Origin of the sequence: Dendronalium phyllosphericum CENA369 (assembly GCF_016056275.1) — a bacterium.
In the GTDB taxonomy this organism is placed as follows: domain Bacteria; phylum Cyanobacteriota; class Cyanobacteriia; order Cyanobacteriales; family Nostocaceae; genus Dendronalium; species Dendronalium phyllosphericum.
Genome location: NZ_JAECZA010000280.1, coordinates 1 through 57,671 on the forward strand (window position 1 = coordinate 1; position 57,671 = coordinate 57,671).

Genomic DNA, 57,671 nt, shown 5'->3' on the forward strand with positions numbered 1-57,671 from the left:
GAGACAGGTGTGGGGTGTGGGGTGTAGGGGAGTTTTTTCTCCAGTCCCTAGTCCCCAGTCGCCATTCTCCGATACCAAACGATAACTACGCAGTACGTTTCCATTTTTCTGCGACTGGACGGTTTCGGGACGTGCTTGCACGACAAACAATTGGTTAGTAATTCCGTCTTTGGCCCACTCAATATCCATTGGGGTATAAACATTGTGGACTTGGGAATAATGGTCTTCAATCAAACAAGCCCAGTGTGCTAGTTGTAAAATCTCAGCATCGCTAAGAGCAAATTTAGCTTTATCTGCGGTTGATACAGATACATTTTTTGTAAATTTAGAACCGTCATCATAAATCATTTTCAGTTCTTTACTGCCCAATTTTTTATTAATAATTGGGCGAAAACCTGCTTTTAAAGTCGGTTTAAAAACATAGTATTCGTCTGGATTCACAGACCCTTGAACAACGTTTTCTCCTAAACCGTAGGCGGCTGTAATTAGTGCAGCATCCTTAAAGCCGGTTTCTGTATCAATAGAGAACATGACTCCAGAGGTTGCTAAGTCAGAGCGCACCATTTTTTGTACGCCAACAGCTAGGGCAATGTTAAAGTGGTCAAATCCCTTGGTATGCCGATAGGAAATGGCGCGATCGGTAAATAGGGAAGCAAAGCATTTATGACAAGCTGCTAAAACTCCTTCGACACCGACAACGTTGAGGTAAGTTTCTTGCTGACCGGCAAAACTAGCATCGGGGAGGTCTTCGGCGGTGGCGCTAGAACGGACTGCTACATCTGTGTCTGTATTGTATTTTTCGCATAGACTTTCGTAAGCTGTGGCGATCGCTTCTCGCAATTCTACAGGAAATGGCGTGTGTATCAACAGCGATCGCGCCTTTTTCCCTCGTAGCCGTAAATTTTTGATATCCTCAACATCTAAATCGGAAAATAATTCCCGTAACTTTGCTTCTAATCCAGCAGATTGAATGAAATAACGATAAGCATAAGCTGTTGTGGCAAATCCAGTCGGAACATCAACACCTTTGGGTGTGAGTTGTTGAATCATTTCCCCTAGCGATGCATTCTTACCACCAACTAAAGGTATATCAGCAATACCAACTTCATCAAACCAGAGAACAAGCGATCGTTCTTTAGAGGATGGAGATACTGTGTTGACAGCTACCGTTTTCATTAATATTACCTCTTATAATTATGCTCAGTTTTTTCAGGGCGTAATCGTTAGTCCATAAAGGCAAAAGGTAGGAGGCAGAAAGAATATTGATGGTATAACCTTTTTAGCCTTTTTCAACTAAATAGTAATTTTCGTCACACTGCGCTAATATTATTTTTCCCCTTTTCAATTTTAGTTTTTCTACTAAATAGTAATTTTTGTTACGCTGCACTGGTATTATTTCTCTCCCCTTTTTTATTTTAGTTTTTCTACTAACTGTGTTGCAGAGTCGAGCAGACACTAATAAAGTCATTTAACTGAAAATGGCTAAAAATAGACATATATAGTACGGGGAGCAAAGTAAAATGATTTGTAGCTCGAATCTAAATAATTAACATAACGTCATAAATTGTGACGTGTCAGAGAATTTTAAAAAAAGAATTTGAATATAAGTCTGTCAAAAACTCATCCAAGTAGGACATAGATTCTAACTTTTCTAAGGCTAATCCAGGATGGCAGAAATAACTAAGCTAATCTGCCTTTAAGTTGCACAATTTTTTGCCTTAGAAAGACGCAGGGACGCGGAGAAGGGGAGACGCGGTGAGGAAGTTGGAATCTTGGATGGCACTTCCTCTACTTGGGGGCCACACCCGTAGGCGGGTCTCCCGACTTGAGGGGAGTGGCGTGAGACCCCTTTGAGCGAGTGCCTCCGCTTTGTGTCGAGTCCAAACTTCCGATCTTCCAAGCGTTAGCGACGCAGGAGCGTCACCCAAAGGGGGATGCAATTTGAATGATTATTAGCTTATCCAGTAAAAAGCTTCTAAGATAAAAGAGTAGAAATCATAGCCTCTTCTAGCGAGAAGCAGACATAACATCTATCAACTTTCCATAAAATTGTATTTGTGCAACAGATTAATTATTCTGTCCATGCTGCTTGGAAAAAGTCGCGCTCACAAAGCATGGCATAACGATAAGTAGAGTTGATAAAACCATTGTTTGTAGCGTAATTGTCAACCAAACCTTCTAATTGTTGTGCCAGTGGCTGAAAATTTGCACTGCTGTAAGTACGAATCCAATCGCTATACTGATGACTGGGTATGCCATTACGAGCTAACTGTTCTCCTAAAAAGGCATAAAGGCGCATACAGGGAGACATAGCTGCGGCGATTAAACCTACATCCCCACCCCAAGCAGTGGCTAGTAAAAAATCAGTGTAGCGGCGGGTGGCAACTCCAGGTTCTACGGAATGCAAATTGACTCCCCATTGAGTAGCATAGGCTTGATGTAACCGCAGTTCTTCTAAAACTCCATCAGCTAGATTATGAAACGTAGTAAAACCTACCCAGTCTAGTGCTTTGGCGGCGGCGATGCTGTAAGCACGGGCAAAGGCTTCCAAAAAGAAAGCGTCTTGCCCTACATAGTAGGCAAATTTTTTCGGTTCAAGAGTACCGTCAGCAATGCCTTGCACAAAAGGATGTTCCAAGCAAGCTTGTGCTAAATCTTGATTTGCTTTCCACAATTCACTGGCTAGACTCATGTTTAGTAAATTTTCATTAGGTTATGAGTATTGTGTATGAAAATTTAAAAATCTCACCTGTAATTATTTAAAACTTATACCGTTTCACTTTAAATTTGATACGAATAAGCCACAGGGGAGCAGGGGAGCAGAGGGGCAGAGGAGAAATTATTTGTATCATTTATTTGGTGAAATGGTATTACGCAACGATACGAAAAATCAAGAATTTGGATAAGGCGTGTAGAAGTAAGGTTGAGACTCTCAACAGGACGACATAGACATTTGCGGTAAATTAGCTAAATTAGTCTTGAATAATAGAGCTAACGCAAACTATTATTCAATTTCCCAACCACAATCAGATGCTCCTCTAGAAAAGCACTTAGTACTCAAAAAGGTAGAAATTGTAGTAAAACTGAACCCAGACTTCCCACAAAGTCGAAAAAGCTAGGTTTACCAGTACTTAGTTTTTCAGTATAGGGTGTTTGCAGTTCTTTTATAAAAGCCTGAGTTGTTAGTATCCCAGAATTATTATTTTGGGATGTAAACAGTTTTTCTGCCATTTCGGCATCTTGAGATGCACCTTTGCGGTCAAAGATTTGATAGCGAGCAACGCCACGAGCGAGGTAAGCGCCTGCATATTCAGATTTAGCAGCGATCGCTTGTGTGAAATAATTAATTGCTTGCTGTTGGTTGCCTTTTTGCGCCTCTGCTACACCCCACGCATAAAAATCTTCTGGCTGGGCAATTTGCAATGGTATACCAATTGCACCTTGAAAGTTAGCACCATTGAGGTTAGCACTATGAAATTCTGCATTCGATAGATAGGTATTTCGCAAGTCAGCACCCGCTAGATTTGCCCCACTCAACTTAGCTTCGCTCAAGTTAACGCCAAATAAACCCGCACCGCTCAAGTTTGCTCCTCTCAAATCAGCGCCACTTAAGTTGGCACGACTGAGGTTAGCACCTGTCAGATTAGCACCGCTTAAACTGGCTCCAGATAAGTCAGCCATTACTAAACCCGCGCCTGTCAGATCGCAGTTTTCACATTTTTTGGTTGTTAACAACTGTTTAACTTGTTCGGTATTCGCGGCTTGAGCGATCGCAGTGATGCCGAACGTGGTTAAAAATGTGGCTATGGCTAAAATTGGGGTTTTCATACTCAGTTTTGTAATATTTTTAACTCAAATCTCAATTTGGCTAACAAATTTATACTCCAGCCTATGATATGAGTAATCTGAGTATTTTGCCCTCTGTAGTTACCTATATTACTTGTGAAGCTGAGTTAGGGTAAAAACTTCTTGGTTATATAAGTTCATTTTGCCAGCTATCCAGGTCGGAGAAGACAAATTAAGTTCTGTAAATAAGCTCAGAGCAAATGTTAAAACAACTGCCAGCCAAAGTTTTTCCAGCATAATAGTGACTCCCCACAAATACTGAAATAATAAGTTTTAATTATTTAGATATAAGTATATTTTATTTAAAATTACACTAAGTGATAAACGAATAACTAGTCAGCGATCTACGTCTAAGATGCAAGTGACGCTTATCACATGTATTAGTTTATAAGTCAAAGTATAAATATTGAGTATTATTAAGAACAAATTTTGCACAACAGGTATTTAGAGCATTTTCAACTAAAAGGGACTGGGAACTAGGAACAAACTTTCCCAATACCCAATCCCTAATTCTTAGTGAGAATTATAGCCAGATGACCGATTCGTATTAGTATCTGTTTGGCTTGATACTAATAGATAACCGCTTTTTCTTTAGCCAGATTGCTATCAAACCTGAAACTGCTATTCCGCCAGCAATTGATGGTTCGGGTACAGGTTCAACACTCGCTAGAGCAAATTTCTGATTTTTATCTTTCACACGGAAGACACTGACATTATCTAGGTTGTACCAGGCAGAGCCTTGTTTGCTAGCAAATTTCAATTCTGTTTGTTTTGATGTCGCTACAAAATTGTATGTATATTCTGTGAAACCTTGGAAGGGAACATTAATTTTTTCATCAAGTAATTGTCCGCCTACATATGTGCGAAAGGTATTAGTGTTATCTTCATCTACGTTTGCTAAATAGTAAGTCAATTGGTATTCTTTATTCTTTTTTGTCTTGAGAATTTGGGAAAGAAAGGTAAAGTCACTCGATGCACCAAAACGTACACTCAGAGAATTATTTTCAGCATTATCAACTGTATAGTTATCGAGGTAATTAGTATAGTAGGCATTACCAGATTCACTATTAGTCCATCCTGTAATAAAAGGATTATTTCGAGTAGAATCGTTAGGATTTAAGAGTGAATCTGCTGTAAAATCTCCATTTGTCACAAGGTTTACCTTTGCAGCTTGCGCCTTGGAAATACAACCACCTGTAATCACAGTAGTACTCACAAAGGCGCTGGTGATTCCACAAATCAAAAATCCGGATTTTTGAGCTAATTTCGCCATGATAATTCACTCCAAATATTCCACAATTAAGAAAATTCGTTCTAGAAAAAAGAGCTTCAGAGGATTTGCGATCGCTGCAATATTTATTGCAATTTTGTCCTATTTAATTGAGTCGAGATTGCTATTTGATTGGAATCGGATACATCGCATTTTAGAAGAGAGTAAAGGGACAGAAAGAAAATCTAAACGCAACAAGTGCTTCTGGCTATATTTAGAAAAATCTGCCCTGATAAAAGTCAGCTATCTCTTAGATACAGTAAAACTATCAGTTTGACTTTAGAGAACTAGCTAAACGCTTTTTTTGAGCCTAATTCCCATTAACCCTAAAATAGCAATACCGCAAAGAAATGAGGGTTCAGGTACAGATCTGACGCTGACATTATCTATATTGAACCAAGCAGACCTTTGCTTACCAGCAAACTTTAATTCTGTGACGTTTGATGTTGCTACAAAATTGAATGTCGATAGCGTTGGGTCAATGTTAAATTGTTGCCAAGGGACATTTACTCTATCATCAATCAATTTTCCACCTACATATGTCTGAAATTCGTTAGAGTTATCCTCGTCTATGTTTGCTAAGTTGTAACTTAGTTCATATGTCTGACCAACAATAGTATTGAGATTTTGTGAAATGTAGGTAAAAACCGGAATACTACCTTCTGGTGAATCTTCACGATGTGCGGCAATACGAACACTCAGAGAATTATTTTCAGCCCCATCGACGGTATAGTTGTCTAGATAAGTAGTGTAGTAAGTTTCATCGGACTCACTATTAAACCATCCTGTGATAAAAGGATTGTTCCTAGTAGGATCTTTAGGATTTAACAATGAGTCTGCTGTAAAATCTCCATTGACAACAATATTTGCTGCTTGTGCCTTGGGAATCTGACTGCTACCAATTGCAGCAGTACTAATAAAGGCGCTGAACGCTCCAAAGACAAAAAGTCCAAATTTTCTAGCTGATTTCATGAAATTTACTCTGTTTAGCTCAAGAGTTAGTAAAGCCGATGAAGATATGTGAATACTTGCAAAAGAGTAAGACTATTTTTTCCCAAGTACTACACCAGTAGAAGTTTCCCACTTTAACTAAGCAAGCCTATATTTATTAGGGAAGAAGGAAGCCACGATTTGTTAAGGCAGTTTGGGCTGATGAAGTAAGTAAGAAGTTAGCAAAAGAACTAGCAGCAGTGGAACTAGTACTTCTTGTCAGTACAGCTTCTGGATATACAATTGGTGTGGTTAGACAGCTTGAAGGGGAAGTTGCTACTAGGGTTGTCAGAGTGGAAACTTGTTTATCGGTTGAGTAAACTATACCTGCATCAATGACATTACTATTTAGGGTTTTAGTTTCAACTGCACTCAGAACGTTACGGACATTGGTAGCTAAAAATAGCTTATTGGGTGCTGAATTATTCAAGAGTGTAGTATAAGTACCGCCTCCACAACCAGTACCAGTGCTGGTTAGAACTTGTTGAGCGTATGCTCCTGCGGGCACGATGCTGGGATCGCCTATGGCGATGCCTCTAATACCGCTTCTACCAGAACCATTAAGTAGTGTGTTAAAGCCAGAAATAGCATTAGATGGGGTCGGGGCTGGGCTGGTTGGCGTGTTAGGTTTAATCAACACTAGTTTATTTTTAGCGATATTTTTGGGCCAACCCGCAGCTAATTTACCTGCGTTCTGCAAGCTAGTCATCTGGGATGTCGCAGCAGAAATGAAAACATCTGGTATGCCTGCTGTCTCGTTTGGACTATAGTTGATATTTTGTAACAAAATACCTGAAGAATCTAAGCTGTTAGTGAAGTTGATCTTTGGCGTGGTAGAGCCGTTATTGTTGTATGCATTTTCCAGGTCTGTCAACACTTCTAATAAGCTAACGGCAGCATAAACTTTCAGGTTAGCTGTGGCACTGCCTGATGTTACGGTTGTTGTGTACTGGGGTGTTGGTGGAGCCGTCTGTGCAACTCCAGGCATTAGAGTTAAAAGCGGTAAAGCGATCGCAACTATCAAGCTAGTAACTGCGGCAGCTGTCCAAGTAATAAGTCTTTTTTTGTTCATAAAGAAATACCTCAGGGAGATTACTTACGTGAAGTAGGCGTTAGATAGAACAATACCAAAAAAAATGGTAGATTTTACCTATAAAATTGGTATTTCAAGAATCCCTGACTTTAGGACAACAATTCTAAAAATGCCCGAATATTCCAAAAATTAAATTTTTATACAATTGTATCGTACAGTAGAAACAAGTAAATTTACCGATTAAATACCAACTAAAAAAATAATACTAATTTTATTGGTAGAGGTTAAAGTCGTAACTTATGACTCTCTGTGCCAAAAGAAAATGACACTCAGTCTCAAGGATTGAGTGTCACTTGTATTCTTGGCGTTGCTAATTAAGGGATGAATTGTTTAGCGAACAAACCTCCAGTAAATAAGAGATTAAGAGAGTTTGGCGCATCGCCAGTCAAAGAGCTAGCTTATCTAGGTAAATCTATGCCTGTAACAGCGATCGCTCCAGCAATGGCACTAGCTACTAAAGATGTAATAGCTGTACCAAATAACCACCAAGCAGCTCTTGCAACAGTTTTCTTAGTTTCTTGGGCTTGTTTTTTAGCTTGCTCGCGAATCGCTTTCAGGCGTTTTTGCGCTTCTTGCTGGATGCGTTCGGCTTGATGCAATACTCCATCTCGCGCCGTTTCTATTTGGTTGATAATGCGGTTGGCATCCTCTGGGGAAATATCCTCACGAGAACTGAGGACGGCTACTAAAGTGTCGCGATCGAATTCACTGAGGCGATCGCGCAAGGCCTCGAATCCCACTTGTGGATCGTCAAACAATTTAGCAAAGTCTTGTTTGATGCCTTCGTAGTTGAGTTCTGGACGCTCTAGGGAGTTGAGATAGTCACGTACTCTACCAAAAATTCCATCGATCGCAGATTGCAACCTTTGCTGAATTTGCTGAAATTGTTCCACAATCGAGTTACGCACAGATTCGATGCGATCTGCTATTTGGTTAGCTTCTTCTTCGGAAATATCCTCACGTTGAGATAACAGTGACACAAGTGTAGAACGGTCAATTTTAGAGAGGCGATCGCCTAAATTTCCAATTCCCAATCGTGGATCTTGCACTATTAATTGCAAATCGCGCTTGATACCTTCGGGATTGAGTTCTTCTTTATTAGTGTGACGCAGATAGTTTTCCAGATTTGCTTGAAAATCTGCAACTCGTTGAGCGGTACGATTTGCCAAACGTTGCGGCGCTTTGACAATGCTACGAATCGACTCTTGTACTCGATCTATAACCTGATTAACTTGTTCCTCGCTTAAATCTCCACGTTGGCTGAGAAGTTTCACTAAGGTTTCTCGATCGACTTGTGACAAGCGATCGCGCAACGCCGCAGCACCCTCTTTTGGATCTACCAACAATCTTTGCAAATCTTGCTTGATACCTTCTGGGTTGAGTTCTTCGAGGTTGGTATTGCGGAGATATTCAGCGAGTGCTTTTGTAGTTTGCTCGTATTGTTCTTTTGCTTGTTGCGGTGCTTGCAAAACACTATCTCGCACTGATTCTAGGGTATCAAGGGTTTGATTTACTTGTTCTTCGCTCAAATCTTGCCGCCCAGAAAGCAACCGCACTAATGTATCGCGGTCAAATTGCGAAAGGCGCGATCGCAGCAGGTTAATTCCGGCTTGTGGATCTTCTAGTAAAACTTTAAACTCGCGTTTGATAGCTTCCGGATTCAATTCTTCTTTATTGGTATTCCGCAGATATTCTTCTACTCTTTGCCGCAGTTCGTTAGCTTTAGTTGTTGCTTGTTCTTGCAGTTCTCTGGCACGATTCAAGACGCGATCGCGAGTACCTTCCAGTTGACCAATAATATTATTAGCTTCTTCTTCGCTGATATCTTGACGTTGCTGAAGAACTTGTACCAGAGTGTTGCGATCGATTTGGGATAAGCTAGCCTGTAAATCTGCAAAACCAGCTTCTGGTTCTTCCAACAATTTGGCAAAGTCTTGCCCAATAGCTTCGGAATTGAGTTGTTCTTTTCCTGTCGTCCGCAGATAATTTTCGATGCGGGTGTGGAAGTCTTGGCTTTTTTCCCGTGCTTGTGATTGTTGTACGAGTTCTAAAACTTCTTGGCGGATAGTTTCCATTTGCTGGGAAATTTCTTTAACTCTGGCTTCGCTGATATCACCTCGCTGTGTCAGTAAGTTCACAAAATATTCTTGGTTTAGTTCTTGCAATTCCCGTGCGATAATTGCGGGGTCTGCATTTTGGTCATAAATAATTTCTTGGAATTCATCACTAACGGTAATCCGATTGAAATGCCAAGGAAAAGAATTCACTATGTAGTCTTCTACATCTGCTTTAATAGTATTCGAGGTTGGTTGTGGCAACTTTTGAGATATTTGTTCGTTAGTTTTATCTGCAAATTTTTGCAGTTCTTGGGTAATTTTATCGACATCTATATCTTGAACGTTTTCTTTCAATTTTTGCAGTTGATTCGTAATTTTTCCGATATCAATATCTGAGACGTTTATTCTATTTAAGACGGCTGGTACAGCAGCACCTAAACCATATTGGATAGTTTGCTTGATTACACCATTGCTGCCATTGCCATTTTTTCTAGTTGTAACTAGTTCTTGAAGGCGATCGCCTAAATTTTCTGAGTTTAATTCTTCCGGGGTAGCAGACTTAAGCAAATTAATTACTCGTTCTGTCGGATTTTTGCTAGATGTAGCTTGTTGCCAAGCATCTTCTAGTCGGTCGGCGATTTTATTGATATTATCTTTTGATAAACTTGTCCGACTGCTGACTAAATCTACAAACGTTTGGCGGTTAATATTTTGTAGCAGATTGTTGTCGGCGAGCGATTGTAAATCTACATCACTCAAAATCTTGTCAAATTGACGGCCAATTTCATCTAAATTTAGCTGAGGTGTCGGTAAAGAAGCCAAGGATTGTTGTAGCGTATTACTAATGTTTTCTGGAGTGAAACCTGAAGTTAACTCTCGCCGCACTGCTGCTGTCACATCTTCAGCAGTAGAAACAATCTGTTGTTTTGCACTATTAGCGCCGATGCCACTACTAGCTACACCCATCAAACTTTGTAAGCCAGAAGTGGTTGTACTAATAATAGAACTAATTAAGGAGCCTGCTGCCGAAGAACCCAACCAAACTACTAATGCGAAATAAGTAGACCAAATGACAACACCAATAATTGCTCCTAAAACTGCACTTTCAATTACAGTAAGTTTTACCGCCAAAAAACAAGCACTGAATAACGCAATAGTAGCGGTTACTAGCGCCCAAGAACCAACTTTAGCTTCAATTTTACGAACACTTTTGCCCCAAGTTTCTGAATCATTATCGGAAGACGAATCATCTCCCCAAGATGAAATTCCTACAGCAACTGAAAAATTAGTTAATAGGAATTGAAAGGCAAATGCCATGACAGTTCCGGCTAATAGTGCCACTAAAAAGTTAGAACTAGATAAAACAAATGATCCTGCTTCTATAGGTAGAATCTCTGGGACTTTATTGATAGGTGCTATTCCCAAAGAGAAATTTAGCAGTCCCAAAATCTTTTCAAATTCTTGTAACATCGTATTTTTCCTGTTACTTAATGGATTAAACACTCATTAACGTAACATAAATAAATACTATTTATAAGAAATTTTTATCTAATCGTATCTATTAAAATGATAGCTCGGAGTTATCGGAACTCGAATATTAATTTTGAGATATTCATACTTCAGGAAGATTTTGCTATTTACATAAGTATAAAAAGCGAATTTTAATATTTTAGATAATTCATTTACTTTGGTCTTGGATGTTAAAAAACATACCTATATCTAATGATAGAGATATAATTATGTCATGCGATTGATGAAAAATAGATATAAATTTGCTTCAATTCTTCTTTAGGGAATAACATCAATTATTTTTTGTAAATTGATTATGTTTTTGTAGGAGAAGAAAGCATGGTAGTAGGTGTAAGAAGACGTGCTATAGGTGTTTTTTCCAATCGCAGTGATGTTGAGAAAGCACTGCATGAATTAAGAAGCTCTGGCTTTTCAATGGATAGGATTTCTGTCATTGCCAGAGATACAGATAGCAGAGATAATATTGCTGGTGCTCCAGTCCAAGAACGGGTTGGCGATAAAGCTGACGAAGGTGCAACAGTAGGGGCAGTTTCTGGCGGTGTTTTGGGTGGTTTAACTGGTTTATTAGTTGGTCTTGGCACTTTAGCGATTCCAGGAATTGGGCCAATCATGCTTGCAGGAGCAGCGGCAACGACTCTAGCTACAACTTTGGCTGGTGCTGGTATTGGTGCAGCGGCTGGTAGTTTGATCGGAGCATTGATTGGTTTAGGAATACCCGAAGAGCGAGCCAGAGTTTACAACGAACGAGTTGAACGAGGACACTATCTAGTCATCGTAGACGGTACAGATGCAGAAATTGCGACAGCGGAAGCAATTTTCAACAGATATGGTGTCGAAGAATTTGGTGTTTATGATAATCCCAATAGCGAATATCCTACTGGCGATTTCACGAATCAAGATGTGACTTCTAGTAAACATGCCATAGGTTACTTTTCTCATCTCCAAGATGCAGAAGCAGCAATCAAAGATTTACGAAATGCGGGCTTTCCTTTGAGCCAAATCTCATTAATTCATCGGGAACCTTTGCAAAGGGAATCCTTTGTAGGCGTTAATGTCAGCAATCGCTTTGACCCTACGAGATGGGGGCTACCTGATTCGCGCACTCACTTCTACAACGAGCGGATTAATCAAGGGGACTATATTGTTGCCGTTAGTGGTACAGATGTTGACATCCAACGTGCGGCAGCAATTCTCAGCCGTCATGGAATTCAACAGTGGCAAATTTATAGCCCAGGCGAAGGCGATCGCATTACCACTTCCCATACAACCAAACGGGCGATTGGTGCATTTCCGCATCGCCGAGACGCAGAAGCAGCACTGGGCGAACTCCGAGATGCTGGTTTTCCCTTGACCCAAGTTTCGTTGATTGGTAAAGATACTGACGGTATCAACACCACCGATCTCAATAGAAATGTTGGTACGGGAAATAAAGCAGACGAAGGAGCTAAAGCTGGAGCGGCTACAGGCGGCGCATTAGGCGGTTTAGGCGGCTTATTAGTTGGGCTTGGTGCTTTAGCAATTCCCGGAATTGGCCCCGTGATTGCGGGTGGTGCTCTTGCAACTGCCTTAGCAACAACCGTAGCTGGCGGTGCTATCGGTGCAGCAGCTGGCGGTATTGTTGGTGGCCTTGTTGGTTTGGGCATTCCTGAAGATCGGGCGCGAGTTTATAACGATCGCTTGCAAAAAGGCGACTATTTAGTAATCATTGATGGTACGGAAGCTGAAATCCATCACGCTGAAGCAATTCTTAAACGTCGAGGCATTCAAGAATATGCCATCTATGACGCTAATGATATAAACAGGGAGCATCGCCAAGGTATTGACTACCCCGATCGCACAACGCCCGTTTACTCTGGTACAGGCGATCGTGAAGACCCTTCCGTTGTGATTGTCGATCGTCGAGATCCAAAAATCTAACGCAAGTTAGTTTTTCGTCAGGATAATTCATCCCGATCGTAGGAGCAAGACTACAAAAGCTTGCTCCCGATCGCAACTACAACCATTGACTAAGCCCCATTGGGGCAGGGTGTGGGGTGTAGGTGTGGGGGAAGAGATAGCCCCAACAACCGTATTGATACAATCCTAAGCTTTTTAAGACGATGGCATTGGTGGGGGTTACAAGCCCCCAGATACTGCCGTCTTCACTACACCCTACCCCCGACCCCCAACACCCTGTTGCTGACAAATTCTAAAACTTTTACTTGGCGAGCGAGAATTAATTAAACCTATGCAAAAGCTAACTCCTTTCTTAATTAGTTGTCTTTTGGTTTTTGGTGCTGCTGCTTGTGAAAATCCTTCTAAAACAAGTGAGTCTGCACCTAATAACTCTAATCAAGCAGCACAAACACCAGATACTAAGGCAACAGAAGCTGCTCAACAAGATGCTCAAAGTGAAGTTCGCAGAAGACAATTAAATGAGGATATTCGTGCCCGCGAACAAAGAAATAATACTACTGGCGGCGATACAGATAGAGCCAAAGGCGATTTAGCAAGTGAAGTTCGTTCTAAGCTAGAAGCTAATATACCCAATGGTCAACTAACAGTTGATGCCCAAAAAGATGGAACTGTGACAGTGGGAGGAACTGTAACTAATCAGCAACAACTAGCTAAAATTGAAACTTTATCAAAGGAAATTAAAGGTGTCAAAAATGTAGTTGTTAAAGCTACAGTTGCTCAACCAGCAAACAAAACGAAACCATAATAAAACAGAGGGGAAAAGGTTAAAGGGAAAAGGGAAGAACAGGTCAGTCGCCCACAATTCTACTCGCTTTTTACCTTCCCCCCAATACTTCTTGATAAATCTGCGTCAGCTAATTAAGCAATCTGGTCTTGGGGAACCCCCGCAAAGGGATGGCTCCCCAAGCAAAGTAAATTTTATAGAAACCAAACTATTTGCTACAATGGTATAAAAATCAGAATAGTTTATTTAAGTTGCGTAATTTACTATTCAATCTGAAATTCAAGTCTAAAAGTTTTTTCTATAATTCTACTTATTAGAATTGCACTTATTGATGTCAATTCAATAATCACAATCTTTGTGACTAAGATATAAAACCATGGAAGCTCAACAACAGCAATTTGATTCTCCTAATACCTCTCCACCAGAAGCTTTGCTAGCACTAGAGAGTGCAGACAATCAAAATTTACCTAAACTCCCACCTGCCAAAGAACCTGAAACCCAATGGCAGCGAATTAGTCGAATAATTTCTGATTTTTTAGAGCAACTGCCTGAATACTTAGGTAATTTTTTTGAGACAAACAAACAGTCTTTGATTACTGTTGCTCTAATTTTCACCGCGATTGTTACAGTCAGAGTAGTGCTTGCATTGCTAGATGTCATTAATGATATTCCGCTATTTTCACCAATTTTTGAGTTGATTGGAATTAGTTATACAACTTGGTTTGTTTTCCGTTATCTTCTCAAATCATCAACTCGTCAAGAATTAGCTGCTGAGATTCAATTACTCAAACAACAAATTACAGGTAAATAAGTTGAACAATTACTCAAAAATAGCAACCATTTTTGATAGTAATAACTGAAATTAATCGCTCCCCGACTCTTTAAAAAGTTGGGGATTTTTTATAAAAAGTATAGTAATTGGCAGTTTATAATCACTAACTTGGAAGAAGAATTCACCAAGTCACAATTCAGGAGTCAGAACGCTCTTCGTAGGGGATTCAGACCCACCATGCTCTTTAAGAACACGCTCATTTTCAATTTACTGGGGGAGCAAAAACGCCGTTTATTCATCCTTTAGTCGTCCAGAATACCCAAGCTGAATTCTTTTTTGTTAAACAGAATATTTTATTTCTTAGAGAACCCTTATACTATGCTAATTGCGTATGGCATTTTAGCTCTACATCAAACTTAATTAATTTTTTGTATAAATTATATCAAAAGGTAGAGAAAAATAGTTAATTTTTTATTTAGAATCACTTCTCCAGATAGTTTATTTTTCAAAACGAACAGCCTAATCTAGTTGTCAAAGTTATCAAGGATTCTTTAACGAGGACATAATTTATGGCTAATGATTCATTTAAAAAAGGTGTAGATTCATCCGAGCGAGCTGAAGTGGATACATATGACAGAGGTATTGTACCAGCTGAAACTGCTGCTCGTAGGGAAAGAGAAGGAGAACTATATAAAACACGTCCTACTGAAGAAAGAGAAGCAAGTGCATCTACCGACGATCAAACAGATACAGGTAGCATAAACACCACAGATGGCTATACGGTAGATAAAGAAGGTTTGTTGAACAACTACGCAGTTGAGCCAGAAATGTACTATGAAGTACCAGGTGATGCACGAGCAGAAAACACAGAGGATACTGAAAACCGGATTGAGGAACTTGGAGAAATTAATGAAGATAAAGAAGGTGAATTAACAGATCGAGGCGACGAGCGTGGTAGAGGTCCGGGAGTAATCTAGTCTGATTCTTTTAAGAAGAACTGTACTTGCGATGATGGGAAATAGAATCCTCGTCATCGCTTTTGTATGGATAAATTTATTTTCTGGTCTGAAACATAGCTATTTTAGCGAATACCTCTCAACAAGCTGATGCGATCGCCTTTGTTATATCGTTACTCTAACAACAGTAGAATACTCATCGCTCAGTTCCTCTGAGTTCTGCGATCTGCTGCGGCTCAAAATCCAAAGGGGCAAGCTCAAGTGCCACATCATCAGGAATTTTGATTAAAATCATGAACTTACTCCTCAACCCTTTACTTGCAGCTGATGCATTACCTAACAAAGGTTTGATCAAGCCCCTTGGTCATCATGAGTTGCTTTTGATCTTGCTAGAATTAGCTTTGCTGCTGCTGGTCGCCAGAGGCTTAGGCGAGTTAATGCGGCGAATCCAGTTGCCTCCGGTAGTCGGTGAATTATTGGCGGGGGTGCTGCTGGGGCCATCTGTGTTCGGATGGATTCTGCCAAACTTACAGCATGAAATCTTTCCTAACAGTCAGGCTCAGTCAGACCTGCTCTCGGTTGTCTCTTGGTTGGGAGTATTGTTTTTGCTAATCGTGACTGGACTTGAGACAGACCTTAACTTGATTGTCCGTAAAGGCAAAACGGCTCTACTCATTTCCTTAGGTGGCATTATTATTCCCTTCATTACTGGATTGGGGCTGGGCTGGTTTCTGCCTGAGAGCTTTCTGGCCAATGCTGACGAACGATTAATCTTCAGTTTATTTATAGCCACTGCCATGAGTATCTCGGCAGTCCCAGTACTAGCCAAGGTGTTGATGGACTTGAAACTGATTCGTAGAGACATTGGTCAAGTCGCCTTGGCAGCTGGGATGACCGATGACACCATTGGCTGGATTCTCCTCTCAGTAGTATCTGGGTTGGCAACTAGCGGTAAATTCGATTTCCAAACAGTATTTAGGTCAGTTGGAGGTGCGGTACTGTTCTTGGGAATTGCATTTACCCTAGGGCGAACGGTGATGGCTAGGGTATTACGCTGGGTAGACGATTATATTGGCGGGCCGACAGCTAGTTTGTCGGCTTTATTAGTACTAGCATTGAGTGCCGCAGCCTTTACCCACACCTTGGGCATTGAAGCCGCCCTAGGAGCTTTTGTCACGGGGATTTTAGCAGGGCAATCGCCGCGTTTTAGTCGAGAGGCAGGACTAACTCTGGAACTAATCACCGCTGGTTTTTTGGCTCCTATTTTCTTTGCCACGGCGGGATTGAAAGTAGACTTAGTACAATTGCTAGTACCGCAGACATTTGTAATTGGGATGCTGGTGTTGGCGATCGCTTGTTTTGGCAAATTCACCGGGGCTTATATAGGTTCGCGTGTCGGTGGCTTAAGTCACTGGGAAGGGATTGCAATGGGGTCAGGGATGAACGCCAGAGGAGCGATGGAAATCATCGTTGCCACCATTGGAGTTTCTTTAGGCGTGCTGAATCCGCCGATGTACTCGATTATTGTGATGGTGGCGATCGTGACTTCACTGATGGCCCCGCCCTTATTGCGCTGGTCGTTGTCTAAAGTGTCAATAGGTACAGAAGAAGCCCAACGCCTAGAACAAGAAGAACTGGCAAGTCGCAGCTTTATCAAGCGTATCCGCCGAGTGCTTGTGCCCACCCAAGGAGGGCCGAATGTCAGGTTAGCTGCTCAGTTAGTCAGCCATTTAGCCCACCAAAACCCCCTAGAAGTGACTGCTTTATTTGCCCAAAGTGATAAAAAGCCTAAACAAAAATCTGTAACTGCTGTCAAAGATAGTACAGCAGAAACCGCGATTACTGCCGTAGCACAAGAAATGCATCTGCCAGCTAACTCATCATTGGAAACCAAAGTTGAGTCCGGACAAAACAAAGCTGAGGTAATTCTCAAAGAAGCTAGTAAAGGATACGACCTAATTGTATTAGGTGCAACAGGAACTCAGCGTACCAAGGGTTCTTTATTCAATTTGCTGGTCGATAAAGTGGTTCAAGAAGCTCCTTGCGCCACAATGGTAGTCAAATCGAATTTGTCTTTCACAGAGGAACAGACACAAACTGGCCATTACAAACTCGGTCATATTTTAGTACCCACTAGCCGTAGCGATTACAGTCAACATGCAGTTGAAGTCGCTAGTACAATTGCTGCTCAAACTGGGGCAATTGTCACCTTAGTTAATGTCGTCAACCGAACTCAGCGCGAATATGTTTTATTTGAGGAACAGACCATAGATTCTATGGCTGAGATAGCCCAACAAATTGTGCATCAACAAGCTGAAGTGGGGCGAGGACTTGGTGCTGAGGTTAAAACAGAGATTCTGACTGGGATTCCAGAATTTGAAGTTCTTAAATATGCTCGCAGTATGCAAGTAGACTTGATTGTTTTAGGCAGCAGTATTCAGACATTTTCCGGTCGGGTGTTCTTTGGTCATCGCGCTGATGCCATCCTCAACAAAGCACACTGTCCTGTCGCTGTGATTACCATACCAAGTAATTAAAGTGCTGAGTTCTGAGTGCTGAGTGCTGAGTGCTGAGTTCGGAAGTGGAAGTGCTGAGTTCGGAACTTGAAGTGTCGAGTTCAGAACTTGAAGTGTCGAGTTCGGAAGTCGAAGTGTTGAGTTCGGAACTTGAAGTGTCGAGTTCGGAAGTGGAAGTGTTGAGTTCGGAACTTGAAGTGCTGAGTTCGGAACTTGAAGTGCTGAGTTCGGAACTTGAAGTGTCGAGTTCGGAAGTCGAAGTGTCGAGTTCTGAAAGCGATCGCTAATCAAAACATGAGCATCATACAGCCTTTTTCAAGTAAATGACGTAAACAGGTAGAGGCGCTGTTACGTTCGCCCTTACAATTACCTCTACCTCACCTAGTTGCAATCTGCTGTAGGTTTTTACTCAGCACTCAGCACTCCTAACTCAGCACTCACTAATCAGCACTCAGCACTTTGTTATAAATGGTTCGAGTTCGTAATTATGCCATTGTCGCTGATACCATTCGGCAATTAAGGGACGGACGATAAACTGAGGATGGCGATCGCCTCGAACATCAATGCGAAGACCTGAGTATGGTCGTTTTTTCTCGGAACCGTGACCGTTGCGACCTATGAAAAGATGCGATCGCGCTACTAATTTATTTTCTTGTTTACTTGCATTGCCAATGGTTTCTACTAAATCTGCTCCTTCTGTCCTCTGTCGTCGCAAGCTAAATCCACTTCCTCCACAAACAATCCAATGGAGATGAGAATCGGCGTGTCCGGTATCCAAAGTCTGAAGATATTCTAAGCAATGAGCGTGACCGTTTAAGATCAAATCAACTAAAGGACGCTCTTGGGTTAAGGAACCTAACGCTTTTGCTACTGCATCTAGTACGCCACGCAAGCGGCTACGAATCGCCAAAGTTTGTGCTTGTTGCCACTTCGTCGCCTCAGTGACATAAGGGGGATGGTGGAAATAAATTACTCTTCCTCGAACTTCTTTAGTATTCCAGGATTCTATTAATCTCTGTCTCAACCAATCCAGTTGTTCGAGATCGGTCACCATTGTCTTGTCGGTGGTTAATTGTTTGTCAATATCAACAATAATTTCCTCAATTTGTGACAGTTTAGCGTGTAAATCGTCCAGTTCTTCGATTAGGCTGGGGTCGTCAGGATTGAATTTAGCTAAATTTTCAATTATTTGTATCTTCTCCTGTTCTAAATCTTGACGGCGTTGCTGTAATAATTTGCGGTCAGCGTCACCTTCTCTGGTTGCAGGTAGTGGGGGCGGATCGTTAAATGTATTAGAATCTAGAGCAAAAAAGTCAATACCACCGTAGCGAAAAGTATAGTAGCGATTGGGCAAGCGGGTAAAATGTCCGGGTCGATAGGAAAGACAGCGACCTGTGTCTATCTTTGCAGTATAGTATCTGTCTAAATGCTCGGCTAAATCACCTGGAAATTGAAACGCCTTCAGGTAGTCGAGAAATGCTCGTGCGTAGGCATCACCTTTTCCCGAACCATGCAAGCCTACATCTAAATCTAACCGCGATCGCAACAACTGACGGATAGGAAATGTCGTCAGAGATGCCAAGCTCAAGAGAATTGGCAAGTCGTAATAATCGTGATTTCCCGGTACGGGTAGAATGGGCAAAGTGAAAATCATCTGGTCGTAAGCAATGCTTTCGGGATGCTCTTTACCTAAAATAAACTCACGGTAGGGCTGGATAAAGTTCTGCTGATAGTATTCGCTCGACCCCACTAGATAGATGACATCGCCTGTATGCAGCATAAAACGGCATTCATCATGATGGGGCAGCATGAGTTTCGCAACCTCTCGTTGCGGATTATGCTTGTGGTGTTTTCCAGAACCACTATCACCCACAACCAAAAATGAAAATTCCTCATCATCTGCGCGACCATCGTCTACTACTAACCGAGTTTGGTCAATGTTCCGTTGTAAGATTAACGGATCTTGCCAGCGTACTCGTTGCTGCATTTTACGAATTTTTTTAGCGATCGCCGGATCGGAAACGAGTTTCAAAGCAACACTCCTGAATCTTACAGCAATTGTCAGTCGTCATAGAGACGCGATTAATGCGTCTGTACAAGAATCAGTTGTCGTAGAGACGCGATTCATCGCGTCTGTAATTGGAGATTGGTCACTGAGCGAAGCCGAAGTGCTGCTCCCTCTGCTTCCCTCTCATTCCTCTGCTGGGTTTTTCATTTCAATAGTCAGATTTGGTAGCCCTACTAGTTTTTCTGCTAGCTCAATTTCTTCTACTGATGGCACAAAAATCTTTAAGCCTTCTGGTATGCATACAACTTCAATTGGTGTCGTACCTACCATTTCGCCATCGAGAACAACTTTTTGCGGTGGGTCAGTCGTGATTTTTACTTGTTTGGTTCGCAGATAACCGATGTCATCTCTTTCGGCTGCACTACCCGAAGAAGCGGTTTGAAACAAATGGTATGTAGCTGCGATCGCCCCGGCTTTATTAACAGGAGCTACTATTGTTAAATCTAATAATCCATCATCATAAATGATACCTGCGGGGCCTTGAGCTAATACAGAACTTGGAGGTGCTGCATTTGCCACTGTCACCGCTGAGGCGGTAGTTTTAATTATCTTGTCTTCTGTTTCAATCTCGACATCAAAAGTTTCTAATTCACGTAATTGCTGGATTCCTGCCAAGATATACGCCATAATGCCAAAGCGCTTCTTCGCTTCTCGGTCTGCTTTTTCCACTGTTTCAGCTTCAAAGCCAATACCTGCTAGCAGTACCATCGGCTGACCGTTACAATAAGCTACATCTACATTCTTAGTCGCTCCCTGCAAAATTGTTTGACAGGCTGCTTCGATGGTATCTGGAATTCTTAAAGCTGTGGCAAAAGCGTTTGCCGTTCCTCTAGAAATAATCCCAAAGGGAATATTACTATTCACTACTGCTGCTGCTGCTGCTGAGAGTGTACCATCTCCCCCCGAAGCGATAATTGCATCTACGCCCCGCTCTACTGCTGCCTGAGCTAGCTTATCTGCGCCGATTTCTTCTGTTGTGAGGTAAATATCTAAATCGATTTCCGACTCTAATAGTGTCCGAATCTGTATCAGTTCTTGTTCTGGGTCTCCTTGACCCGCAACTGGATTAAATATAAGACAGGCAGAACGATTCATATAAATTAAAACTTCAGCTTTATCAATAAAATAGCAAATTATTCTCAGCATCTTGCTAAAGTTATAACTTCTCACAGTTGGGGAAAGTTTTGCTACAAATGACTCCCCCAACTTCTCCACAGATACCAATGTATAAGCAAAAACAGTATTCTATCTGGCAAGGGGAAAAGGCAGGGATGTTGCAAGATGTCACCTAGGCAGAACAACTATGCCTCATGTTCTGATATCGTTTGCCTATACTTACATGAGGAATTTTGCTGTGCGTCAGTTATTACTCTTTTTCATCAGTATGGTAACTTTCAATAGTTTGGATGTTCGTGCCGACATAGCACCAAGTACAATGCATTTGGCTCAAAAGCTCAACTGCAATAATGCCCAAACTCAACTAGATATCAATAGATGCGCTCAATTGTCCTATCAAAATGCCGATAAAAAACTCAATGAAGTTTACCAAAAACTGCTACCTAAGTTAGAAAATTCTCGAAAACAAAAATTGATCGCCGCCCAGCTCGCATGGATTAAGTTTCGAGATACTAGTTGTGAGTTTGAAAGAAGCGGATATGAAGGAGGAAGTATTGCTCCTACTATTTATTTCACTTGTCTGGAAAAGACTGCAAAGCAACGCACTCAACAATTACAAGAATATCTCCAACCCAATACTTAATAAGCTAATCTGCCCTTAAGTTGCATAATCCTTTGCTTTATAAAGACGCGGGAGTTGCGGGAGACGCGGGGACGCGGAGAGGGGGAGACGCGGTGAGGAAGTTGGAGTCTTGGCGGTTTCCGTCGAGTCCAAACTTACGTTAGCGACGCAGGAGCGTCACCCGAAGAGGGATGTAATTTAAATGATTATTAGCTTACTAGTGCTGAGTGTGGAGTTATATTGTGACTTGATATTGCTAGGACGAAGAGCCATTTACCTATACAAAAATTAAGAGTTAAAACTTGATAATTTTGTAAATAAATGTAAAGAAAAATAATCCAAATTTAACTAAAAACTAGGCGATCGCAATTGCGATACTAGCAAATGTAAATAGGTAATATTGTTTGAGATTCCTAGAGAAGCTTTGTAGGAAAGCTTTTGCATCCAAAATTTTAAATCCCAAATATCAAATCCAAAAGTAGTATGAGTCACCCACTGCGGTAGTCTAGATGAGAGTGAATATATCGCCTGGTTTGACATATTGTTTTATGACTTCAGTTATTTCCAGTGCCGTCCGCACAATTCGTATTGGTTCTCGCAAAAGCCAACTTGCTTTAGTTCAAACCCACTGGGTGCAACAGCAACTCCAGAAAAGCTTTCCTGATATCTCTTTTGAAGTCCACACCATGTCTACCCAAGGCGACAAAATCCTGGATGTAGCATTAGCCAAAATTGGTGACAAAGGACTATTTACTAAAGAACTCGAACAGGGAATGCTCAACCAGGAGATTGACTTTGCGGTTCATTCTCTTAAGGATCTGCCAACTAATTTACCAGAAGGGTTAGCATTGGCAGCTATTACCGAACGGGAGAACCCAGCAGATGCCCTAGTGGTGCATGAAAAGCACAAAGATAAACAAATTGATACCTTGCCAGCAGGTGCAGTCATCGGTACATCTTCTCTGCGACGATTAGCACAGTTGCGCCACCAATTTCCCCACTTTACTTTTAAAGATGTACGGGGAAACTTGAATACACGGTTAGCAAAATTAGATGCAGGCGAGTACGATGCTCTGATTTTAGCAACAGCAGGGTTAGAGCGATTGGGAATGAGCGATCGCGTTCATCAAATCCTACCCAAAGAAGTCTCTCTCCACGCCGTTGGACAAGGAGCATTGGGGATAGAATGCCGTACCAATGATACTGAGTTAATCTCCCTACTCAAAGCGATCGAACATTCCGAAACACGCGATCGCTGTCTCGCCGAAAGAGCTTTCTTACGCGATCTCGAAGGTGGCTGTCAAGTACCTATAGGTGTTAATACAGAAATCAATGGTGATAATTTAACATTAACAGGTATAGTCGTCAGCGTGGATGGTCAAAAATTGGTCAAAGATAGCGTCACTGGGCAAGCCAACCAAGCCGAAGCCCTAGGCACAGAATTAGCAAACCTGCTGCGGCAACAGGGAGCACAAGAAATCTTAGATGAAATTTTTACCGAAATCCAGCGAGGTTCTTAAGTTATTGGGTGAGTTGATGTGATTAGATAAGTAATCAGTGAACAGTAATCAGTAACTCAGTAAGTAAAAAACTGACTTTTATGGGTGACACTTTGTAGCTAACGCTGGCGTTAACATCACTCACCTGAGTCAGGAAATTCTTTTGCAGTGCTAGAATCCCCGCACTGACTGACAACTGACAACTGACCACTGACAACTGTATAGACAGAACCGGGGAAACAAAAATTACCATGCGGATTCTATTCGTTGCAGCCGAGGCAGCTCCCGTTGCGAAAGTCGGAGGAATGGGTGATGTTGTAGGAGCATTGCCCAAAATTCTCAGACAAATGGGGCACGACGTGCGGATATTTCTACCTTACTACGGCTTCCTGCCGGACAAAATGGAGATTCCCAAAGAACCCATTTGGTGGGGAGATGCCATGTTCCAGCACTTTGCCGTTTACGAAAGTGTTTTACCCGGTACTGATGTTCCCTTGTACTTATTTGGACATCCCGCATTCTCGCCTCGGCGCATTTATTCTGGGGAAGATGAAGACTGGCGGTTCACTTTATTTGCCAATGGTGCAGCCGAGTTTTGTTGGAATTACTGGAAGCCTGAAATTGTTCATTGCCATGATTGGCATACGGGGATGATTCCCGTGTGGATGCATCAAGACCCAGATATTACCAGCGTGTTCACGATTCATAATTTGGCCTATCAAGGCCCATGGCGTTGGTATTTGGAAAAAATTACTTGGTGTCCTTGGTACATGCAAGGACACAACACAATGGCAGCCGCAGTCCAATTTGCTGACAGGGTGAATACAGTTTCCCCAACCTATGCCGAGCAAATCAAGACAGCTGCTTATGGCGAAACCATAGAAGGTTTGCTGTCTTTTATCAGCGGCAAATTATCTGGGATTATTAACGGCATTGATACCGAAGTTTATAACCCAGAAAATGACAAATACATCGCCCAAACCTTTACAAGCGACACTCTAGAAAAACGTCGGGCTAACAAAATTGCTTTGCAAGAAGAAGTGGGATTAGAAGTCAATTCCAACGCCTTCTTCATTGGTATGGTTACTCGCTTAGTCGAACAAAAAGGTCTTGATTTAGTATTGCAAATATTAGATCGCTTCATGGCTTACACAGATGCTCAATTTGTGTTGTTGGGGACAGGCGATCGCTATTATGAAGGTCAAATGTGGCAATTAGCGTCTCGCTATCCCGGACGCATGGCAACTTATCTGCTTTATAACGATGCTTTATCTCGCCGCATTTATGCTGGTACTGATGCCTTCTTGATGCCCAGCCGTTTTGAACCTTGTGGTATCAGCCAAATGATGGCATTGCGTTACGGTTCTGTACCTATTGTTCGGCGTACAGGCGGATTAGTTGATACGGTATCGCACTTTGACCCAACGAATGCAACCGGTACTGGTTATTGCTTTGACCGTTATGAGCCACTGGATTTATTTACTTGTATGATTAGGGCTTGGGAAGGCTTCCGTTTCAAACCCCAATGGCAAGAATTACAACAACGGGGCATGAGTGAAGACTTCAGTTGGTATCAATCTGCCAAGCAATACGTGACGTTATATAGGTCAATTTTTGGCTTGCCAGATGAACCAGAAGCACAAACACCACAGCCGGAATTAGTGTTAACAAACAAATAATCCGATTGGATTAAAAGTTGTTACCAATGCTCATGATAGCGTAGCTAATTGTGAGCTTTTTTATTGATCTAAGGGCGAAAGTAACAGCGCCCCTACTAAGGATTTCGCTCAACGCAAAATTAATTATTAGAGATGTCTATTTAATCTATAGCCGTAGCCACACCCTTTAGGACAGTTCTGATTGCTCAAAGCCTTAAAGCAACTGGGTTTTTACTCAGCAACGCCACTTGCTTCAAGTCGGCAGAGCCGCCCAACGCAGTGGCTCCTCAGCACTCAGCACTCAGCACTCAGCACTCCTAACTCAGCACTCCTAACTCAGCACTCAGCACTTTGCTATACATTCCTAATTAGAAATTGGTACATTTTTAAATGCACCTGTATCTGGCACAAAGATATCTAGAGAATTGACACCTTCAGGAACCCTGACCCAAGTATAGGCATCAGCTGAAGCTTTAGGACGTAGCTGGAACAAAGAAACGCTTCCTGTTGAGCGGTCTAAAGCAACTCCTTTGTAGGTGACGCTAGTTTCTGGATTGCGCGCCGTTGTGCTAGCGATCGCTATAATATCACTACCACCAACTCCATCTGTGGCAAGGCGACGGATACGCATTTGCACATTCACCACATCGCGGTTTGCAGTTTCTGGATCTTTAATCCGCTTTACTGAGAGTAACTCGACTTCTGCCTTATTGCCAAAAGCTGGCTGTACAAATTGACCGGGTTGAATTGTTGAAGTAGCCGCCGCTTGTGTCGTTGCTGACAATGGAGATACAGCTGGTTGTGGGGCAGTAGCAGTTGGGGCTGTTGGATTTGGTGCTTGCGTTGGAACGGTATTACTCGCCGTTTTAGTAGCATCTAATGTTTGCCGCAGCGTGAAAATTTCGTAAGCTGCATAGCCACTACACGCTAAAGCCAAAGTAGAAAGCAATACAGCTACACCAGACAGAAATGTACTCACACCTTTACCTCTATTCCGTATTTCTGTGTATGCAGGTTGATTAACCTGGCGATTTTGGAATGCCATAATCTATGTTGAATTAACCGCTGCGTATTAAATATGTTCAGCATCTTTCATATACTAAATTAATTAAGCCAACCCGCTTCTCTCTACGGAAAGAAATTTGAGGTAACGGCGAAAAAACCTATCTTAAGGATGAGGAATATTGGTGAGATTTAATACTTTTAGTAAACCACTAAGTTTTTTGCTGCTATTTTTGAGTACCCAAACAGCATTGAGTTATAAAGTTGCTCAAGCACAAACACCAGTCTCACCGGCAACCACCACAAAATCAGTTTGCCCTGCCCAACTGGGGAAATCTGTTGATGCTGCGATCAATCGTTCTGTATTCAGTCGGGCGCGTTGGGGAATTTTAGTCCAAGCTCTATCATCTGGGCAAACTCTTTACAGTCGGGATGCCCAAAAGTTCTTTACTCCAGCTTCTAATGCCAAACTACTAACAACAGCAGCAGCCTTACAGCAATTGGGTGCAAATTTTCGCATTCGCACCTCTGTTTATCAAAATGCTAATGGTGTCTTGCGTGTAGTTGGTAGAGGAGATCCCAGCTTAAATGATACTCAGCTGCAAGCGTTAGCAAAGCAGTTGAAACAAAAAGGTATTACTCAAATTAAGCAATTGATTGCTGATGATAGTTATATTCAAGGGGATATTGTGAATCCCACTTGGCAATGGGAAGATGTGCAATCAGACTACGGCGCACCAGTCAACAGCTTTATCCTCAATCAAAATGTTTTTGGCTTAAAACTTGTACCGCAAGCTGTAGGTAAAATTTCCCAATTAGTCTGGACTGATGCTAATGAGGCGAAACAATGGCGGACAATTAATCAGTCAATTACAGTTGCTCAAAATCAGCCAAGTAATATTAACGTTACCCGCGATTTATCGGGAGGAGTATTACGAATTCAAGGACAAGTAGCAGCAAATTCCGAACCGTATTTAGTCAATTTACCTGTAGTTGACCCTGATTACTACTTTTTGCGGCGTTTCCGCACTGCTTTGGCAACAGAAAAAATTAGCTTAGGACAGACATTGGTTGCAGCGGGTGGTACGAATTTACAAGAATTAGCAGCTGTGCAATCGCCACCTTTATCTGAATTATTAATAGAAACTAATCATAACAGTAATAATCTTTATGCTGAGGCATTGCTGAGAGCATTAGCTTTTAAACAACCCAGAGTCCCAAACAAGAGTACCGCCGATCTCGGTTTGGAAACACTGAAGGCAACTTTAACTCAGCTAGGAGTTAATTCCGCAAATTATGTTTTAGTAGATGGTTCTGGGTTATCGCGTCGTGACTTGGTTACTCCAGAGGCTTTTGTACAAACCTTGCGGGGAATAGCCAGAACACCAGTAGCATCTGTGTATCGTACGTCCTTACCTGTAGCAGGGAAAAGCGGTACTTTGTCAAGTCGCTTTCGCGGTACACCTGCTGAAGGTATTGTGCAAGCAAAAACAGGCACGTTGACTGGTGCTATTTCCTTATCTGGATATGTAAATTCGCCTAAATACGAGCAGTTGGTTTTCAGTATTATTGTGAATCAGTCAGAACAGCCTGCAAGCGTTATCCGCCAAGCAATGGATGAAATTGTTGTGTTGTTAGCACAGTTACAGCGTTGTTAATATCGCATCTATGGAAATCTGGTTTAATTAGCAGAAGACGCAAGTCCTAACGCACCGAACATTATTGATGGTGCGTAACGCTGACGCGATAACGCACCCTACCAAATTAAGCAATACTCAAATTAACTTTCACAATGAAATCGTTGAAATCTTTGTCGCCGCCATTGGGTAAATCTTCAAAGCCAAAGATGTTATCCCCTAACAAGCTAATATGGTCTACTTTTCCAGTATTAGCTCCCAAGAATGAGAAGTAAACAGGCTTATCGTTATTGGGATTGTCATCTAAAATTGCAGCTGGCGTACCGTTAGCGATAATAAATGGTGCAAAAATAGCACCTGGCTCAAAAGTTCCAGTGTAAGTTGCAGTACCGTTGTTTTTGAGAGTTAAGTCAATACCTGGGACGCGATCGCTCACGGCTGCTTTGGTATAATCAGCTTCTCCGGGAAGAATATCTGCTTTACCGTCGCCGTTGGTATCAATTCCACCATTTTCATCAACTACTTGATAGAAACCGATGTAATTGTTATAACCAGCATCTCTAGTGAGGGCAAATTCAGCTTTTACCAATTTTGTCTCACCCCGTAAATCAATTAATTCTGCTTGTGAGCCACCTTGCAAACCTGTACCTAGTGGTAAGGATTGATTTGTGGGCTGAATCTTCACAACCAAATCTTGGAAGTCTTTGCTGTTACCGTATTCATCGCTCCAAGCCAGAGAAAATTGATTGTCGCTCAAACTGGTAACTTTTTGCGTTGAGGCAGTGGAAAACACTACATTGTTGATTGGGGTGACTCCAGCCTGCACGCTATCGGTTGTACCATTTTTGATTAAGTAGAATCTCAGGTTATCTCCAGAATTAAATTCGAGCTGGCGTGAGAAATTATCGGGGTCAAATCCGTTGGGTTTGGTAATAGCGGAGAAAATTGTCTTGGCTCGGTCTAAAGCTGCTTCTGTATAACCTGCTGCACCAGGAGCAATGCCATTGATTTTACCTTCGGCATCATCGACAGTAAAGACACCCAGTTCATTTACCCGATGAGAATCGGTTCCTGTAAGAGTGACTTTGAGCTGTTGTTTCAGACCGATACCAGAGATAGTAAAGATATCATCAGCAGTCTTGGTTAAGGTGGGGGAAGCTAGATTAAGTGGCTTTTCTAGCCCCAAAGTAATGATTTCGTTGTTGTCAATTCCCCCCGGTCGCCCCGTTGAGAAGGGGTAATTGTTATCGTTGGCAACTAAAATTGTTTTGGCATCCAACACCAACACATCTTCGATAGTTTGGAAGGGAAAGGTAAATTTAGTACTGCCATCTTTATTCAAGTCATTGGGGTCTTGAATATTCAGCAAATCAACGATTTCTTCTTTGGCGACAAAACCATTGGCATCTTTTTTCGATAAGTCAACTTTGAAAATTTTCTTGAACTTGGCATCAGCTCCTTGACCATTGTCTCGCTCGATGACCAGATATTCATTCTGGTTAATAACAGTGAAGTCACCAATAGAGTTATTGGGGTCTTCTAAGTGGTAGAAGCCTTGCAAACCTTGAAATTGTTTTGACGCGACATCAAATTTGTAGATACGTAACGAACCTGCGGGATCGCCTGCGACAGTGCCTTCCAGCAAGGGGTACAGCGTTTTCTTATCGGGGCTAATTGCCATACCCTCGAATCCTTTGGAACTCCCAAGGTTAGAGACGGCTGGTTCGCCTGCAAGTTGGTCGCGTACCAAGTCACCGATACCGGGAAAGTCTGTAAAGTAGCCATCAACTCCTAAATCGATGAACTGTTTAAATTCCTTTTTCAAGTCACCATTGTAATCCCGCGCTAGGAAAACACCTTCTTTGCGGAAAGTGTAGGGGTGTACTAATAAGCCGGCATTATGGGCATCTTGAACTAGCGTTGTGGGAGTGGTTGTAATTCTATCGGCATCGTTGACGACACCATCACCAGTGATATCATCATCTTTGCCATCGCCATTAATGTCAAACCCCTTGACTGGCACAATTAAGCGTTTATCCGGGCCAATTCCTGTGGCGTAAGTAGCGATCGCCGCTAATTCTGTGGGCTTGGTAAGATCGCCGTAGGTGCGTTTGTCACCACTGACAACAAAATCATAGGGCTGAGTTGTCGCTCCCCCAAATAATTGGATTAAGGGGATATTAATCCCTGCTTTTGGCATCAAGTCATCTTTGAGTTGTTTAAGATTGCCCACCTCGAAGGATTGGATAAATACGCGCTTGGGATCTGTAAAGTTGTTGGCAACGAGTGTGTCAACTAGCTTCTGACTCAGATTGATATTGATGGGAGTGCCGTCTAAATGTTTGCCTTCAGTAGCAAAGTAGGTAGGGTGCTTGGTTTCTGGATAGATGCCAATTTTGCGTCCTGTATCAGCTTCTACCTGTTTAACTAAATCGATGATTTCTGTAAGGGTGAGAATCTTTAAATGGTCGTTATTGAATTCGGTTCCGCGCAAGGCTGGTAAGCGTTCGATCGCATTCAAGGTTTTGAGTTCTGCTAAGGTAAAGTCCTCGGTAAACCAACCTGTAATCGTGCGACCATCAACAACTTTTGTGGTTTTGCGATCGGCAAACTCTGGATGTAAATAAACATCGGTAGTCGTATCGGTGTTATTTACCGTGCCATCAGCATTGAGAATTGCCAAAGCGTTTTCGTGGCGATCGACTAGAATCCCATCTTTGGTAGCGACTAAATCGGGTTCGATGAAATCAGCACCATCGGCGATCGCTAATTTATATGCTTCTATAGTGTGTTCGGGACGCGAACCGCTAGCACCCCGATGACCGATAACTAAAGGTGCATCGCCATCTAAGGTATTAAACTCAGTCTTTTTCAGCACATCGGGATTTTGCGGCGACCTGACATATTGTCCGGTTAATTGGTCGCGTACTAAGTCGCCCGTATCGGGGAAGTCAGTAAAGTAACCATCAACACCTAAATTGATGAACTGTTGGAATTCTGCTTGGGGATTGCCTTTGTAGTCTGCTGCTAAATATTGCCCTTCGTTGCGGAAGGTATAAGGGTGTACTAACAAGTGGGCAGCATGGGCATCCTTCACCAAAGAAGTGGGAGGCAACGTAGTTTTGTCGGCATCATTGACTACACCATCGCCATTAACATCATCAGCTTGACCATTGCCATCAGCATCAGTTCCCTTAACGGAAACAATCATCCGCTTCCACGGGCCAATACCATCTGCATAGGTGGCGATTTCCTTTAAACCTGTGGGTGTCCGTAAGTCTCCATAGGTGCGCTTGTCACCACTAACGACGAAATCATAAGGCTGAGTTTCAATCAGCGAACCATCAAGATTAACATCAGTGGCATCTAATAGCTGAACCAGGGGTAAGTCAATCTTGGCAGCAGGCATTATCGTATCGTGTAGTTTTTTGAGATTGCCTACTTCAAAAGACTGAATAAACACGCGACTGGGGTCAGTAAAGTTATTGGCAACAAGCGTATCAACAAGCTTCTGACTCAAGTCGATGTTAATCGGCGTACCATCTAGATGTTTACCTACAGAAGCAAAGTAGGTAGGGTGTTTAGTTTCTGGATAAATGCCAATTTTCCGCCCTGTATTAGCTTCTTCTTGCTTGACTAAATTGATGATTTCTGTCAGCGTCGGAATTTGATACAACCCGTTAAACACGTTGGTACGGAAATCAGGCTGGATTTTTGCTCGTAGTGTTTTAATTTCTGCTAGGGTGAAGTCTTCAGCAAAAAAGCCTTCTTGGGCAACGCCATCAACGATTTTTGTGGTCTTACGGTTCGCAAATTCTGGATGGTCTGCGACATCAGTGGTATTGATTATATTTGGCTCGTGACGCGCAATTAATACTCCATCTTTAGTAACCACCAAGTCGGGTTCGATGAAGTCTGCACCGCCATCAATTCCCTGTTGATAAGCGCCTAAAGTATGTTCTGGTCGTTCTCCAGCAGCACCCCGATGTCCGATAACGATGGGTGCTTTGCCTCCCAAGGTGTTGAGTTCGGTGATGTTTGGTGTAGGGATGGGTGCATCTAGCAACTTGCCTGTAGCATCGAAGTGTAACAAATAGGGGCCAAATTCATCGCCAATCCAGATTGTGCCATCTTGGGCGATTGTAAAAGATTCGACATCAAAATCTGCACCAGTTAAGAGGCGATCGCTGGTCTTCTCATTGACAATCTGGAAGGGAACTTTTTTGTCAGGGTCAGATAGTTCGAGAAAGTCCAACACTTTAACGCTACCATCTCCTTGGGCTTCTGCACCTCGGAAACTAGGGTCAAGCCGATAGAGGCGTAACAAGAAATCAGCACTATTGCTCTTTTGACCATAACCATTGTCAGCAAGGAACCAGAAAGAGTTATCGTCAGCAATTTGTACGCCGCTAAACCCTTCAACAGGCTGTTTGGCAAATGGTACATTTCGTCCGTTAGTGTTACCTGTGATCGCGCTACCAGATGGCGGCCCTTCAGCAAAGGTATCGGCTGGGAGGGAAGCGAAACCTTTGAGTGTGACTTGAGGCGGAACCAAATTCTCAGGAGTCCTAGGATTGTAACTGCTGGTGTCAATCGTTAAGGGAGTAGAGAATGCATTGGCAATATTCTCCCAAGGCACGAGCTTAAAGTTGGAGTTGATATTCTCGCCATCAACTGTTTTGGCAGGTTCATTGTCACCATCTTGAGTGACAAATAGACCGTTTGGGAAATTTGGCCCCAAGGGTACGTTAACTACATCCGCGCCATCTGACTCTTGGACGCTATCAATTGAGCCGTTGCTACCTACTGCAAAGTTACCCACATAGGCGTTATTACCTTCGCGGGTATAGGCAACAAAGGTACTGTCGCCTTGGCTGGATGCTAGTAAATAACCTTTGCCATTTGCACCGTAGTAAATGGTGAGTCCTTCGACATCGCTGGTGAGGTGAGTTCCGCCCAAGTCTTTGACTTTATCGATTAGCTGACCATCATTACTACCGTAGGGTTCTGCTTGGAACTTCCAAATACCGACATCTTCTTGTCCGATATAGAGGAAACCAGTTTCCTGGTCTACGACCATACCCTCGGTTTGCGGTTCAAATCCCTCTGTTGTGGGTATAGTGAACTCCCGGACTCGTTCGTATCCAATCTTGCCGTTACCTTTGTCAATTAGTTTGAACTGGGCGATATCTCCAGTTTCTCGGCGACTAGCAAAGACGTAGTAATCGTTAGTTTTGGGGCTACGGTACAAGGCAAGTCCGTAAGCGCTGCGAGATGACGAGGAATAAGGAGGTTCAAAAGGTGATGCTTGGAAGAGAGTAGCAATACTGCTGTCGGTAATATCTTCCAGATACTTACCGTCAGCGTTGCCATTCGGGTTAATCTTGAAAATTGCGAGTTTATCGTTGCCGCGATCGCTAGCTACGGCAATATCAACAGATTTACCGCCCAATTTAAAACCGTATTGCAAATCAATGTTGTTGTAGCGGATGCCACCAGGATTCACTTCTTGCAATAACTTACCAGATAAGTCATAAACCCGCAGTCCGGCATTTTTGACTGAGGTTAATACCAAGCTATCGGCAGAATTGGTGGCATTTATATAGATAGCCGGGTCGTCAGCATCGGCACGTTGAGATGTAGGTAGCGTATCATCATCAAACAAATCGGGGCGGGTTTCGACTGTTGGAATTGCGGTATTCACGATGTCTGCACTCAAAGTTAGAATTTGGGTAAATTGGGCTTGGCTAAAATTGTTGTCACTTACCAACACAATCGACTGGCTACCATCTGCTAGTTTGGGGCCAAAGGCAATGCCTTCGATGTTATCTGTGCCATTGGGTAGGTTGAGGTCATTTAAATTCAACAGCAAGCGTTTTTGGGCTGGTTGGATAGCAGCTAGTTGAGTTGGACTCAAACTATCGAGTGAGTCGATGGTGCTGATATCGGTTGCACCTTGTAAAGTCACTTGGTAGATTTTGATGGTGTTGCCTACGCCTTGGGCAAAAGAGCGTTCCAACGCCAGTAATGTGCCGCGATTATCTATTGCGAGTAAATCTGCCAAACCATTGTCACTCGAACCTGTACTAGGGTTGGGCGCTTGAGCGATCGCATCAGTAATGTAGAGGTATTCTTTTTCTGGTTGTCCAGTCACCAGATTGTATTGCAGAATTCGGGAAGGGCTACCACTGGTCAGTGAAGCCTTCGATCCATCTTGGGTCAGTGCGTTTTCGGTGGCGGTAAATAAAGTTTTTTGGTCGGGTGTGATGGTGAGGCTTTCAAATGCCAAGTTATTGTATACGCCTGATGTTTGCGTATCACCTGTATCGACTTTACCGTCGCCGTTGGTGTCTTCCACCACTGGCAAAAACTTTTTAGGTACAGCCAACGAGCGCACTTCTTTTCCTGTGGCTAGGGAAAACTCTTTAATGAACGGATTAGTAACGCGACCAGCACCGGGATTGACTTCGCCCTCGGAAGAGATGAAAACAGTACCATTGTTAGTCAAGGCAATGCCTTCAGGGTCAAGGCTGTTGGTTGGAAAGAAGTTACCCCTGGTATCCTTCAAGGGAGTAACGTTGGTAAAAGTTACCCCGGAATCGGCAGTGAAGGTATAAAAGCGAGCAGGGGCAATTTGAGAGCGATCGTCTGAGATCGCGTAGTAGCGGTTATTAGCAGCATCGTATGTCACACCAGATAAACCACCTAGCTGAGTCTGTACCCCGTTTACAGTTCCCGCCGCACCGGAGGGAATAAAGCCTGTGGGGAAGGTCGTTTGTCCTAAAAATTCCACACTGGGAACGGTTTTACCTGCTGGCGTTGGTCTAGTTTGCATATCTGCGTATACTAAGCGATGGTCGGAACTGGGGAAGGGATAAGTGCCTACTGGGGAGAATGTCGGGTCAGTATTGAGAGGCCAAAATACTCCTGAGTCGGCAATTGTCAGGTCAGTGGAGGGGAGAACGTAGTCTGTTCGCAGGTTTCCGGGAGATGTATCAGCGAAGTCTGCGGTGTCAAAGCTAGGATTGCCTTTTTGGCTGGCGTTTGCACCACCTTGCAAGTCTGTTTGTTGGGGGCCGCCAAGATTAGTAGGGATGACATTAGTATTGATATTGGGATTTTGTAATAGTTGCCGGATAGCGTTGTCATAACTATCACCATCCACAGGGTCAGCATTTTGGTCGCCCATAATCACAAAGTCTGAACCAGCGGCAATCCCACCTTTTTTACCAGCATCATCATAGATGTAATCGCCTTTACCAGGAGTAATGTAATCTGCCCAAAAGCGAATTTCATCATGGTTGCGTTTGCCGTTGCGGTCTTCAGAACCATCAAAAGTTGGCGGTGTGGGGTGACTGGTGAGAACGTGAATTGTTTCTCCGTTTACCTTGATGGGTACATCCCAATGACTTTTTGAAGAGAGGCGCAGGGCGTTTTGTTCTTCTTGGGAGTACCAAGGCTTTCCGGAAGCATCGGTGATGGTAGACAGCAAACAATCCGGCATATCCTTCCAAAGGAAGTTTTGAAAGGTACGGACGTTAGCCTTATCAATGGGATATTTGGACAGCAACAACATGCCGTACTGACCGGGGAAATTGCCAAATCCAAAAGCATCATCACCATATCCCGATGCGCCTGGGGTTGTAACCGCTGTACCGTCGTTATTCAAGTCAAACCCAGAGGCAATACCAGTATTTGAGGGAGCGATGTAAACGTAGGGATAGTCAACGGGATTTGCACCATTCTGACTAACAGCAAGATAATTTTTTTTGAATAATTGAACTGCTTGTTGGTCGTAGTCGAACTCGTTGATTAGCAACACATCCGGGTTATTGCGCTGGATAATTTCGGCAACGGCTTTTGCTTGGGCATTGTCGGGGGTAGACAAATCGCTAACTAATTGACCAGCAGTGTTGCGATTTAAGGAAGCATTGAACTGGGAAAAGCGGATTGTGTTAGTAGTGACCATAATTAGCTTTGAGGTAGACTCCAGTACAAAGAAAACGAACCACAAAGTACCCAAAGAACACGTAGACACGAAGTGGCTTCCCGAAGGGTAGAAATAAGAGTTTTACAGAGTTATTGCGTAAGTCCTGATTCAAATGGACTCAACTTTTACTCTGTTTGCCTTTGTATCTCTGCATGAGGTTAGATCGCCTTTTGAAATAGAGGGCGATCGCTTGAATAGCTTTAAACAAAGACGAAACGATTATCTGTTACCAAATTGCGGTTTAATCCGCTTTCCACAACTGCAATTAACTCTAATTGCGTCCCATTCTTGGCGAAAATGCCCACAGCAGAACTGTTAAATCCAGACACTGGTGCTGACCCCAAGAAGTAATTATTAGCAGATCCCTTAAGCTGAATCCGATCGCTTGCTTTGAAGCTAACAATATCGGCGTAGTCACTATTGCCGGAATTGGCATAGAAAACTGAATTGGTATCACCCAAAATGTAAGTATCTGCACTTTGAGCGCCGTTGAGTTGGTCAATTTCGTTTGTGCCGCCTCCCCAACCAATCAGGTGGTCACTGCCACCACCCCCAAAAAGGATGTCATTGCCAAGTCCACCTAAAAGTATGTCATTGCCAGCTCCACCATTGAGGCTGTCATTGCCAGCTCCACCATTGAGGCTGTCATTGCCAGCTCCACCATCGAGGCTATCATTGCCAGCTCCACCATCGAGGCTATCATTGCCAGCTCCACCATCGAGGCTGTCATTGCCTGCCCCACCATCAAGGATGTCATTGCCATTTCCACCGATAAGTGTATCAATGCCATCGTTCCCTGAGAGGGAGTCGTTACCGCCCTTGGCATCAATGTAATCGTTGCCTGCACCACCACTGAGTGTTTCATTGTTATCAGTGCCGATCAAGCGATCGTTCCCACCTAAGGCATTGAATGTGTTCACGCCAACAAGTTGGTTGAGAAAGACAATGTCATTGCCAGATGTCGCCTTGTTATTGGCTACAGTCAGGTCAAAGCTATCGCTAACATTGCCACCTTTACCATCAGCACCGGTGACTGTGACTGCAAAAATGCCAGTTGTGGAAACAGTGCCGGATATTACACCTGTGTTTGCAACGATACTAGAACCAGTAGGCAAGCCTGTAGCACTGTAAGTAAGGGTATCAGCTTGGTCGATGTCAGTGAATTTATTACTGACATTGAAAGAGAAGGATTTGTTAGTAGAAACGATTTGGTCGTCAAGCGGTTGCACTGTGGGAGCATCATTCACACCAGTGACGGTGACGTTAACAGTCGCAGTAGATTGTAAACCTTGACTGTCGGCGATCGCATAAGTAAAACTATCGGTGGTTGTCTGTCCTTGGGATAGAGAGTTAAAACTTGAGGCTGTGTAAGTTAAGTTTTGGGTGTTTTGGTTAAAGGAGACTGTGCCTTTCGTAGCTGTGGTATTAACTGCAATGATGTTCTTAGTGTCTCCACCATCTGGGTCAATATCATTACTCAACAAGGTGGCATAGAGATTAGATGTAGTTGCATCTTCAGCGATATTGACTGTATCAGCTACGGCTGTGGGTGCTTCGTTGCGATCGCTAACTTGGATGGTTAACGCTTTTTCTACGAAAAGTCCACCATTATCGGTGCTGCGTACCCGAATGCTATAGGAGGATTTGGTTTCATAATCCGGGGAAGCTTTGATTTCTAAGCTATTGTTATCAATTGCAAAGGTGGCGTTATCTGTATCGCCTGTTCCAGAAACTAAGCTGTAAGTGAATGTGTTTCCGGTGTCGGGGTCAGTGGTGCTAAATGTACCTACTACTGTGTTAGCTGGAACATTTTCATTGACACTGGTGGCATTTAATGTTATAGCTGTGGGAGCATTGTTCGCAGGTAAATTAAACCGAGCTAGGCTAGGGTCGTGGTCGCTATCTTGATCGGCAAATTCTGAGTTGATGTGAACTACATCATAGCCATCCAACTTGTTGAGCAAACTGTTGCTGACTAAAACATGGTCTAGAGTTTGAGCGTTACCTTCAAAGTTGTAAGTGTAGCGCTCGTTTTGAGGCAGGGTTTCAATTAAGGAAGTCAATCCAGCACTTTCTAAGGTGCTGACGGGGTTGGAAAATTCAAAGTCATTCAAGTCCCCCACCACCGCTACATTAGCCTTGGGGTCGATCGCTAAAATACTTTGAACAAAGTTTTTCACCACTGTAGCTTGTTGTTGGCGCTGGGTTTCGCTACTGAGGGTTGGCGGTTGATTCGGCCCGTAGAGAGGTTGGTCGCCTCCTTTGGAATTAAAGTGGTTGCCAACTATATATACAGTCTGACCGTTAAAAGTAAATTCACCAACTAACGGTTTGCGACTGCTAGTGAAGGCGGAGTTAGTGGGGTCAAGACGACCGGGGCTTGCAGAAAGTGTAGGCACACCATTAACATCGCTGACTGTGGTGTTAGTTAGAGTACCGCCACCAGGGATGTCTACAAACTGAACTCGGTCGGGATTAAATAAGAAACCTTGGCGAATATTACCACCAGGTTCGCCACCATCTTGGTTGTTCTGTGGGTCAATTTCCCGATATTGGTATGTAGGACCGCCAGCAGTGGCGATCGCATTAATTAATGTTTGGAAGGTTGTGCTAGCATCAACTATGCCGTTATTCGTTGGCCCGTTATTATCTTGAATTTCTTCTAAAGCAACGATATCTGGGGATTTGAGATTATTAACAATGCGACTGGCAAGGTTGTTAAACTTAGTTGCACCATCACCAGGGTCGAGGTTTTCGACGTTGAAGGTGGCAACTGTCAGTTGGTTGGTGGTAGGAGTTAAATTAGTGACTTCCTTAGTTAAGGTGTTGGAAGTCACAGTCACCGAGGAAGGCAGAACTTCGTAATTGCTGAAGCTGTAATCGACTACGCCTGTAATCGTGCCGAAAGTCGCACCGACGTTAATTTGGGGGGAGCTACCAGAGGTAAACAAGGCATCATCAATTTGAATCCGCTCTGGATTAAAATCATTGGGACTAATTTCGACACCACCGCGTGCTGTCCGTCCGGTAGCATTTGCGCCGTTGTCCGCTAGTACCCAAATCTCCCCAAAAGAATTAGTTGGGCTAACTGCCACAGGATTATTTACCTGCACCAGCATTCCTTCTAAGCTTTCGTAAAAATCAATGCCATCTTGGGCGGGGTCAAAGGTAGTCGTTCCGGTTTCGATGTTACCAGTGGTATCATTATCAATTACCGAAGTCGGAATAGTTCTGCCGCCATTACCCAGAATTGTGGCAGTTGGCAAAGCATTGCCACTGGATAGCTTGGTAATTGTGGGGCTAGTAATTTCCGTAGTCGTCAGGTTGTTAGCGCCACTAGCACCACCAGGGCGGAACTCCGTTACAGTACCGCCAACTAGTACAGAGTCACCCGCTTGTACAGTCGGGGCTGACGAGGTAAAAACGAAAACAGCTTCGGATGTGCGATCGTCGCTGTCTGGCTTGGGATCTTGCAGATAAAAGCCATTGGATCTTACGACTGTAACAATACCTGCCACATCAGCAACTTTTTGCCCGTTTAACGGTGAGATGTGAGATGCACCTTGGATGTCGTGAATGCGAGGAGTGAGAACTACATCACCAAGGGTAATGCTATCGGTGCGGAACTTTTTGAAGTTGTTCTGTGATAAATCTTTGGTTGCTGTGCCGTCGTTGTAGAGAACGGTGTTGCCATCATCGCTAACGAATTGAATTTGGGAAGTATTTGTCAGATTATCGGGTATGCTAATAATTCCTTCAGGATTGAAGCTGCTAGGGAATGTAGCCGCTCGTAATTGTGGTTTGCTGCTAGGATTACCGTCCCAAGTGTAGAGGCGAAAATCGTTAGGGGCTGTACCTGCGTCTCCTGCGGGACCGGCAATAATAACGTACTGGTTATTCGCATTCTTGCGAATTTCTCGAATCCCACGCCCGCCTAAATCCAATTCTATAGGAGCGCCGAACTGAGCGGAGCCTTGCGTACCGCCACCACTTGTTGATATCAAGCTTGTAAAGTTGGTTACAGGAACGATAAGGGCGTTGGCGCGTCCAGAGGGGGGAACTTGAGGTGCGCGAAAAGCAACATAGGCTGTGGTGTTGTCGGGAGCGATTTCCAAGCCCTCGATATTGTAGCCGTCCGCTTGCTTTGACCCTACACCAGTGGCAGCACTCGCAGCCAAACCGTAGTAATTTGCACCCTTACCGTGACCGTTGGTGACATCCCAGTTGATGATATCTTCCTTTAAGAAGTCGTAGCGACCTCCATAGCTGAGTGTAGTGGATGCTGCCGTACCAGTAATATCGGTTGCAAAAACGCGATCGCGGTTAGGGCGATTTTTCCCATCATCGCTATTGCTTTGCGAACCCAACCAAAAAATGCGATCGCCTACCTTTGTAGAAGCTTCGAGATCCACTTCTCGTAACACGCCAGAACCATCAGCCTGCGTCAGTCCTAAAAAGCTTGTAAAGTCAAAGCCAGCTACAGGAAGTCCCGATTTTGTGTAATCGTAAAGCCGCAAAACTTGATTTTCGTCGTCTGCTTCTAAAAAGAACGTACCCCCAACCGGAATGGCTGTAGAAGCATCGCTCGTACCCGTTAAAAATTGAGTTGTCGCAGTGCCGTTATTTGCTGATGCGGCATAGGCGATCGCATAATTAGCAGTACTACTACCATCGCTGACGGTGACTGTAATATTGGCAGTACCAACACCTACAGGATTGATTTTCAGATTGCGGCTGTCTCCAGTGCCAGTTAGCGTTAAGTTCCCGTTAGGAACCACTGCTGTATTGCTGCTAGTCACTGTGACAGTTAAATTTTCTACTGGGGTGTCGGGATCGGCAATAGTAAAGTTCAAGCCTAGAGTCTTGGCCGGGTCGTTGGCGTTGCCAATTACACCGCTAACCGCTCCTGTTCCTGTGGTAGACAAAGCACCATTAGCATCTAACAGGTCTGTTGTAGTGGCTGTGTCTAACTGAATAGTCGGCGCTTGTCCTACTACTACATTATTAACTGTGGTAGTAATTGCAGCAGCAGTATTATTATTTTCATTGCTCTCAACAACAGTGTTATTGGGGTCTACAATTGCTGTTCCGCTGGTGAGAGTCCCTGTAGAATTAGGGGTGACATTGACAGTCAAGGTAGCATTACTGCCAGCATTGATACTGCCACCAGAAAAGGTGACGACACCACCAGATTGGCTAGCCGTAAAGCCGTTGGCAACGGTTGTACCGTTAAAGGTAACACCATTAGGCAAAGTGTATTGTACTGTGATGCCGCTGGCATTGGCAGTACCGCTGTTACTGACGGTGAGAGTGTAAGTCAGAGGGTTGCCAACAGTTACCGGATCGGGCGAGTCAGTTTGACTAATGGTGAGGTCTGGTTGGGAAGTACCACCAGAAACGCTAATGCTACCAGTCGGTAAAATCGTGTCACTGCTAAACGTCCAGTTTGCTGCATTGTTAATTGCCGCTAGCCACTCAGCTTTTGTACCACTACTAAGTGTGTTAAGGTTGAATACTGCGTAGGTAGCAGGATTACTAGCAGTATTGCCAGGACTTGTATTAGTTATAACAGCGGTGTTAGCAGCCTGAGATAATCCTGGGATAACGTTACCACTACCAGAATCTGTGGCGTTTTCAAATGCCCCTGTATAATCAATCTGATAGACGGCTGTGAAACCAGAATTGAGCGGGTTTGAGGTATTAGTAGATTGAAACGCAGCAATTTGGTCACCACTTTGGCTTAAAGAAAGGTCGTTATAGCTACCAGCAGTGGTGGTTCCAATTTGTCCTGATTTCGTCCAGGTATAGTTAGCAGATGTGTCAATGCTACGAATAACTGTACCTGCTGAAATATCATTATTAGCTGTGAATCTAATCAGGTTTTCATTACCATCACCATCAGTTGTGGATGAACCTCTAAAACCCGAACCAGTCCAGCCATTATCAGTGAAGTAAATCACTGTACCTGAACCTATGGGCGCTAGATTCACAAAAGAGAAGGAGTCAGGATTGCCGTTATTTATGTAACCAATAATCGCTATATCGCCAGGAGTAAGATTGGTAGGAGCCATAATAATGTGTTGCTTAGAAATTTTGTGTAGTAGATTGAATTTGCTGTCTCTTGCTGTAGAGACATAATTATTGACAGCGGGATATCTGATAAAAAGTCGCTTTTAGGAAGCTACGTAGCTTTCTAAATGTGGGAACTAGAGTAAATGTCAATTCTGTTAGCACCGCAGAATTCTCTACATTGCTAGATTGGTATTGATTCACGAATGATTGCGAACTGCAAAGATGCATTTCACAAGGGCAATGGCTACGCCAACACCTTAAGTAAATGCAATAGCAGCATGACAAGTCCTGGCAGTACCAGAAAATAGCTACATACTTGAATTGGCATTAATTTTGCTTTCAGTGCCCCAAACTATCCCGTTGAGATTAAGAAATAGCTAGCTAAAGGTTAAGATAATAAATAATTGATTGCAAATCGAGTGAATTAAGATTTATTCGTTCGTAGGTATATAGAATGCGATCGCATCGCAAATCGAGGTATAATCACCAGATTCATCCGCAAATATTTGCGAGATAACACATTAAGTGAATAAGCAAGCAGAAAGTTAGTTAAAGTTGAAAAATATATTTATTGCTAGCTCAAAATCATGATATTATCTAGCTTCTAAATTTCGGTTAATCTTAATTGATCGAGTTGAATATCTACCATTAATCTCTAGATAACCTTCTGATAAATCGCAACTCCATACGGTCAGCTTTACCAGTATTGAGATGTGAATATTTATTAAACTTTTGGATATAATTTGCCGGGACTCATGTTAAAGGGAAAAGGGAAAATACCAAACCTTTCCCCCTTTTCCCGACTTCTGCAAGAGGTCTAATTAATATGGGGTACTAGTGCCAGAAATGAACTCAGGGGGCAATATCTCACTAAACAATAATTGCTGTAACTCAACGCCTTCAGGACGGCTCCAATCTTTAACTAACTCAGCAATCAAAGTGATTGTGGCAGTTAGCACAACCCCAGCATCATGCATCCGCTGCCGTGCTAAATCTTCCGACAGATGGAATGGTGAACCAGAAGCATCCATAACTGCTTGAACACTGTAGCCCTCACGCACTGCACTAATCGCCGGATAAACTAAGCAAACGTCCGTGGTAATACCAGCCATAATTAAATTAGGGCGATTTGTATCTTTAACTGCTTTGACAAAGTTCTCATCGTCCCAAGCATTTACAATGCCCGCACGTTTGACTCTTTTCTCGTATGCTTCAGGTAAGCTTTGTGCTAGAGCAGTCATTAACAAACCTTGAAATCGCTCCTCTTGGCTACTTGTTAAAACCACAGGTATCTTAAGCACCTTTGCCACTTTTGCAAGTGCAAGAGTATTCTTCTCCACCTCACTTAAAGGCAAATTTTTAATCAGCTTCATAGTACCAACTTGATGATCGATCAGAAGTATGGCGGAGTTTTCTCGAGTGAAGTCAGAAAATTTCATTGTTTCTGTGTGACTGTATTGTTGTTATAAATACGAACAGTTAATCTGATAACTGACAGGCTTTCTAAAATAGAACCAGCTGTCACAGTTTTATCTGAATACATACGTTAGCTAGTCTGCTACATTGATCGTTGAAATGTATTCGAGACCTTTAAACTTCATTTTTAAACGAACATCAAACCTTACACAAGTACGTACATAAATGTACGTAGTATCCTAGACATGGCTCAATCACCTAAAATCCTCAATGCTCATCCTTATTTACGGCAGACACTTGAACTAGTCAGTGATAAATGGGTTACAGCAATCATCTACGTTTTATCCCAAGGTACGAAACGCTATGGTGAGTTGCATAGAGAAATTGGAGAGGTTTCACAACGAATGCTAACCCGTACTCTGCGTGATTTAGAAAGGGATGGTCTTGTGAGGCGCGAAGTCTATTCTACTAATCCTCCGACTGTAGAGTATTCCTTAACATCCTTGGGAGAAACATTAGTTGAGCCACTTCGCCTACTGTGTCAGTGGTCAATAGAGCATTTTCAGGAAGTAGAAACTGCTAGAAAAAGTAAAGACAATCATCGTTAAAATACTCTGCAAGCAGAATCGGAGCGCAAATTCGGTGAAACTTGATTGGTGAATCTTTGGGCGATCGCTTCCACTGCAACCTGCAAGGGTTTAAGCATTAATATACTCAAAAGGTTTACAATAACTGGATTTCCAGAATTAAAGAATTCATATTGGTAGAATATATCCTTAAATTAAGTAGGGCGAGCAAATAGCCCACCCTAGCATAAATCTGTATTTCACTATTTCGGTCACTGGAGAAGTGCTTTAATTATTGTATTTTCCGCTCTCCTCACAACCTTTGTTCTCAAGAACGTTTTAAGTTAAACAATCAACCATCAATTAGCGGAAATTCCCTGGATTTAAGCGAGTAGGAACTTGAGAAGGTTGAGACTGGCTACGAACTGCTACGCCATTTCGTAGATTTCTCGCTGTACCGCCATCTTTAGGATCGAGGAAAGGTTTGAGATTGATGCCACCTCTATATGAAGTAACCCGATTATTACCACTGCCAAGAAGTGTACGGCCTAAGTTGTATAAATCGTTTACTCCACCCCCACGGTTGGCGTAGGTATCAACAGCTGTAGTTTGCTGTCCGCTGTCGGCTGTAGTCAAGTTTTGAAAAACGCTATTGCGTACAAAATACGCATCTTTTCCACGCGGTACTGTTAGTACAATCCGACAAGAAGGATCGGCCTCAGTAGTCACGCAGACAATGTTCTCATTATTTAACGTACCTGTCTGGAGTTCTTGTAAACCATCTGCTCGATAGGATTCTAAGCGGGTAGCAATTGTTTGACAACGCCTTAGTGGATTCCACCCATCACCCAAAGCCGCAGGAGTTGCCCAAGGAAAGTATCGACCTGGTTGACTTTGTGGTTGATACATCACAGTGTACTGACCATTGTAAGACTGACAGACAAACCGAGTGCCACTAACAACCGTGGGTGAAGTAGATGTACCTGTTGATGTATCTATTGGTATTGATGTGCCTGTTGATGTTGATGAACCTGATGGTACTGTTGGTACAACAACATCACCGTTAGGGTCATCATATTGAGCAAATGCCGCAGAATTGCCTAAAAACAAAGATAAACCCAGACTACTTAAAAAAACGATATTAAGCGGTTGTTTGGACATAAATCTTCTCCAGTGGAAATATTGTGATGAATTTAGAGCTTCCAAAAAAAAATATCCCATCGTAATTGTTAATTGCTGACTGTCAAGAACTTTAAGGGGGATAATTTATTTGTTGGAGTTCTCTTATATCCTAAGTGACGAATAATTTTGTTTTTTGATTCATCGAGAATCCTGCTTTTTTCGTTTTCGTTCTTTTTTCTCTTTTAGCAGTTGTTTCACCTTAGCTTTAATCTCTACATGTCGTCCTACCCCTTCATAAGCGTAGCGATTGTATTGATTGCGTGAAATCAATTCTTCTAAATAACTCACTCGTTCTCTACCGCCTGGGTGAGAAGATAACCAAGTGGGAGGAGTATTTTTTTGTTGTTTTTCTAGTGTCACCATCAAGTTAAGTAAACCGTCAGCCGCGTAGCCAGTGGCAACAATCAAACGCGTGCCAAGAGTATCAGCTTGACGTTCCATCTCGCGGCTGTAACTCAGTGCAAAAAGTTGACCGACAGTACCGCCAAAAGGAAGATATTGGGTGACGTTAGAGACAAGATTGCCTTCGGTAATTAATTGAAAGCCATGAGATAAAACTACGTGGGATAATTCGTGACCGATTAATCCGGCTAATTCTGCTTCTGAGTTGGTTTTAGCGATCGCACCTGCATTAATAAAGACTTTCCCCCCAGGCAAAGCAAAAGCATTCAGGTCTTCTTGAGAGATAACAAAAAATTCATATTTAAATTCATTGCGTCCTGCGACTTTGGCTACTTTCTGTCCGATTTCATTGACGTATGCCAAAACAGTTTCGTCTTTAATTAAAGGCAACTGTTTTTTTGCTTGCTTTGCTACCGACTCACCGATAGATTCTTCACCTCGTAGTAGCATAATCGTGGAGTCAAGAGCCGAAAACGGGCCGAGCAGACTGCCAGTGACAGCGTAACCTAAAGTACCCGTGATAATATTGGCGATCGCATTGCCTCTAATTTCTCTTCTGATATGAGATTTGTAGCGTTTGAGATTTTCTTGGGCTAAATTCGTAAATTCAGGTGCTTGTGGATCTTTCGGGTTGAGAATGGCAAATTGACGCGCCGCCAAAGATGCTTCCATCCATTTTTTTTCGTTGGCAAGAGCTGTAATTCTCGCTTTGGTCAATTCTGGTTGGTCGGGATAGAGTGAAGATGCTCGTTCTAATACATCTAAAGCTTCTTTGGGGCGATCGTATTGTTTGAGGATTTCAGCGTAGCGAATATTACCAGGAATAAATTCTGGATACTGCTCAACTAATAGTTTCAGTGGTACTAAAGTTCTAGTTTGCAACTTACTGGCTATGCCTGCCTCTGCTTCTCGCCAGTAAACTTTAGCTGCTGGGGATAATTGTGCTGGGTCAAGTATCGCTGGTTTGCGTTCTGGAGGTGGAATTATTTTGGTAAACGGTCGTTTGATTTCACGATATAGTTTTTCTGCTTCTGGTATTTGTCCTGCTAGATACAACCTATCCGCTTCAATGAATTTTAGCTGACGGGCAATTTCTTCTGGCGTGGGTGCGGGTTCCTCTGCGGATGGCTTGTTGCGATCGCTACTTTCTGGGGTGGGTGTGGGTTGTGTCTCTGGAGGCTTTGGCTGTGTTGCTTCTGGGGTTGCTGGACGTTGCGGCGTATCCTCTAGCTGTTGGTTAGGCGTTTCTTTTTTAGGTGTAGTTGTAGTTTCAGTAGTACTAGAAGGAGCAGGTGCTTGTGCTGGAACGGGCGCTGGTTGCGTCAAGATAATTAAAATCGTCGTACCAATTGACAGCAATACCCAATTCAAAGCTAGCAGCAGAGACTTCCTAGTTCGTTTCATGCTGAGTACCTATGCAAAAGGCTCTTCTTTCTAAATGTATGAGCGATCGGCCTCATCCGCCTAGTACTTAAGCAATCCCAGATTACAGCGTCATCATAATTCGTAATTCGTAATTAAGAAATTCAGATATGGTTTGGGGTTTCGGGGTTTAAATGTGTTGCCGGATTTTAGAGAATTGGTATAAATACGCCAATAAGAGAGAAAAATATAGCCGTATTCACACCCTTTCGGATAATTGTGATTGCTCAAAGGCTTAGAGAAACTGGGTTTTTACTCAGCACTCAGCACTTTGCCAAACCTCCAAATTAAAATAAACAAAAAGATTCCCGACTTCTCGAAAAAGCCGGGAATCTGAGTCTTGTGCTTTTTACAAATCAAATAGGATCGATCTAATTCATTCCTAATTTTAATATTTGCGCTATGACTGCTAGACTCTCTTCAAAAAGTGACTCGCGGCCCCAACGTTGCACCTGCTGACTCAGCAATGCTTCCGCCTTCTGTTCGGAAAGCGAACTTACTTGTTGAAACAGACCTGCGGCTTGTGCTCCACCATGAGTTTCCATCCGCATACAACCGCCAGTTTCCGAACAGATTACCGTACCACAATCTGCCTGCGGATTTGTGGAACTTAAACGCAAGGCAGTTAAGTCGCCCATAACTTCACCCACATCAGCTACGGGAACTCCTGCTAACTCGGCTTCTACTTGCCGCTGGTCTTGGGCAACGAAGTTAATACGAGTGATATCATAATCTCCGCTATCTTTTTGATAGGAAACTGGCAGCCATTCTAATCGACTCGCCAGCCAACCCAAAAACAGTAATGCTTGTGCGGGGTTGCCTTTTTCGTAATCAATAGTTACTCTATCAATTTCTTTAAGGGCAGCGCGACGGCGGGGTGGGTCATATGCTTCAGCTGTCAACTCTTGCCATGCTGACAGCCTACGCCAGTTCAGGTCAGCCAAAGGTACACTACTTTCTATTAACTCTTGGAGGCTGAGTAAATCAGTTTCTGGCTTGTTAAAGTTGCAAGAATCAACAATAACGTTATTGCAAATTGCTGCCAGTCGCTTGAATAGGGAGTTGTTGGGGTCTGGTGTTGCCTTCCACCAAAGAAACTTCGGTAGTCCACCAATCAACAATGCTGGAATCATCCCTCCTACTCGTTCTAAAGCAGCAGCAGTGCCACTGAGAGTTATGTATTCGCAGCAGATGAGTGTACTGGAAGATTGTTTTTGGATAGGGCAATAAGCAGAAACTTGAGCCTTCACCCCTTCATCTTCACCAGCTATGGGGCACAGGGCAATGATGCGGCAGGGGTTACGCAGGGCGATTTCATCGGCAATTCTAGGGCTTGCAACATTCAAGGAGTAGGAATTACCAGAACCGTTGTCTCCCGCAGCGCCGTTTCCTTGACGTTTGGCGAATTCTTCGCGCAATGCTGCAAGGGTTTCGGGCGTTGCCGTTCCTGTTTCCGGCAGTCCATATTTTTTTTGTGCTTGCCGCAACGCTACATTCATCTGAGGCCCTAAAATTCCATCAATTGGGCCGTTGTAAAATCCCAAAGCAGCTAATAGATATTGGGTTTCTTCTGGTTCGTAAACTACTAAAGTAAATGTCGTAGCTCTAGTAGCAGCAGGAAGCCCACCATCTTCGCCAGTAATGCCGTAACTTTGCCAAATTTGATTCAGTTCCCCTTCTATTTCTGTGAGCGAAATATCTTTGGGTGCCTGAAGGGAAAAAATTGTCGGAGCTTGGGGAGTCATAGTAGTTGTCAGTTGTCAGTTGTTAGTGGTCAGTTGTCAGTGGTAGAGACGCGATAAATCGCGTCTGTACAATAATCAATTGTCAGTTGTCAGTTGTTTATTTTTTACTAGCAACAACTGACCACTGACTAATGACTGTTTTCTAAAGTCTGCGCCAGCGCCGGCCATCCTGGTTAATCAAAAATTCTGCTTCTGTTGGTTCCCATGTACCAGCTTCATATTGGGGGATGGTGGTTGGGTCTGTGGGTGCGTCCCAAACGGAAAGGGCTGGAGTTACTATCTGCCAAGCTGCTTCTACTTCGTCCGCCCGTGTGAATAATGTTTGATCGCCCATCATACAATCAAGGAATAGGCGATCGTAGGCATCGGAAGTTGCTTCGATCCCAAAAGAACCGTAACTAAAGTCCATGTCTACAGAGCGGGTGCGGAATTCTGCTCCTGGCATTTTGACATCAAAACGCAGAGAAATTCCTTCATTCGGCTGAATCCGCATAGCCAAAACGTTGGCATTTCTTTGTTGAGCGGCGGATTGAAACATGTGAGAAGGAACGTCGCGGAAGTGAATGGAAATTTCGCTGACTTTTTTCGGCATCCGCTTGCCTGTACGCAAATAGAAAGGAACGCCCTGCCAACGCCAATTGTCAACGACAAACTTCATGGCTACATAGGTAGGTGTTGTGGAATTGGGGTTAACTCCTGGTTCTTCTCGATATCCTGGTGCGGATTGTCCTTTCATCCAGCCTGCGCTATACTGACCGCGCACGGCTGAACGCGATAAATTGTGAACGTCGGCTAAACGGGTAGCTTGGAGTGCTTTGACTTTTTCCGTGCGGATGCTGTCAGCATCCATTGAGTTTGGAGCCTCCATCGCTGTCAGGCAGTAAAGTTGCATGAGGTGGTTTTGCAACATATCCCGCAATGCACCAGCGCTTTCATAGTAACCAGCCCGATCTTCTACACCTACCGTTTCTGCCACGGTAATTTGCACGTGGTCAACAAATTGACGATTCCACAATGGCTCAAAAATCGCATTAGCAAAGCGAAACACCAGCAAATTCTGAACCGTTTCTTTACCTAAGTAGTGGTCAATGCGGTAGACTTGGTTTTCTTTGCAGAATTTTTGTACAACTTGGTTAAGGCTCTGGGCAGAGGCCAAGTCCCGACCAAAGGGTTTTTCAATTACCAAACGATGTTTGTAGGGATCTTCTAGCATCCCCGCACTTCCTAGCTGCCTAATTGCTTCCGGAAAGAATGACGGAGCAACTGAGAGGTAAAACATTCGGTTTCCTCTCGTGCCCCGTTTTTCGTCTAATTCACTTAATAAGCTTTTCAGTTTTTGGTAGCTATCAGGGTTGTCTATGTCCCCAGGGCAATAGAACAGACCTTGGGAGAAGTCTTGCCAGAGTTCCCCCAAATCAACATCAGCATGAGCCTCTTCCATGCCCTTCTGCATTTGTTCGCGGAAGTAGTCATGACTCCACTCTCGTCGCGCTACGCCGACAATGGTAGTTTCTGGTGGGATGCGCCGTTCTCGCCGCAATTTATATAGTGCCGGTACTAGTTTGCGCCAGGTAAGGTCACCAGAAGCGCCAAATATGACTATAATCTGAGGTTCGGGCATCCCTTGCTGTTGTAGACCAACGCGCAAAGGATTTTCTAGCAGACTAACCATAGAAGTTTTGGATTTTAGATTGGGTACTGGAGATTGGGGATTGAAAAGTCAAAAGTAAAAATTAAAAAGGCAAAAGAATCTTTTCTTTTAACTTTTGACTTTTAACTTTTGACTTCCTAAGTCCCTATACTGGCGACAATAACTTGACTTTCTCTTCTAAAGAGTTCATCAAGGACTGGAAGGGCTGAACAAATTTGTCAATTCCTTCCACTAATAGTTCGTCCATTACAGCATCAATGTTTATGTTGATGTCGGGGTCTTTCAGGTTTTCAAGGAGGTGGTAAGCTTCTTTGACATCTGTTTCCACACGATTAGCGACATCGCAGTGGTCAGCACAAGCTTTGATGGTTGCGGGTGGTAGGGTGTTAACGGTATCGTGGCCTATCAACTCATCGACATACATCACATCGCTATAGTCGGGGTCTTTGGTGCTGGTGCTGGCCCAAAGCAAGCGTTGTACTTTTGCTCCTTTTGCTGCTAAGGCTTGCCAGCGAGCGCTCTCAATAATTTTTTTGTATTCTTGATAAGCTATCTTGGCATTAGCGATCGCTACTTTTCCTTTAACAGCTCTAAGCTTTGCTTCCTGGGATATATCATCAACGCTTTTTTTCAACTTAGCATCAATTTTGGCATCAATGTTGCTATCAATCCGGCTGAGGAAGAAGCTAGCTACTGAAGCAATTTTGCTGATGTCTTTACCTTCAGCTAAACGTTTTTCTAAGCCGCGAATATAAGCCCAAGCTGTGTTGATATAGCTTTGTACAGAAAATAGCAACGTAATATTAACATTAAGACCGTCGGCTATGACTTGTTCTACTGCTGGCAAACCAGATTCTGTGCCTGGAATTTTAATCATCAAATTTTCCCGCTCAATTTCTTGGAAATAGCGATGGGCTTCGTTGATTGTGGCTTGCGTATCGTGGGCGATGGTTGGTGGTACTTCGATACTCACATAACCATCTAGTCTATTCGAAGCCTCATATACAGGACGCAGGATATCACAGGCATAGCGGATATCTGCAAAAATCAGCGATTCGTAAATTTTGTAAGTTGGTAAACCCGCACGGATTCCGGCTTCTATGTCGGCATCATAAATTGCATTGCCTGCGATCGCTTTTTCAAAAATCGCCGGGTTGGAGGTAATCCCACTGATTCCTTGATTTTCTACTAGGTCTTTGAGTTCGCCTGATTGAATAATGTTACGGCTCAAATTATCCATCCAAATACTTTGACCGTATTGTTTAATTTCTAATAGATGATTGGTTGCCATAGCTATGTTATTTCACTCCTATTAAAGATGTTTCCAAGTGAAGTTGGCAAAATCTATCAACATTTGATGGTGACTTTTGAATTTTGACGTTGCCAATCACTGATCGCATCGGCCGCCTGAGATAATCTCTAATATTTACTAAGCGCTATTCTGCATCTCCAATCCTAAGAAGTGCTGAGTGCTGAGTGCTGAGTGCTGAGTGAAGACGCGATTAATCGCGTCTGTACAAGAATTGGTGATTTTATCTTCCTCATCTCCCTCATCCCCGCGTCCCCGCGTCCCCGCGTCCTCTTCCTCCCTCCTCAATGACCATTTTGAATAAAAGACTCTACCTTTGCCACATCCTCTTTGCTACCAATAATTAGAGGCGTGCGTTGATGCAGTTTTTTCGGCACTACGTCTAAGATATCTACCAATCCTGTGGTAGCGCGACCGCCTGCTTGTTCGAGCAAAAAGGCTAAGGGAGCAGTTTCATAAAGCAAGCGCAATTTACCTTCTGGTTTTTGAATTGTGCCTGGATAAAGAAAAACACCACCTTGAACCAAAATTCTATGGATATCGCTTACCATTGCGCCACTATAACGGGCAGTGTAGCCTTCTGTACGATGAACGTAGCGGATGTATTCTCGGTATGATTCTTCCCACTGCCAAAAATTACCTTCGTTAACGCTATAAACAGGGCCGTGATTGGGAATTTTGATGTTTTCTTCTGTAAGGATAAACTCTCCTAAACTGGGATCGAGAGTAAACGAATGAACTCCTTTACCTATAGTATAGACCAGCATAGTACTGGGACCATACAGTATGTATCCAGCAGCAATTTGCTTGCGTCCGTTGGTGAGTAGATCGGTTGCTTGACCATCACTATCGGTTCCTTCTTGTTGGCGAATGGCAAAGATGGAACCTAAACTGAGGTTGGTATCGGTATTGGATGAACCATCGATTGGGTCATACAGCAGGGTATAGCGACCAATGGGGCAATTTTCGGGTATGTAGTAAGGTTTATCCATCTCTTCTGAAGCTAGGCGACAAACTAAGCCGCTTTGCTTAAAAACTGAGATAAATACATCATTGGCATAGACATCCATCTTTTTGACGGATTCTCCTTGCACATTGACTTCCCCAGTAAATCCGAGAACCCCTTCCATTAAACCTGCACGGCTGAGGCGGCGAGCTATTAATTTGCCAGCAAGGGCGATCCGATTCATCAGCGCACTTAAGTCTTGTGCATCTGGCGAAAAACTTTGAAGCTGCTGTAGAACGTGACGAGTAATGGTTGTACAATCACGATCTAAGCCTTTATCTGCCGCTTCGTTAATAGACAACTCTAAAGATTCTGGCGCTTGAGCCATTTTTGTGTTCTCCCTAGCGACTAGCCGTTAGTTGGGTTAGTAAAGTTGTGTGTCGCAACTCATGGTTGCTGCCTCTATCTTAGAAAGTTAAGTCTCTAACTTAGATGTGATTTTAGATAAACTAAAGAAATGCAGGTGTTAGGGAACTCCAAAAAATAAGTTTTTCCGCTTAAAGTTGTTGACTGTCAACACTCAACAAAAGCCAATTGCCTGCGGTGAATCAGTGCTGCAAAGAGAAGCGCCATACGGGGGTTCCCTCCGGAGCCACTGCGGTGAGACACTCCGTTGCGGGGGTTCCCCCATGAGCGATTGCCGAAAGGGTCTCCCGACTTGAGCGGACTGGCATCAAGTGGCGGGAGACGCTAAGAGCGAACGAGCGTCAGGGAGGTTCTCTCCGCCCTTGCAAACTGGCGTTCAACCGTCAACAAGAACAATAAAATATTTTTTTACTTGCAAGTCCCTTATATTGTCGATTTCCAGTTTGGAAACGTGCAACAGTTTACCATTGAGTGCGATCGCATCGTTGCCAAAATGTAGAGTAGACATCTTCAATACAATATAAGGTTTTGAGTAAATATACTTGTATTGTTAATTAATCTCAATGCAGCTAATACGTATTAGTACCGCTATGCCTAATTCGTAATTCTAAGAATGCAAGCGTTTCAAGTATAGGATATGAAAGAAGGCGACTGAATAGACAAAAAACCGACTAGTTGCGAATAGTAGGCGATCGCAACTAATCAGCAGCCTGATATCAATTCGTAATTAAAAAAGTCGGATATCTTGCATAACTAGACGACTATCTGCTATACTAGAAATCCGCATTATTTAATAATCTTGTTTTTTTGTCCAATTACCTCGTTGGTCATTATCCTCTCGCGGTTTAGCTTTATTAACTCTGAGCTGACGACCCATCCATTCTGCCCCATCTAATTCAGTAATAGCGGCATCTTCTTGGGCATCTTCATTCATCTCGACAAAAGCAAAGCCACGCATACGCCCTGTTTCGCGGTCAGTAGGTAGTACAACTCTTTTGACTTCGCCGTAATCTGCAAATACGGCTTTTAAGTCGGCTTCGGTAGCGCGGTAGGAGAGGTTTCCAACGTAAATAGTCATGTGGGATCGTGTAATTTTCAACAAAGAGCGATTAGTTCAGCTAAGAAACAGATTAAAAAAAATTGCAAATCCTGCATAATCTGTCCTGATTTACAGATGGTGAATGTTGTGGGGCAGCAACCATAATGCTGGCATGAGCTTCAACTAAACTAACCATGTGGCTGAACTTACGCATACGCTCATATAATAACTGATTGTGCCATTTTTCAAAGTATGGGATTTTACAAACCCTGAGTAGCACAAAATCAGTCATTCTTATATATTTGATAATCTATCTTTATTCGTGTTAAAATTTATGGTTCATCACGAAACCATAAAAGGTAAAAGTCAAAAGGTTTTTTCTTTTGACTTTTTGATATCTAACTCATTTGGATAAGGAAAATTTATTCTATTGAAATTGGTTGAGGCCCGGTAGCTTTGCCATTATGCACCTCAGTGGTTGCAGTAGAAGAACCACTGGTATAAGCTTGTTGATTTAGCCAGCTTTTAACGGGATCGTCTGCAAGGTTGAGTCGAAGTACACCAGAGACAAACCCGCCTAAAAATGAGACTGGGTGCTGGGTAAATTGTTTAAATATTGGTGATAATTCAGTAATGAACATTAGCAATCTCCAACCGCTGGCGTGAAAAAATTATTACTTTTCAATCGATCGTAACTTGATTATTGGGGATTGGGGATTGAGCCATTAATTATTCTCTCCCCTGCTCCCCCTGCTCAGTTCCTATGAGATTGGTTGAGGATCTGGAAACATACATTTATCAGAGTCACAACCACTAGGGCCAGCCTCTGTTAACTCTCCAGAATCATAACGGCTGAGAACTGCACAGAAATCATCTGTTTTGCGTTGCGCTTTTACTTGTTGACTCAAACGCTCGTAAGTTGGTTTATCTATGGGTTCAAACGGCAAACGTGGGAATGATTGCAAATCGTCAAAACGGGCCAAAAGAGCTGCTGAGATATATCCTTCATCATTAGCGATCGCTTCGTAAATCCTTTGCCCAAGAGTCTCTACTTCATCAGACCGCAATTCTAAAGTAGCTGATGTATTGTGTGTCACATAGTGCCGTTGAACTTGCAAGACAAAATCGAGTTGGGCTAAGACGGAAAATTTAGAAACATCGATTTCATCTGCACCCGGTAAATCAGCCCAAGGTACGGAAACGGGGATTTCTACCAACCATTCGCTGACGCGGGGATCGAAGGGATCGTTTAACAAATTGCCCTGTTCGTCTTTGTCAGATTGGGAGGGGATAACGTTGTAACCGTAGTCAATACAAGCTAAAGCTACAGGGTCATTTTTACCGAAGGTGATGCGGCGAATAAATCTTTGGGCTTTGGGGGGATGCCAGCCGGAACTTGCACCAGTTAATAAAGCTTTAGTACCGCTAGGCTGAACTGTTGTACAGCGATTGGGTCGTTTGAGATGATGGCGATCGCAATAATCCCACACAACTCGATGTACAGTCTCTCTCCAGAAACTGAGATATCTTTCTTCTTCGCGCTTAAACGCTAATCCTTGGGTAGTAGCGGGTCTGCCTTCCGCCCACCAGCGCAGCCAATCAACACCAAAAGCATGAACAAAGAAATCAAATAAACCTGTGAAAGAAACTCCCACAATTGGGTCTAATTCTCGGCTTTCTTGATAGCGGGGTTCTAAGAATTTATGATTTAAAAGTGCTGCTACAGATAACGCCCCAGCGGTGAAAGCTTTCTCTTGTTCTTTATAGTTATGTGGGTCAATTTGATTGAGGTGGACTTCAGACAAATTACAGTGGAAGTTAGAGCCAGTGATTTCGCCGCAAGGATTCAGAGCATAGCGCGTCAAACGATGTTCTAATTCAGTAGCATCAAGGTTGGGATGGCGTTCTTGCAACCACTGCTTTGCTGTTCCCTGATTATAAGCTTGTAAAAAATCAACTTTCAGCGCTTGTGTTGGTAGCAAATCACAATTGCCTCTGGCTACAGCTTCACCAGCCCATTGAATTGCGCCTTCGCCGCTGTAATATTGTTTGCGGACAGCATTAATACATTCTTCTAATGTCGGCTTGTGGTGAAAAACTCTGGTATGATTGGCCATCCGCAGAGCATCGCGTTCTGGATCGATTCGCCAGTTGCCATCTGCATCTTGTTGCCATAAGTTGTCTTTGGCTGTTGCTGCTAGTTGGTCGTCAGCAATGAATTGACGCATCCCCGCACTGTTATGTGTCAAATAGCCATCACAGTAAAAACAATGAGCTTCTTCAACTTCAATGTCATAAGTTTTTATATGATCGTAGCTGCCTATTCCTTTAACAGTGACAGGAATATCTAGGGAGATATCAGCCTCAGCGATGTAGCGTTCGTAATTGGCATCAACGGTGCGGGAACCTTGGAATCCCATCTCGCGCATCTCGCTATAGGTATAAGCTTCCCGCATAATGGCACCGGGAAGGGTAAAACCGTACATCTTCAATCCTTGACGCAGTTTTCCTTTGACTGAATGAGGGGCAATCAGGGCATTGTAACGTTCTTTGAAAGCTGGAATCGTTAAGTTGTACTTAATTTGCCATCTTTTCTCTTGGGGACGAGTGGTGGTAAGTCTACCAGCAATACCCAAACTAGATAACACTCCGCCAACTTGCCTGACAAATGACCGATAAACTGAGGTAATTAGGTGAGGAGGTCGGTTATTAACTCCTCCGTCGCTGTCCATTAAGCCAGCTAGATAAGCTGCTCGGATGTCTATTGAACCCTGCAAAATAAAATTAGGAACTTCTAACGGAACATTTGGCTGTTTGATGTAGCGATGGAAGTACTCAGCTAGACGAATGGATGAACAAATAGACTTGGCAGTGTTTTCACCTTTGATGATGTTATGAGTAGCAGTTAAGCCAAACAAAGCTAAAGTAGTATCAAGTTTGGCTTGAATTCTCGCTGTCACTTCAACATCTAAGCCGTTCATTGCCCATTCAACACGACCATAGGGCTTATTGTATTTATTGCGACCAAGAGCTACATAGCCGTCACCGTGGGTAAACCCAATTAGCCAAGCAATTTCTGCTGTCAGTTCTGGAACCACAAATAACTTAGCTGTATGACTTTGAAAGGGTCGAGATTTAGTAAAATCTGGTGGCAGATGGGTAACTGTACCAGGTAGAACTTGAGTGTTATGCAGTAGGCGATCGCCTTCGGTTAGACTGGCAATGTATTTCCAGACCATACTACCTTTGGCATCTACCAACACAGCTTGTCTATGATTTAAAGTAGCTCTGGGGTAAGTACTGTTGGTTTCTATTTCATAAACGTCTTGAAACCCCTGAGCGAATTTATCAACTACTCGCCGGAATCCCAAAGGAGTTTGCACTAAGTCACCCACTTGTACATCACGAATAGGTACAAGACCTTTGATGGTATGAACTAAAGCATCTTCAGGGAGACAGCGACGGATGTTACCTGCAACAATTGTTACTGCTGCTTCATCAATCAATAGACAACATTCAACTGAATTTAATTGTCTTCCTAAAGCTTTATTCAGGATGGATGCACAACGCTGATAAAGTCCTGGCAATTTAACAGGATTAGCCATTCCTCCAAAGCCGTTGAGAGTTTCTCCTGCTTGACGAACATCACTGATATCAACTACTACTTTAACTTCTTCAGAAAATTTGTTGTCTGTGGAGAGTTCCAACAGGGTTTGATAAGATTTCACCCAACCTTCGCGGCTATCTCCAACGTGGATAGTGACGCTGTGACCTTCTATATGAGTTTCAGTATATTCACGACGTTGTTGCTTAGGAGTACTACCAATTTCACCTTGCACAGTTACATTTAGGTGATTGCGGATAGGAGGCAATTGGTTAATATATTTTGGTTCTATGATGGCTCCAGTACCGCAGCCCATCATTGCCAAATCCATCATTAATCCAAAGGCACTCCAGTCTTGGAGGTTGGTAGAGGTGCAATTATAAGCCCCGGAAAAGTTCTTTGGTTTAGCTATCCAGTCTGTGCCGCCAACCCATAACCAGCGCCCACTGGGCAAAGCTTTTAGGTTTCGTTGCATCTCCTCAAGTGTGGCTACTTCCTCTGGGCGTAGCTTCCCCAAGTCAATTAAACCTTGGATAGTGCGATCGCATACCTCATCCCATGTTTCCCTTAGCCCTGCTTTAGTACGGCG

At 43.2% G+C, this 57,671-nt stretch carries 37 protein-coding genes (1 of these 37 running past the window's edge); 11 read left to right on the top strand and 26 right to left on the bottom strand.

Annotated features, from left to right (window positions below):
* The 8 genes from I8752_RS30890 to I8752_RS30925 form a co-directional block, all read right to left on the bottom strand.
* A partial coding sequence (locus tag I8752_RS30890) for a PEP/pyruvate-binding domain-containing protein (protein WP_318780915.1) occupies positions 1 to 1,176 on the bottom strand: 1,176 nt, incomplete at its 3' end.
* A gap of 895 nt (positions 1,177 to 2,071) precedes the next feature.
* Positions 2,072 to 2,692, bottom strand: coding sequence for a TenA family protein (locus I8752_RS30895; RefSeq protein WP_214435997.1), 621 nt, complete (start codon positions 2,690 to 2,692; stop codon positions 2,072 to 2,074).
* Positions 2,693 to 3,057: 365 nt separating this feature from the next.
* Entirely contained in the window at positions 3,058 to 3,828 is a 771-nt protein-coding gene (locus I8752_RS30900; RefSeq protein WP_214435998.1) for a pentapeptide repeat-containing protein, read from the bottom strand.
* 108 nt (positions 3,829 to 3,936) lie between these two features.
* Positions 3,937 to 4,083 carry a hypothetical protein gene (locus I8752_RS30905; protein WP_214435999.1) on the bottom strand — a complete coding sequence of 49 codons (147 nt, stop codon included), beginning with the start codon at positions 4,081 to 4,083 and terminating at the stop codon, positions 3,937 to 3,939.
* A 310-nt stretch (positions 4,084 to 4,393) separates the two neighbouring features.
* Positions 4,394 to 5,119, bottom strand: coding sequence for a DUF642 domain-containing protein (locus tag I8752_RS30910; RefSeq protein ID WP_214436000.1), 726 nt, complete (start codon positions 5,117 to 5,119; stop codon positions 4,394 to 4,396).
* 288 nt (positions 5,120 to 5,407) lie between these two features.
* Positions 5,408 to 6,088 (bottom strand): carbohydrate binding domain-containing protein, encoded by a 681-nt coding sequence (locus I8752_RS30915; protein WP_214436001.1) that lies wholly within the window; start codon positions 6,086 to 6,088, stop codon positions 5,408 to 5,410.
* 136 nt (positions 6,089 to 6,224) lie between these two features.
* A complete protein-coding gene (modA, locus tag I8752_RS30920) occupies positions 6,225 to 7,178 on the bottom strand; it encodes a molybdate ABC transporter substrate-binding protein (RefSeq protein WP_214436002.1) in 954 nt (317 codons plus the stop codon).
* 419 nt (positions 7,179 to 7,597) lie between these two features.
* A complete protein-coding gene (locus I8752_RS30925) occupies positions 7,598 to 10,726 on the bottom strand; it encodes an MFS transporter (RefSeq protein WP_214436003.1) in 3,129 nt (1,042 codons plus the stop codon).
* A gap of 378 nt (positions 10,727 to 11,104) precedes the next feature.
* On the opposite strand from I8752_RS30925, the gene I8752_RS30930 reads away from it, so the two are divergent.
* From I8752_RS30930 to I8752_RS30955, 6 genes are all read left to right on the top strand, one after another.
* Positions 11,105 to 12,703 carry a general stress protein gene (locus I8752_RS30930; RefSeq protein ID WP_214436004.1) on the top strand — a complete coding sequence of 533 codons (1,599 nt, stop codon included), beginning with the start codon at positions 11,105 to 11,107 and terminating at the stop codon, positions 12,701 to 12,703.
* A gap of 310 nt (positions 12,704 to 13,013) precedes the next feature.
* Positions 13,014 to 13,487 (top strand): BON domain-containing protein, encoded by a 474-nt coding sequence (locus I8752_RS30935; RefSeq protein ID WP_214436005.1) that lies wholly within the window; start codon positions 13,014 to 13,016, stop codon positions 13,485 to 13,487.
* A 355-nt stretch (positions 13,488 to 13,842) separates the two neighbouring features.
* Positions 13,843 to 14,277, top strand: a complete 435-nt coding sequence (locus I8752_RS30940; protein WP_214436006.1) for a CAAD domain-containing protein — start codon at positions 13,843 to 13,845, stop codon at positions 14,275 to 14,277.
* A 530-nt stretch (positions 14,278 to 14,807) separates the two neighbouring features.
* Complete coding sequence (locus I8752_RS30945) at positions 14,808 to 15,215, top strand: hypothetical protein (RefSeq protein ID WP_214436007.1); 408 nt, start codon at positions 14,808 to 14,810, stop codon at positions 15,213 to 15,215.
* A gap of 272 nt (positions 15,216 to 15,487) precedes the next feature.
* Positions 15,488 to 17,731: a cation:proton antiporter domain-containing protein gene (locus I8752_RS30950; RefSeq protein ID WP_225896016.1), complete on the top strand. Its 2,244-nt coding sequence runs from the start codon at positions 15,488 to 15,490 to the stop codon at positions 17,729 to 17,731.
* Positions 17,732 to 17,802: 71 nt separating this feature from the next.
* Positions 17,803 to 17,997, top strand: coding sequence for a hypothetical protein (locus I8752_RS30955; protein ID WP_214436009.1), 195 nt, complete (start codon positions 17,803 to 17,805; stop codon positions 17,995 to 17,997).
* Positions 17,998 to 18,161: 164 nt separating this feature from the next.
* Here the strand turns inward: I8752_RS30955 and I8752_RS30960 are convergent, their stop codons facing one another.
* Both I8752_RS30960 and I8752_RS30965 read right to left on the bottom strand, forming a co-directional pair.
* Positions 18,162 to 19,742, bottom strand: coding sequence for a metallophosphoesterase family protein (locus I8752_RS30960; protein WP_214436010.1), 1,581 nt, complete (start codon positions 19,740 to 19,742; stop codon positions 18,162 to 18,164).
* A 159-nt stretch (positions 19,743 to 19,901) separates the two neighbouring features.
* The gene (locus I8752_RS30965) at positions 19,902 to 20,873 is read right to left on the bottom strand and encodes a YegS/Rv2252/BmrU family lipid kinase (RefSeq protein ID WP_214436029.1); all 972 of its coding nucleotides are present in this window, start codon (positions 20,871 to 20,873) and stop codon (positions 19,902 to 19,904) included.
* Positions 20,874 to 21,162: 289 nt separating this feature from the next.
* On the opposite strand from I8752_RS30965, the gene I8752_RS30970 reads away from it, so the two are divergent.
* On the top strand, positions 21,163 to 21,537 hold the full coding sequence (locus I8752_RS30970; RefSeq protein ID WP_225896019.1) for a lysozyme inhibitor LprI family protein: 375 nt from the start codon (positions 21,163 to 21,165) through the stop codon (positions 21,535 to 21,537).
* A 327-nt stretch (positions 21,538 to 21,864) separates the two neighbouring features.
* On the opposite strand, the gene I8752_RS30975 is transcribed toward I8752_RS30970, so the two are convergent.
* On the bottom strand, positions 21,865 to 22,056 hold the full coding sequence (locus tag I8752_RS30975; RefSeq protein WP_214436011.1) for a hypothetical protein: 192 nt from the start codon (positions 22,054 to 22,056) through the stop codon (positions 21,865 to 21,867).
* An 8-nt stretch (positions 22,057 to 22,064) separates the two neighbouring features.
* Here I8752_RS30975 and hemC point away from each other — a divergent pair, with 8 nt between their 5' ends.
* Together hemC and glgA are read left to right on the top strand one after the other, a co-directional pair.
* The gene (gene hemC, locus I8752_RS30980) at positions 22,065 to 23,036 is read left to right on the top strand and encodes a hydroxymethylbilane synthase (protein WP_214436012.1); all 972 of its coding nucleotides are present in this window, start codon (positions 22,065 to 22,067) and stop codon (positions 23,034 to 23,036) included.
* A 230-nt stretch (positions 23,037 to 23,266) separates the two neighbouring features.
* Positions 23,267 to 24,694 (top strand): glycogen synthase GlgA, encoded by a 1,428-nt coding sequence (gene glgA, locus I8752_RS30985; protein WP_214436013.1) that lies wholly within the window; start codon positions 23,267 to 23,269, stop codon positions 24,692 to 24,694.
* 343 nt (positions 24,695 to 25,037) lie between these two features.
* Here the strand turns inward: glgA and I8752_RS30990 are convergent, their stop codons facing one another.
* Complete coding sequence (locus I8752_RS30990) at positions 25,038 to 25,652, bottom strand: hypothetical protein (protein WP_214436031.1); 615 nt, start codon at positions 25,650 to 25,652, stop codon at positions 25,038 to 25,040.
* A gap of 208 nt (positions 25,653 to 25,860) precedes the next feature.
* Between I8752_RS30990 and dacB the strand changes: the two genes are divergently transcribed.
* Positions 25,861 to 27,333: a D-alanyl-D-alanine carboxypeptidase/D-alanyl-D-alanine endopeptidase gene (gene dacB, locus I8752_RS30995; RefSeq protein ID WP_214436014.1), complete on the top strand. Its 1,473-nt coding sequence runs from the start codon at positions 25,861 to 25,863 to the stop codon at positions 27,331 to 27,333.
* A gap of 106 nt (positions 27,334 to 27,439) precedes the next feature.
* Here dacB and I8752_RS31000 read toward each other — a convergent pair whose 3' ends face one another.
* From I8752_RS31000 to I8752_RS31010, 3 genes are all read right to left on the bottom strand, one after another.
* Entirely contained in the window at positions 27,440 to 35,281 is a 7,842-nt protein-coding gene (locus I8752_RS31000; protein WP_214436032.1) for a phytase, read from the bottom strand.
* Between the two features lie 221 nt (positions 35,282 to 35,502).
* Positions 35,503 to 41,373, bottom strand: coding sequence for a CARDB domain-containing protein (locus tag I8752_RS31005; RefSeq protein WP_214436015.1), 5,871 nt, complete (start codon positions 41,371 to 41,373; stop codon positions 35,503 to 35,505).
* Positions 41,374 to 42,195: 822 nt separating this feature from the next.
* Positions 42,196 to 42,813: an isochorismatase family protein gene (locus I8752_RS31010; RefSeq protein WP_214436016.1), complete on the bottom strand. Its 618-nt coding sequence runs from the start codon at positions 42,811 to 42,813 to the stop codon at positions 42,196 to 42,198.
* Positions 42,814 to 43,035: 222 nt separating this feature from the next.
* Between I8752_RS31010 and I8752_RS31015 the strand changes: the two genes are divergently transcribed.
* On the top strand, positions 43,036 to 43,398 hold the full coding sequence (locus I8752_RS31015) for a winged helix-turn-helix transcriptional regulator (protein WP_214436017.1): 363 nt from the start codon (positions 43,036 to 43,038) through the stop codon (positions 43,396 to 43,398).
* Positions 43,399 to 43,719: 321 nt separating this feature from the next.
* On the opposite strand, the gene I8752_RS31020 is transcribed toward I8752_RS31015, so the two are convergent.
* The 11 genes from I8752_RS31020 to nrdJ all read right to left on the bottom strand — a co-directional run.
* Positions 43,720 to 44,517 carry a COP23 domain-containing protein gene (locus I8752_RS31020; RefSeq protein ID WP_214436018.1) on the bottom strand — a complete coding sequence of 266 codons (798 nt, stop codon included), beginning with the start codon at positions 44,515 to 44,517 and terminating at the stop codon, positions 43,720 to 43,722.
* A gap of 159 nt (positions 44,518 to 44,676) precedes the next feature.
* A complete protein-coding gene (locus I8752_RS31025; protein ID WP_214436019.1) occupies positions 44,677 to 46,344 on the bottom strand; it encodes a M48 family metalloprotease in 1,668 nt (555 codons plus the stop codon).
* Positions 46,345 to 46,733: 389 nt separating this feature from the next.
* A complete protein-coding gene (gene opcA / locus I8752_RS31030) occupies positions 46,734 to 48,107 on the bottom strand; it encodes a glucose-6-phosphate dehydrogenase assembly protein OpcA (RefSeq protein WP_214436020.1) in 1,374 nt (457 codons plus the stop codon).
* 142 nt (positions 48,108 to 48,249) lie between these two features.
* Positions 48,250 to 49,779, bottom strand: a complete 1,530-nt coding sequence (gene zwf, locus I8752_RS31035; protein ID WP_214436021.1) for a glucose-6-phosphate dehydrogenase — start codon at positions 49,777 to 49,779, stop codon at positions 48,250 to 48,252.
* Between the two features lie 124 nt (positions 49,780 to 49,903).
* Positions 49,904 to 51,049 carry a transaldolase gene (gene tal, locus I8752_RS31040; RefSeq protein ID WP_214436022.1) on the bottom strand — a complete coding sequence of 382 codons (1,146 nt, stop codon included), beginning with the start codon at positions 51,047 to 51,049 and terminating at the stop codon, positions 49,904 to 49,906.
* 138 nt (positions 51,050 to 51,187) lie between these two features.
* Positions 51,188 to 51,355 (bottom strand): hypothetical protein, encoded by a 168-nt coding sequence (locus tag I8752_RS31045; protein WP_214436023.1) that lies wholly within the window; start codon positions 51,353 to 51,355, stop codon positions 51,188 to 51,190.
* Positions 51,352 to 52,401 carry a class 1 fructose-bisphosphatase gene (gene fbp / locus I8752_RS31050; RefSeq protein WP_214436024.1) on the bottom strand — a complete coding sequence of 350 codons (1,050 nt, stop codon included), beginning with the start codon at positions 52,399 to 52,401 and terminating at the stop codon, positions 51,352 to 51,354. The genes I8752_RS31045 and fbp overlap by 4 nt, the downstream gene beginning before the upstream one ends.
* Before the next feature lie 414 nt (positions 52,402 to 52,815).
* Positions 52,816 to 52,947, bottom strand: coding sequence for a hypothetical protein (locus tag I8752_RS38260; RefSeq protein ID WP_263986673.1), 132 nt, complete (start codon positions 52,945 to 52,947; stop codon positions 52,816 to 52,818).
* Between the two features lie 282 nt (positions 52,948 to 53,229).
* Complete coding sequence (locus tag I8752_RS31055) at positions 53,230 to 53,517, bottom strand: RNA recognition motif domain-containing protein (RefSeq protein WP_214436025.1); 288 nt, start codon at positions 53,515 to 53,517, stop codon at positions 53,230 to 53,232.
* 383 nt (positions 53,518 to 53,900) lie between these two features.
* The gene (locus I8752_RS31060) at positions 53,901 to 54,119 is read right to left on the bottom strand and encodes a hypothetical protein (RefSeq protein ID WP_214436026.1); all 219 of its coding nucleotides are present in this window, start codon (positions 54,117 to 54,119) and stop codon (positions 53,901 to 53,903) included.
* Between the two features lie 120 nt (positions 54,120 to 54,239).
* Positions 54,240 to 57,671: the 3' portion of a ribonucleoside-triphosphate reductase, adenosylcobalamin-dependent gene (gene nrdJ / locus I8752_RS31065; protein WP_214436027.1), read on the bottom strand. It continues 90 nt past the right edge of the window; the window shows 3,432 of its 3,522 coding nt (coding positions 91-3,522); its start codon lies off the right edge, out of view — the gene reads right to left on this strand; its stop codon occupies positions 54,240 to 54,242.

Bases quoted from the DNA above. Each gene is read 5' to 3' on its own strand.
- I8752_RS30895 (WP_214435997.1), bottom strand. From the start codon at position 2,692: ATGAGTCTAGCCAGTGAATTGTGGAAAGCAAATCAAGATTTAGCACAA.
- I8752_RS30900 (WP_214435998.1), bottom strand. From the start codon at position 3,828: ATGAAAACCCCAATTTTAGCCATAGCCACATTTTTAACCACGTTCGGC.
- I8752_RS30905 (WP_214435999.1), bottom strand. From the start codon at position 4,083: ATGCTGGAAAAACTTTGGCTGGCAGTTGTTTTAACATTTGCTCTGAGC.
- I8752_RS30910 (WP_214436000.1), bottom strand. From the start codon at position 5,119: ATGGCGAAATTAGCTCAAAAATCCGGATTTTTGATTTGTGGAATCACC.
- I8752_RS30915 (WP_214436001.1), bottom strand. From the start codon at position 6,088: ATGAAATCAGCTAGAAAATTTGGACTTTTTGTCTTTGGAGCGTTCAGC.
- modA (WP_214436002.1), bottom strand. From the start codon at position 7,178: ATGAACAAAAAAAGACTTATTACTTGGACAGCTGCCGCAGTTACTAGC.
- I8752_RS30925 (WP_214436003.1), bottom strand. From the start codon at position 10,726: ATGTTACAAGAATTTGAAAAGATTTTGGGACTGCTAAATTTCTCTTTG.
- I8752_RS30930 (WP_214436004.1), top strand. From the start codon at position 11,105: ATGGTAGTAGGTGTAAGAAGACGTGCTATAGGTGTTTTTTCCAATCGC.
- I8752_RS30935 (WP_214436005.1), top strand. From the start codon at position 13,014: ATGCAAAAGCTAACTCCTTTCTTAATTAGTTGTCTTTTGGTTTTTGGT.
- I8752_RS30940 (WP_214436006.1), top strand. From the start codon at position 13,843: ATGGAAGCTCAACAACAGCAATTTGATTCTCCTAATACCTCTCCACCA.
- I8752_RS30945 (WP_214436007.1), top strand. From the start codon at position 14,808: ATGGCTAATGATTCATTTAAAAAAGGTGTAGATTCATCCGAGCGAGCT.
- I8752_RS30950 (WP_225896016.1), top strand. From the start codon at position 15,488: ATGAACTTACTCCTCAACCCTTTACTTGCAGCTGATGCATTACCTAAC.
- I8752_RS30965 (WP_214436029.1), bottom strand. From the start codon at position 20,873: ATGAATCGTTCTGCCTGTCTTATATTTAATCCAGTTGCGGGTCAAGGA.
- I8752_RS30970 (WP_225896019.1), top strand. From the start codon at position 21,163: ATGGTAACTTTCAATAGTTTGGATGTTCGTGCCGACATAGCACCAAGT.
- I8752_RS30975 (WP_214436011.1), bottom strand. From the start codon at position 22,056: ATGTCAAACCAGGCGATATATTCACTCTCATCTAGACTACCGCAGTGG.
- hemC (WP_214436012.1), top strand. From the start codon at position 22,065: ATGACTTCAGTTATTTCCAGTGCCGTCCGCACAATTCGTATTGGTTCT.
- glgA (WP_214436013.1), top strand. From the start codon at position 23,267: ATGCGGATTCTATTCGTTGCAGCCGAGGCAGCTCCCGTTGCGAAAGTC.
- I8752_RS31000 (WP_214436032.1), bottom strand. From the start codon at position 35,281: ATGGTCACTACTAACACAATCCGCTTTTCCCAGTTCAATGCTTCCTTA.
- I8752_RS31005 (WP_214436015.1), bottom strand. From the start codon at position 41,373: ATGGCTCCTACCAATCTTACTCCTGGCGATATAGCGATTATTGGTTAC.
- I8752_RS31010 (WP_214436016.1), bottom strand. From the start codon at position 42,813: ATGAAATTTTCTGACTTCACTCGAGAAAACTCCGCCATACTTCTGATC.
- I8752_RS31015 (WP_214436017.1), top strand. From the start codon at position 43,036: ATGGCTCAATCACCTAAAATCCTCAATGCTCATCCTTATTTACGGCAG.
- I8752_RS31020 (WP_214436018.1), bottom strand. From the start codon at position 44,517: ATGTCCAAACAACCGCTTAATATCGTTTTTTTAAGTAGTCTGGGTTTA.
- I8752_RS31025 (WP_214436019.1), bottom strand. From the start codon at position 46,344: ATGAAACGAACTAGGAAGTCTCTGCTGCTAGCTTTGAATTGGGTATTG.
- opcA (WP_214436020.1), bottom strand. From the start codon at position 48,107: ATGACTCCCCAAGCTCCGACAATTTTTTCCCTTCAGGCACCCAAAGAT.
- zwf (WP_214436021.1), bottom strand. From the start codon at position 49,779: ATGGTTAGTCTGCTAGAAAATCCTTTGCGCGTTGGTCTACAACAGCAA.
- tal (WP_214436022.1), bottom strand. From the start codon at position 51,049: ATGGCAACCAATCATCTATTAGAAATTAAACAATACGGTCAAAGTATT.
- fbp (WP_214436024.1), bottom strand. From the start codon at position 52,401: ATGGCTCAAGCGCCAGAATCTTTAGAGTTGTCTATTAACGAAGCGGCA.
- I8752_RS38260 (WP_263986673.1), bottom strand. From the start codon at position 52,947: ATGTCTACTCTACATTTTGGCAACGATGCGATCGCACTCAATGGTAAA.
- I8752_RS31055 (WP_214436025.1), bottom strand. From the start codon at position 53,517: ATGACTATTTACGTTGGAAACCTCTCCTACCGCGCTACCGAAGCCGAC.
- I8752_RS31060 (WP_214436026.1), bottom strand. From the start codon at position 54,119: ATGTTCATTACTGAATTATCACCAATATTTAAACAATTTACCCAGCAC.